The following is a 56753-nucleotide window of genomic DNA, read 5'->3' as shown; positions in this document are numbered from 1 at the left end:
GGGTTTTTCATCAAAGAACCAATTGCAGTCATCCGAATTTGGAATTTTAAGAAAAGATACTATAGATGAAATCCGATCGTAAATAATTCGGGTTGCCCAAACTGCAAAATTCAGATTATAGATTAAATAGGTGTCCTTCAGTGATTTCCTTTCGAAGAATACTAGTTCGATTCCCTTCTCTGAACAAAAAGACCGGACGATCTCATCCAATTCGTTCTCATGAGGCATGGACAATAGTAGTTTGGTCTTTGGCCCCGCTATATTGAGTTTTTCGAGAAGTATTTTTTCCTTGGTGTCACCGAGTATCGCCTTGTGATCCTCTCCGATCGAACATAGTACGACGACATCCGGTTCTGCGAGGCTCGTCGCATCTAGTCTTCCGCCGAGTCCGGCCTCATAGATTTGAATATTCAAATCCTGCGATTCGAAATAGACAAAAGCCCCTAAGGTGAACCATTCAAACCAGGAAAAGTCGGACAATTCCTGTTCTTCGGCGTTCTCAAAAATTATTTTCGCGATACTTTCCAAATCCGTCGATGAAATCGGATCAAAATCCGGTCCCTTTCGGATTCTTTCCGCAGGACTGATGAGATGAGGAGAAGTATATAGGCCGACTCTTTGGTTTAGCTTGGAAAATGTCTGGGAAAGGAAATGAGAGACGGATCCTTTTCCGTTTGTTCCGACCACCGAAATTCGTAAGCGGGGCGAGCTTCTTTTTCTCCAATTATGTTTATCTAAAAAATTTCGAAACGCTTCCAGAGAATATTCTTTGAATACGTTAAAGTTTCTAGTCTTTTCCAAATTAACCAAACTAGAACCGAATTTCAGAAAATCATTAAGAGGCATTCGGGTTTAATTTCCGCTCAACGCGGAACGGAGCCTTTGTCTTCCTTTTTCGATGAGTTCGCTTTCCAATTGAATTCCTGTAAAAAGAAGGAACTGCTCCGCAGCTTGGTACAATAACATCTCGGAGCCGGGTATAATAATAGCTCCGTAAGATTGGGCGATTTTAACGAGCGGAGTTATTAGCGGGTTGTATACGATATCGAAAACGGTTTGGCCGCTGTGAAAGGACGAAGGGGAAAAGACCGGACCCGGATCCTTTCCCTTCATCCCAAGCGGAGTCGTGTGAATAACCAAAGAGAATTCGGCGCATTTTCGTTCGGCAATTTCTAACGAAAGGAAGAAAGACCTTCCCGGTCTAACTCGATTCAGTAAATCTACGATTTCATTTCCCGCATCTTGGTTTCTTGCGGCAATAACCAAGGTCTCTACGTTTCCTTTTTCCAAAAGTGAAAAGGCTATTCCTCTCGCACTCCCTCCGCTTCCCAAGACTAACACTTTTCCGTTCATGGAGGAGGGATTTTGTTCCAATACGGCCCGGACTGCTCCGATTCCGTCCGTATTATGCGCGCTAATCGATCCGTCCCGTAAGACGAGAGTGTTACTTGCTTTCATGGCTTCGGAAGCCCCATCTTTTGTATCCGCCAACCTAAATGCATGTTCCTTATGAGGTATCGTAACAGAAAGTCCTCTAACTCCGAATTTATATAATACGGTTAAGTCCTGTTTTTCAACAGACGAAATGGGAAAGACTAAGTAGCCATAATCTAGACCTAAGTCTTCGTACCACCCGGTGTGCAATAGGGGAGAAAGCGTATGGGAAAGTGGATTTCCAATGACGCCGAAATATTTGGAGGTGTCTCTGAAGATTTTCAAGGATGGTAGGACCGTTTTTTCGCTAAAATTCTCGACTTTATCCCAAAACCCGGAAAACCTGTAAACCAGATGGGAATCCTGGCTTCGTTCTACGATTTTCTTCCTTCCTTCGGCACTCAACCTTTTTTAGTCTTGGCCGCATTCTCCGTTGGATGGTGGACTCCGTTTACTAATGCACTTTTTGTTGTCGGAATTAGCGGCGGTCTTGCCTGGTATTTCTATTTTTACAAGCGCAAAGACTTATTAGGCGGATTTTGGGTGGCCTTTCTGGTCGCATTACTAGGCTCTCTAATCATTCTTTCCATTTTTCAGGATATCATACGAGACATCGTGTTCTGGTTGATATCTCCTAAGGTCGGGATCTATCAACTTTCCAACGTAAACTTGATTGCGGTGCTGATAGGCGGCTATTTGGCTTTATATATCATGAATCGAATCAATCATAACAAGGAACGTCGAGACTGAAACTATAGGATTTACTCATAGTATATTTAATTCTCGCGTCGCTTTCGATCCTTTTCGGCTAAAGTCATTTCTAATATCTTAGTATACTTTAAAAAATTGTAATAAAATCCCATGATTGCAAGGATAAAGCCTCGCCGCCCGTCCAAAAACCCGCAGCGAACGAAATACATCCAGAAAGATTTATAAGAAGCCCTTAAAAAGGCGAAGAGAAGACCCGTGCGTTTTCCTTTAGCGAACTTTTCCGTCGCCGCAAGTTCGGAATATCGATTTATAAAATTCACATGATCATACAGGTTTTGATAAGAGTAATGCAGTACCGGATTTTTTAATTTTCTTTTTTTCCCTTCCAAACGAACCGATTCATGAACTTTTCCGCCGACAAATCTACCCTTGGATTTTTTAAATAAGCGAACTCGATAGTTAGGATACCAACCGCCGTGACGAACCCATTCTCCCATATACATGGTAAGTCTAGGAATGAGAAATCCGTCTTCTTCAGGTTCTCTTCCTCCTAATATCTCTCGGATTTCATTTTCCAGCTTGGTCGATATTTCTTCGTCGGCATCGACGCTCAAAATCCAGCTATTCTTGGCTAATGATACAACGTGATTTTTTTGAGTTACGTAATCGTCGAATTCGCGATGGACTATTTTGGCGCCGAAGGATTTTGCCAGCTCTGCGGTTCTATCACTCGAACCCGAATCTAGAACGATAATCTCATCCACGAATTTTAAAGATGCGAGGCAGCGAGAAATATTATCCTCTTCGTTTAATGTTATGATGCAGGCGGAAATCGGTAGGGGCATTTATATGCGCGAGAAATCCTTGTCGCGAGCGGACTTGAAGTTTGTAGTCAGGGGAATTTCCAGTCGAGCAATCGTCGATTCTTTTCGGATTCCTATGCGGAAGAAAGAAGGGTCGATTCCTTCCCCTTTTAACATAATTAGAATCAAAGCCAATCCTAATCCCGCGCCTTCGGTATTATCCGCATTATCCATATAAAATTGCGCTATGTCAGCATACTGCATTCCCTTTTCGAGTTTTTCTCTTAGGGATTTTTCTTCCTGCGGAGTAACGGGCGTATTATTGATCACTTCGATACGAATTCCGTCCATGGAATAATCGAAACTGATCAAACAGTAATATCCTTTCTTTTTCGCTTTCTGACCGAACTCTTCCGCCATGCTTTCGGAAAATAATTGTCGGTATTCCGAAACCCCTTTGATGTACTGGGTAGCATCCGTTAGATCGTATCCTTTTTCCTCGAAGAAAATTCTTTTTTGGTTTGCCTTACAGGCGTTGATCGATAACTCTTTAACGATAGTATAAATCGTAGGGACGAGCGTGGGATACGTAACTTTGTCCAGGATTAATTCGATTGCTTCCTGGATATGCTCTTCCACGGATCGAGTCATCCTATGTGTTTTGAGGGATAGAATTCTTCCGTTCTCTACCGTAAGCCGGATATTATCGGATATATCCCGGATTTCCTGACCCATTACCTTGAACTTTCCGGAACTCGATTTGTTTGTCAAGAGACTCATACTCGCCATCCCAAAAAAGGTCTTTTCATATTATTTTCTTTGTAAAAATTCTTTTTTTTGGGGACTCTTTTTCCTCAGCTCAATCTCGGTTCTTGAGGCCCAGAGTTGGAGTTGGAAAGGTGTATTCGTAATAGAGCCGGGCTCTTTGGAATATAAAGGGCCCGTAGATTTGTTCGTAAAAGACGGGCTCATCGAGAAGATTTCTCCATCCTCAAACGTCCAGAATCCTCTATTCGTATTACCCGGTTTTTGCGATGCCCATGTCACTTTGGGGGCAAATTCGATCGGCGGTCAAAAAGACAAATTCGAGCTGCAGGAAGACATTCGATCGTTTCTTCTGCATGGATTTGTTTTCCTGCAAAGTATTGCAGATGCCTCCTGGGTGGAAGATCTGGCTCGATCTAGAAGAAAAACCGGCGAATTCCCTAAAATCTCTACTTCTCCTCCGATACTCGTTGCGGATTCGGCTGAACTTCGAAATGCAGGGTCAAAACTCAGCGGTTACAAAATTTTACATAATCAGGAAGAGGCGATCCGCGCAGTTTCGAACAAGGGGACAGGTCGTGCGCATTTATTTTTGCGTCATGATGCCGGAGAACCCTTTCAAATTGACGGACAACTTTTGTATCGGATGAAAACTCAAGCCGACGAAAAAGGCCTTGAATTGGCGGTTTCCGCCTTTGGGGAAGAATTCGCGTCTTGGGAAGCATTGTCCGCAGGTGTGCCGGTATTATATCATCCGATTCCGGAAACTTCTTCGATAGCCCCCGTGTCTAGAAATTTAGTCCAATCTTATTGGGGGCCTATGTTCGGAGTGTACTACAATCAAAAGCAAGTAGGAACTCCGGGGTTTTCCGAGGAATGGAATCGACTATTAGCTTGGAGTCCAAGATTCAAAGAAAGGGCATTTTCGCTCGATTGGATTTCGACCCTGATTCCGTTAGGAGAAAAGGAAAAGGCTGAGGCGGATAAAGAGTACGATTCCTATCTTGCCTTTCTAAAGGGTCGAAAGAATCTGGCCTTACGGATTCTGCTCGCTTCGGGTACCGGCCATTATCTGACCTTTCCGGGAATTGGCGGTTGGAAAGAGATATCCATCTTGTCGGAAATTTTAGGCCCTAAGGAAGCTCTTCGCGCCGCCACAGAAACGGCCTGTACCTACCTTGAAGCCGCACATGAAGGAAAAATTCGTGTAGGGAAATCGGCGCAGTTCCTCGTTTTTAGCGAGGACCCATTGAGCGGATGGGAAAAATTACGCTCGTTGCAGACGGTTGTAACGGAACGTAAAAGAACGGAAATTCTCCCGCCGAAAAAACCGGCTTCTAAACGCGGTCGGTGAAATTCAATTGATAGAGAGGAAGAATATGAAAGACTCCCAGAAAGAATTATTCGAAAAACTTTTGGATGAAAGCTTCCGCAAGAAAGGTGCGCTTGAGCCGGGTGCAAAAGTAACCGCAATCGTAAGCAGCGCAAAATCAGATTATATTTTTATAAAGGCAAAGGGGACGGGAATTTCCGGAATCGTTCTCGCGGAGGAATTTCCCGAAGCTCCTAAACCGGGTCAAGAGTTCGAGGCGTATTTTCTCCGAGAGTCTTCCGGGGATCAATACTTTACGACTTGTTTGCTTGGAGATTCCTTGGAAAAGGATTTAATCTCCGTCGCTCAAGCTTCCGAAATCCCGGTACTTGCGCATATCGTAGGTGAAAACGAATCCGGCGTCGAAGTTAAGTTAGGTGAAGTTACCGGATTTTGTCCATTTTCGCAATTGGATTCGGATCTACGTAAGCAAGGAAATGTAGCCGGAAAATATGTTCGCTTTCTTATCGTAGAAGTCGGAGCGAAGGGTAAGGTAGTAGTTTCCCAGAAAAAAATCGCCGATAAAGAGAAAGAAGCCAAGATATCCGTGTTAAAAGGGGAATTGAAACCCGGAATGTTCGTAACGTGCAGGGTTAAATCCGTTCACACGTTCGGATTGATTGTGGAAGCGGACGGATTGACTGCTCTTGTTCCGGCATCGGAAGCGACTTTCAAAAAAAATACTGATTTGACTTTGGATTTTCACCCAGGGCAGGTACTTCACGCCAAAGTGTTAAAGCTGGATTGGGAAGAAAACAAACATAGCTTTACGGTTAAGGATTTTTTAAAGGATCCTTGGGCTCAGAACGTTCCGTTTAAGGAAGGGGACCTCGTTTCCGGCGTCGTGGATAGCATTAAGCCTTTCGGATTGTTCGTCAAACTAAACGAGAATTTCTCCGGTCTAGTTCCGAATCGGGAAAGCGGAATTTTAAATCGTGTTCCTTTATCGCAAATTTTCAAACCGGGCGACAAGGTGGATGCGTTTGTGATGGAAGTGAATTTATCGAAACGACAAATTTCTTTATCTCTGACCAAGGCAAAAGAAGTGCAGGATCGATTGAATTATAGCGGTTACTTGACCGAAGAAACTTCCTCGACCGGATCCTTCGGCGCGATCTTAGCTAAGTCTTTAAGCAAAGGACAAAAGAAAGGTTAGAGATATGGCTCTCCGGATCGCTTTGTACCGGCCGGAGATTCCGCCTAACACCGGCAATATAGCTAGGCTCTGTGTTGCGTTGGGAGCGGAACTGCATATTGTCGGAGAAGCTGCGTTCGAACTTTCCGAAAAGGCCGCGAGACGTGCAGGATTGGATTATTGGGATAAGGTAAAACTGACTCAGCATTCCACTTGGGAAGAGTTTCGTTCGGGCCTTCCACCGAGATCGGACCTTTATTTAATTTCCACAAAGGGAGTGACTTCCTACACGAAGCCGAATTACGGGCCGGATGATACGCTCCTATTCGGTAATGAAACCTCCGGACTTCCCTCCGAAATTACGAAATCCGTCGACGCGGATCGTGTGATTCGAATTCCCATGGAAGAAGATTGCAGATGTCTAAACTTGAGTAATGCCGTCGCAATCGTAGCTTACGAAGTCTTGCGACAAGTGAGAAAATGGTAAGGAAATTTTCGGAGATAAATTAAGGTTCCGAAGCCACACAAAAGACCCGGTTCATCCCGAATTTAACGAAGTAGCGCTCCCTATAAAAAGACTTACCATCCAAGCCCGCGTAGGATCGCCCAAATACGTTGTGGAAGACAAGTAAGTTGCCGTTGCCGTTTTCGAGAACGGCAAAAGGTTTATCGCCGGAGAAATTTGAGATTTATCTAATATACTTTTTAGTTCCCTTATATTCGGAAGTCTCCAATCCGTTCCGGACGCGAAATTCAGACTATCGCAATAGAGTAATGCATTTTACCAGGTATACGTCGCCGCGGCTCCGAAATCGCAGGACGAACCAGTTAGACCTGCGCTGCATTTTTGCCAAATTAAATGCGTTCCCGAATCCGATACGGATCCCGTTTCCGTTATCGATAAACGGAGCCGGGATCATATCCTTGATCGGGAAATAAAAAAGTGAAAATATCATAAAAATAGAATATATATTCTACATACTTGGCTCCTCGGTCGGGTATTTCTGTTCCTTGAAGAATAGCGCTTAGATTTAGACAAATTTGGACGAGGAAAAATATTCTGCAAAAGAACGAATTTAAGAGGCGGCGTTTCCGGAAAAAACCGAAGACGGATGGATCGAATTTGGAACAAGGGGTTTTTGTCCGAGAAAATTTTGTGTAAAAAAGGTTCGGGAAAAAACCAATGACCGGTTTCTCTGAAGTAGTTTGCGGTTGTTTTCTAAAAATCGGATTTACATTCATTTTAAAAAACGATCCTATGGAAAAATATGGGAATGTCCTTTTCCCTAGGAGAGATCGAGGCCCGAATACGGGATCTCCTAGCAAACGGTTTAGTAGGAAATTCCCAGGATTTCCACGCCTGGATCCGAATGGATGTCATTCGACGATTCCGAGAAGATCCTAAAATCCACCCGGACTGGATTCCCCAAATTCTTGATACCTTGGTCGCTTCCAAGGACGCAATCAGAGGAAAATTCGATCCGAGAGAATATTCACTTTCTCCCGATTCTGCTTTGCACAAAAAAATCGTTAAAAAAGAAGATTACGTCTTTCTCGGAAAAACGGAGTTCCAGCCTATGCAGTATGTTCGAAGCAGGCTCGAGACTTTTCTGCGCGAAAACGGAGTTAACGAAGATTTGATCGTCGATCTCACGATCGGATCGATCGAAGCCGTCGAAAATGCCGTGAAATACGGAGACGGAGGAACGGTAGAAGTCTCTTATGGAATAGAGAGGAACGGGCTTTTTAAAATTCGACTGGTCAACAACCTTAGAGACTTGAATATCGAAGAAGATATCGAAAGAGGAAAATTCTCTTCCACTGCGACTCTGATGCGCGGTATGATGGTAATGCAAAAGCTATTTGATAAAATGGATCTAGAAATTTTAGAGGAACGCAAGCAAGCTCTCTTTATGGCCGAGAAAAAACTTTCTTAGATTCGTAAAGTCTTTCAAAATAGAAAACATTTCTGTCGCAGCGGATTCTAACCAAGAGGAAACAGTATGCCTGCAATTTTTAAACTTCAATCCCCTTATAAAGCCGCAGGCGATCAAATTCAAGCTATCGAAAAAATTGCAACTTCCTTCGAACAGGGGGAGGAGAAAGTCACACTCGTGGGCGTGACCGGTTCTGGTAAGACGTTTACTATGGCGGAAGTAATTGCCAGATTGGGGTTGCCTACTCTGATACTTTCGCATAACAAAACATTGGCGGCGCAGCTATTCAGAGAATTTAAGGACTTCTTCCCTGAAAATGCCGTAGAATATTTCGTATCCTATTACGATTATTATCAACCGGAGGCGTACGTGCCTTCGTCGGATGTGTTCATCGAAAAGGACATGTCGGTGAACGAGGAAATAGATAAGCTTAGACTTCGGGCGACATCCTCGCTTTTGGAAAGGGACGATGTCATTATAGTAAGTTCGGTTTCCTGCATTTACGGATTGGGATCCCCCGAGGAATATATGAAATCCGTAGTTTCATTAAAAAAGGGAGATACGATCGATCGAGACCAGGTGATTCGTCAATTACTTCATATCCAGTATATCCGGAACGATATCGATTTTTCTAGAGGAAACTTTAGAGTACGGGGAGATTCTATCGAGGTGTACCCGGCATATCATACGGACGGGATTCGCATCGAATTCTTCGGGGACGAGATCGACGCAATTACCAGAATTCAGACGGTCACCGGGCAGGTCATCGCCAAACTCGATCGTTGCTTCATTTATCCTGCAAAGCACTTTATCATGTCTTCTCCGATGATAAAAGACGCAATCGAAGTCATAAAGAATGAAATGGTGGAGCAGGAAGCGAAGTTCAATAAGGAGAACAAATTTTTGGAAGCGCAACGCATCGTGTCCCGTACGAACTACGATATGGAAATGCTTCAGGAAATGGGGTATTGCAACGGAATCGAAAATTATTCCCGTCACTTAACTGGAAGAAAAGAGGGAGAACGACCTGCGTGCTTAATTGATTATTTTCGCGGAGATTTTTTGCTTATTGTCGACGAATCGCACGTAACCATTCCGCAGGTGGGTGGGATGTATGCAGGAGACCGAGCCAGGAAACAAACTCTGGTGGATTTCGGATTTAGATTACCTTCCGCGCTGGATAATCGCCCGTTAAATTTTCCCGAATTTGAAAGTTTAACTCCAAGAACCTTGTACGTATCCGCGACTCCTGCGGACTACGAGATGCAAAAAAGTAAGACGATCGTTGAACAAATCATTCGACCAACAGGATTATTGGATCCGGTTGTGGAAGTTCGCCCGACGAAAAATCAGGTCGAAGATCTTTTGATCGAGATTCGTAAACGAGTAGATCGCGATGAAAGGGTACTAGTAACGACTCTTACAAAAAAAATGTCGGAAGACCTAACGGACTATTATAAGGAACTCGGAATTAAGGTCTCTTATTTGCACTCCGAAGTGGACACTTTGGAGAGGGTCGAGATCATTCGAGATCTGCGGAAAGGGGTATACGACGTTCTCGTCGGAATCAATTTGCTTCGGGAAGGCTTGGATCTTCCGGAAGTGACGCTAGTCGCTATTTTGGACGCGGACAAGGAAGGATTTTTAAGAAATTATAAATCTCTAATACAAACTATCGGTCGGGCGGCTCGTAACATAAACGGGACGGCGGTCTTATACGCCGATAAAACGACGGATTCGATGGAAAAGGCCATCGGAGAAACGCGTCGTCGTCGTACGATTCAGGAAGAGCATAATAGGAAATACAGAATTTCTCCGAAAACGATTTCGAAGGAAATAAACGACATGATCGATCGGGAGCAAAAAGAATATACCTTAGAAGAGGCGGCGTTAGAGAGTATCGAGAAGCAATTTAAAGAAAAGAATTTTTCTTCCAAAGAGGAACTAAAAGAACGCCTTCGAGAGGAAATGCTTAAAGCCGCGAAAGAGTTGGACTTCGAGCGCGCCGCAATGCTCCGAGATAAAATGCTCTCTTTGAAAGTGTAACGAGAGACGATATAAAATGCTGACCGAAATTACGATCGGAATCACTGCGGCTTTCAGTTTATACGCGTTAATGGGCAATCCGGAACTTCTGGAGAAGTTTTTATTGCGGCCGTTTCGGGATTCAAGGGAAGGGCGATACTATACGCTGATTACAAGCGCCTTCCTGCATTCTGATATTTTCCACTTGATGTTTAATATGATCACTCTGTATTTCTTCGGACCTGCCGTGGAATATACGATCGGCGGCTTAGGTTTTGTAGGAATTTATTTCACCGCAATTTTAGCCGCGAGCGGAGTATCTTTTCTCAAAAATAAGGACAATCCGGCTTACGGAACTTTGGGCGCATCCGGTGGAACTTCGGGAATCGTATTTGCCTCCGTCTTATTTTATCCGCAGTCCAGTATATATATGTTTTTGATTCCGATCCCGATACCGGCTCCGATTTTCGCATTAGCGTATCTCGGCTATACGTATTATGCTTCGAAAAAAGGACAGGACGGAGTGAATCACGACGCACATCTTTACGGAGCTTTGGCAGGAATTGCTTACGCAATTTTCGCTAAGCCGGATTCTGTATTTAAGTTTTTTCACTATATTCTTGCGGTATTCCAATGATTCATTATCGCTCATAGAACGGACATCGTTTCGTAAATCTTTTGCCGCATAATATGTGCGAATAAACGAAGGTTCTTAAATTTTCGCCTCCTCTTTATTTTGATATAATTTATTTCCAGCTCTGAGATAATAGAAATTGCTAAATGATTCGCTTTTTCCCCCGAAAGCGATCTTATTCGAATACGGACTTTTTCGACGAACATGAAGTATTTATGGCGAGCTAGATTAGATATTCGATTTTTATTTATCTTTGCAAGTATCCCCCTATGTCTCGATTGCGCGATCCATAGGCATAACGATTGTGACCATTCCACTACGATGTTCGAATTGGGAACCGTTTTGAAAGCAACGACGGGACGAACTATATCCGGATGTATACCTCCTCACGATAACCTAGGAATTTTGGATTATGCGCGTTTGCTCGGGATCGGAGGAGCATCGACTCAGTCGTACGGAATCGCGATTGATTCCACAGGCAACATTTATATAGCCGGAATTACGAACGGAAATCTCGGCGGGCAAACATTTACGGGTGCGACCGGCGGCGCTAATAATAATTTATTTTTGTCTAGATACGATTCTCAGGGAAATCGTCTTTGGACAAGGTTACTCGGAGCTTCCGCTGCCGATACTGAAGCTTTGGCAGTTACGACGGATTCTGCCGGAGGCATTTATTTGACAGGAAAAACTACCGGCTCGATCGGGGGACAAGCGGCACCGGCCGGTACGGGGATGTTTACCGCCAAATACGATTTGAACGGGAATTTACTTTGGACCCGAGTCATCACTTCTATCGTAGGATATTACGCTACCTCTTACGGAATCGGAGCCGATGCCCTCGGAAATATCTATTCGGGCGGATTTACCAACAATACGTTCGACTCGCATCCTCTTATCACTGGTGGAGCAGCCGATTCTTACGTTGTGAAATATGACTCGAACGGAAATGAACTAACAAGCTGGGTATTCGGCGGGCCTGCAAACGTCTATGGATTCGGATTCGCCGCAAACTCGTTCGGGAATATTCACGCGACAGGTTATACCCAAGGGAATTTGTTCGGACAGACTTTCATCGGATCTTCTCCCAATAAAAACTTTTTTCTGGTTAAGTTTGATACGAACGGAAATCAACTCTGGACTCAACTTCTGGGTTCGGTTTCGGCGGGAACCGAGGCATACGGTTACGGTATCACCGTTGATGCATTCGGAAATATTTATACTGCCGGGAATGCAAACGTGAGTATCGGAGGTCAAGTGTATTCAGGCGGTGGTCTGACCTATTACGATCTTCTTGTGACCAAATACGATCCGAACGGGAACTTGCTTTGGGTCAGAATGTTGGGAACGCCCGGCGGGAATGTAAAAGGAAATTCGATAACGGTGGATTTTTTAGGCAATGTGTACGCGACCGGCTTTACGTCTGCATCTTTGGATGGACAGCCGTTTTCGGGTGGAACATACGATTTGTTCGTAGTAAAATACGACGCCAATGGAAATAAAAAATGGACAAAACTTTTAGGCGCCGGTGCTAATACGAATGCAACTGGTATTTCCGTCGATTTCCCTGGAAACGTGTATGGAACCGGCTATACAAGCGCCTCCTTACTCGGCCAACCATATTCCGGAGGCACCGACGATTCCTTTTTAATCAAATACGAATAGTTATAAGTACTCGGGAAATCGTCTTACTAGTTGGATTTTATCGGACTATCAACCGCCTTTGGCGATCTTTTCTTTTATAAAGGATTTAAACTTATCGGAACCGAAGCTTACGTCCATACGTATGATTTCTGGAGCCAAATAAGGGTGTTTTTTCATAATGAATTCTTCGATCGCAGGATAATTCTCGGCCTTGGCCTTTAATAGAAGTTTATTCTCCGAATCGATCGTTAGTTTCCCTTCCCATTGATAAAGAAGTGCGACTTCCGGAAAAATCGTACCGCTAACGATAATTCCTTGCTGGAGCATTTCGGCGATATACTCTTCGGCCAAATCGCGGTCAGCTAGTGTAGTAAAAACGAGAATTTCTTGGGATGCCATTCTTTCCTCCGAAAGGAAGGAAATTACGCTCTCGCCCAAGTTTGTCCAGTCTTTCTCAACTAGAAAGGCGGTATATTATAAACGGTTAAAGGTGAGACGGCTTAATATCTAGGTGCATTTGGATTTGCGTAATTTCCCTTTCCGGAGTTCGGCATGGAACCGCCCGACGAGGACGGATCAAAGTGGTTGCAAACGTTCTGGCATGTCCCTACACAGTTCCATCTTTTTCTATCTACGGAGATCGCAGTAAAAACGGTTTCGACACTAGGAATCGGAAATTCCTTCCAGCACTTATCTTTACAGCTATTATACAGAACCGTGCAATTTTTTGCGGTCTTCGAATCTCCGCCCTCGGCCGACATCACTTCGAATAATCGCCTTTCTTCTTCGCTTTTAAAGGTCGGCTTCTTTCCCGCTTTCTTAAGTTCTTCGTGCGAAAGATTTGCCTCGTCCACATCGGGAACATTTTGTAGAACAGCCCTTTCTTTTCCTTTCGGTCCGGCACCTCTGCTCCAATCAACGGCGAAAAAGCAGTGGGAGAGCGAGAAAAGGAAGGTTGCGAGCAGAAAAACTCTCTTACCCTTAAGTGAGACTAGGGAAGACATGACTCCAGACTTTAATCTATTTCGCTTCATGCAAGGAAAGATTCTTTTGATGTGGCGAAAAGATCGATCTTACTCCTCTAAAAAGAAATATATTAACGGAACATATCAATGGTCTAAAAGATTGAGAGACTACTTTTAGCAGGAGGAGTTTTGATCGCTCGCAACTTCTCGCCTGCCTCTCGTTAGAGAACGGAATGAGACATTTAGTAAAACAATCGAAGACTTCGATTTTCTCCGTTTTTCCCGAGAAAATTTTGGAAAAATATTTCCAGTCGATTCGTCCAATTAGATTGCAAGTTGAAAGGTCTTTCGTTAGGTTCTCAGAAAGGTACATTTCGTAAAAAAGTAAGGATGGGATTCGATTTTGCGTTTTAAGATTTTCATAACGATATTCTCTCTAATTGCTTTTTCGAATTGTAGCGCCCTTGCTTTGGGTTGGGTAAAGCTTCCTGACGGAGTTAATTGGGAACACCCAGGAACGCTAGATAGAACTCCCGCCGAAGGTTTTCCGGTGCATTTTCCCGAGGAAGCGGGAATGGATTCCAAGCCATTAGTCGAACTTTCTCAAAAGTTGAGAAAGGAAAAAACCGAAGTTCGTTCCTTGCTAATTCTCAAAGACAGAAATCTTATATGGGAAAGATATGCAGGCGGAATATCTCGAAATCATAATCATAATATGTATTCGGTAACCAAGTCCATGCTCTCTTTTCTGCTCGGTATCTGCTACAGCAACTCCTGCGGAGTGAATCTAGATGAGAGTTTGGCGAGAGCGGAAGAAAACCTTCCCGGAATTCTTCCATCCGAGTTGGCTGGAAAGGAATCCATCAGGTTAAAGGATGCGCTTCGAATGAGTTCCGGAATGGGTTGGGATTCATTTCCTAGGAAAGAAGAGATTCGAACGGATGCCGATCCGTTAGCAGTCGCTTGGGAACCACCGGTATCTTCGCCGCCGGGATCTAAATTCGAATATTCCAACGGAGATTCGCAACTTGCCGCAGGTTATTTGGAAGCAAAGACCGGTAAGAGTCTATATGAATATGCAAAGAATACAGCGTTCTCCTGGTTGGGGATTCGGGGAGAGGAATGGTATACTTCTTCCTCGGGACGTCAAACAGGAGGATTCGGCCTAAGATTGAGAGCGATCGACATGGCTAAACTGGGACAACTGTATTTAGAAGGCGGCAAATGGTACGGGAAACAGATCCTACGTCCCGAATGGATCGCCTGGACTCTGGAGCCGGGAGTGGAACATCGCTACGGGTTGCATTGGTGGCTTCATGAATTCGAAGGTAAGTCGACGTTTATGGCCACCGGAAAGGGCGGACAATTTATCTATGTGATCCCTCACAGGAAAATCGTCATCGTAATCACGTCCGCGATTTGGGATAAGCCTTCCGATGTACTTCTTACATCCGTATTGGAATCGGTTAAAGCTTCCATACAATCCCGGGATAAACAAGTGACTCGAGAAAAAGAGGAAGCGGTTCTGAGGGAATTGAAACTGGCCCGTAAATCATCTTTGGATCCAAAACTAAAAGACGGGGCGGATGAAACCAAATTGGCCATTCAGCCGGGGCATCAACCCTCTCACCCATAATCGCGAAGTTTACGTTTATCGAACAGTCTAATGATTGGAAGATTGTTTTTACAAAATGGAATACGATGCGGAAAAAAAAGTTATCGTAGATCCCTGGATCTAAATTTTCCTAATCTTGAATGTTAATAGAATGCAAACATCTTTAAATTCCGATCGATTTCTTTTCTTAGATGTCGGAGACACTCTCCTGACGATGAAAAAACCGGCAGGAGAAATATATTTCGACGTGCTGAAAAATTTCGGGCTTACCAACGCAAATCGTCCGTCAGGTTCTTTGGAGCGGGCGTTTCGCAAGGCATATTCCGAATTAACTAAGGAGCCTCTTCCCGAACACCGTGATAAATTTCACGCTCATTCGGGAGGAAGCGAAGGTTGGTGGAGAGACTTGCTGGGGATTTTCTTGAAAGAGATCGGTTCGGATTTGGATCCGGATCCTATCTTTCTTTCCATATTCCAAAAATTCGACGATCCTTCCGTTTGGGAAATCGATCCAGGATTTCCGAATTTGCTCTCGTTCGTAAAAGAATCCGGCTATGGACTTGGAATTATTTCGAATTGGGATCACCGTTTGCGCGACTTATTGGAAAGCGTAGGGATCCTTTCCTATTTCAATCCTATCTTTGTTTCCGCGGAATTCGGTTTTGAAAAACCGTCCCATCGAATTTTTCAAGCGGCTTCCGAGACGGTCGGTCTTCCTCCGGAGAAATTATTTTATTGCGGGGACAAAGTGGAGCTGGACATCACTCCAACCCGAGAGTTAGGTTGGACTTCCTTTCATAAGAACGAGAAAGGCGACCTTAGACATTTAGGAGAGCTCGTAGATTTATTGAAAGGGTCGTGCGGGGACAAAAACTCGGAAAGCTAGGCGGCTTTTTAGGATTTGAGCCGGTCAATTGCACGGACTGCGATTTCCTTTCGCTTGATTTGAGCTTCCCTCCGACTTGATTCGATCGAATTCAGAATTTCTTTGGGCGCGGATCTTGGATGACCTGCATTAAAGGGAGGACGGGGATCATACTCAAGCATGAGTTGAATTTCTTGCGCGACTTTAGTCCCGTTCAAATCGGCGGCGATGCTAAGGGCAAAGTCGATTCCGGCAGTCACTCCGCCGCCCGTAATTCGATTTCCATCCCGTACGATTCTGTCTTCCTTAACATTGACACCGGGAAAGAGTCGTAAGATATCCAGCGATAACCAATGAGTAGTAGCGGAATATCCCTCCAGCAATCCGGCAGAAGCGAGTGCAAGAGAACCCGTGCAAACCGAGGTTACGAACTTTGCTGTCTTCGCTTGGTCCTTGAGCCAGAAAAGGATTTTTTCGTTCTCCATGACGGCATTTACCCCGGTTCCACCCGGAACGAAAACTAGGTCGAATTTCGGCGAATCTTGAATGGAAAGATCCGGTAAGATAGCGAGCCCCCGTTCGGCCAAAATTGGAATCGCTTCTTCCGCAACGAGTGAGATTTTCGTATTTGGCATTCTAGAAAATACTTCGTGAGGTCCCGTTAGATCCAGATGAGTCAAACCCGGGAAAAGGAGCATACCGATGGAAAAAGTTTGAGACATGACCGTAGAAAAAACGGATCTATTTCGGGAACAAGCAGGATTTCGGAATCACCATATCCTGATTTGGTATATACCGGTTTGGAAAGTAGAATATTTATGTTTTGGCAAAAACAATCTATACTGAGGAATATCGTTCTTTCCAGAGGCTTTTAAAGCGGGCCAGGAAGGAAGCCGGATACACACAAGTTGAAGTTGCCGATGCGCTCGGCGAGCCGCAATCCTACATATCTAAAATCGAATCGGGCGACCGGAGAATAGACGTAATCGAATTTTGGACGTTTGCGAAATTATATGGCAAGCCTGTAGATTTCTTTTTCCGGTTTGAAGAGACTGATCGCCCCAAAAAAAGAACTTTGAAAGCCGCAGTTCCAAAAAAGAAATAGCTCGCTCTCGGATACAGTTCGTTTACAGATTATTTCCCCCTAAAAACTCAATTTGATATCATATCTTTCCGGAATCTCCTTCGGTTTTCGGAAATTCCGCGCCTATATTAAAATTTCCAACCTTCGTAAATCCATTTTACATTTTAAAAACAAGATATTTGTCAATCGAATCGGTTTTTGTTCTTTTCGTTTATCAACGAAATCGGTCCTATTCCGATTTGGTATATAAAGAAAATAGAAGTAAAATTGGAATACTTTGAGTAAGACTATATATAGCGACGAATATCGCCGGATCATAGATAAAGTGCGACAAGCACGCATTTCGGCAGAACTGACTCAAGAGGATGTAGCTCAAGCGCTAGGCATAAAGCAATCCTTGGTTTCCAAGATCGAATCCTGTCAAAGGAGAGTAGATGTCTTGGAGTTGTTAGAACTAAGTAGGTTTTTAGGAAAACCTGTTGAATTTTTCTTTTATGCTTCCGCATCCGGAAAATTGAAAAGTCAAAGCAGGAAGACCTTAAAAGCTGCTTCCGTAAAGAAGAAGAAACGGACCCGATAGCGGCATTTAGATTTCTAATTCCCGTTTAACCGATTCTGTAGACCTTCCGAAACTGTAACGTATTTGCAGTCTAGACGAAGTCGCGTCCAAATTATAATTCCGAAGAGCTATGCAATGCGAAATAGATGCTTCGGCCTCCGATGATCGAGGGTTCCGGAATGAAATCATGATTCGGTTCGATTTCGAAGGCTTCCATTAGTTGATTAAAATCATCTAGAATGCCCGGATTTTTCCCGAATCTTTGGACGAGAAAAATGCCTCTCGGTGTTGAAAAATCATCCATTACGGAAACCAAGGAGTAAAGTCTTCGAAGCAGTTGGTAACGTAATGAAAGCGTACGCTCCAGTCGAATTCCCAATGCGGAAATTAGAACGGAGAGTTTTTGCAATCTGGCCGGAGATTCTTCCAACCAATCAGAGATTATTGGGCCTAAAGAGTCTTTCCCGTCGACCGCTAAGATCCAGAGCCCTGCTCGGTTTTTGCAAAATGCTAATAAATCAGCTTGCGAACGCTGCGAAAGCGGAGGCATTGAGATTTTATACTGGGGAATCCCAAACATAAATTTTAAATCGGATAATTCCTTTAATCGAGATAATCGATTTGAAACTCCCTCTGGAATTCCTTCCGCTTCCTGCCATTCCCTCGCTAACTCAAACGCCGGAAAACCCTGGACGAAATGTTCCGGAGAGTAGAGTAAATCTTTCCACTCATAAAAATGGCGAATCTCCTTTAGAAACATACAAATACCCTTATATAAAATATTCTAAAATGGTATAATTTAGATCAAGTAAAATATCGGATAGATGAATATTAATGACGGCTCGATATTTTCATCGTTTTGGGAGATAGAAGTTTAGGAATTATAGTTCCTAAACTCTGACTTGAAAAAATCTGCATTTTGGGAGGATATCTGAGCTCGAGACAGTTACAAATTATTATAATAAACGAATTTCGAAGATCGAGAGAATAATATCCCAAACGGGGTGTATTAAACTCTTCCGTATGATCATTTGACCTTTGCAATTCGATTTCCGTTCCAAGTTACGATGAGTCATGTCTGAAATTAATTTATTTCCATTATGGAAACTTTAAAAACGAGTCAGCTCAATAGGATTGTATCGAAAGAAGATATCCAAAATGAACATTCCTTTTTCGGAAATTTACTTCGAGGGGCCGTTAAAATTCGGCCTAAATTGGAGAGATTTCATGAGACTAGTTTTAGATTTATGTAAACAATTTCTTCCGTATCGGGAATGTGGTATATAGGCCCGGCTCGTACCTTGATTCTTATATTCGTACTTTCGGGAAGTTTAATTGTATCGGCATTCAAGAACGAGCGGTGCATCCGACGGATTTCGTTTATCGAGGAGATTTGGAAGGATTAAGAAAGAGCCTTTCCGACGGCCATTCCGTTAATAGTCCAGATCCTTTTATGCAAAACTACCGCCTTTGATGGTCGCGGCCAGGGAAGGAGAGCCGTCGATCGTGGAATTTTTAATTCGTAATGGTGCCGATTTGAATGCGCAAACCAGAGACGGGTATGGTGGTGGCGGTCACGGAGGAGGAGCTTAAGATCGTTAAATCGGTGAAACTCTCGGTTTAATTCGTCATTACTATGACAGTCTTATTTCGGATACATTGACTTCTCTAATAAAATCCATAAAAATGTTAGGACCTTTCTCTTCAGTAAAGGTCCTAACATTTGTCAATTATTTCCCGTGATTAGTAAGCATTACTTAAAGTTGCACATTGATCAACCGCAGTGTTTCGAGAGGTTCCATAAGAACAAGTAATCGTAAGTAAGGTGGGGGCTGCCGCTGTCGGGGCTGCCGCGAAGTTCCATAGGTATTGGCTGGTTGGAAAATCAGAATTTATTTTGGCCTGGATTGAAGTGGAGCAGGACGCTTCACTCATCCAACGGCTTTCTGTCATTACCGCCGGATTCATCCTGGGTAATCCACCCATCCCTGATTCCTGAAGGAAAGAATCGAGCGATTATTCCCGGTTCATTTTAATTTAATATGATATCATAAAGTCTCTCATTTTACGAGAGGGCCGTTCTTATTTATTCTTCTTTCGTTATTAAGGATTTTTTTTGGAAGAGTAGAGTCGACTTGATTTTCGCCTTTTATATTATAGATGTAGAGTAAAAGCATTTTGAGCGATCGAATTTACTTCGAAAGCAAGTCTAATTTTCAATCTAATTAGCGGAAACGGGCGGATCGTCATCTCCCAACTTGATAAAAATCGATCTTCATACGGATCAAGGATCCTCTATCGGGCTTTCGAAACGGATTGCATTTCCCGGCGGCTCTTATCAATCTTTGATAAGAGGGATAAGATGGGTAAGGTCGTTTGTTCTATTACAAAGGAGGAGGCAGATTCAGAGAGCTGCTATAAGGCGAGTACGATCCCAAGGCTCATTTTCCAAAAGATGAAGCTCGAGTATCCGGAACTAACTCCCGACTCGTTCATTTCTATTCCGAAAGTCAAGGAATTCCAGAAAAAATATCTGAGCCATTTGATAAACGAAGAATCCACCGAATTGGATCTATTGGAGAGAGAGGTTCTTGATTCGATCGAAAAGAATGAGATTCTTTCCGAAAATATCGAACCAGAAATTGAACATAAACTTACTTTTGCGGAGAGAGTCTCCGATAAACTTGCGGAATTCGGCGGAAGCTGGACCTTTATTTTTTCGTTTTTCACATTCATTCTGATTTGGGTATCGATCAATGTCGGTAATGCATTCTTTCACCCTTTCGACGTTTACCCGTTTATACTTTTGAATCTATTGCTTTCCTGCGTAGCGGCAATTCAAGCGCCGATCATCATGATGAGTCAAAATCGTCAGGAGCAAAAGGATAGAATCCGCAGCGAACACGATTACAAAATCAATCTAAAAGCCGAGTTGGAAATTAAACTTTTACATGAAAAGATCGATTACCTAATCGCGCATCAGAATAGGAAACTACTGGAAATTCAGGAAATCCAAGCAAGTTACTTGGACGATATTTTGAGTAAGCTCGACAAATCTTCTTTTTAAACTTTTAAAGGAACGGTTTCGATTCCCGCTCGTCGTCGCCGCCTGAAGAATGTCGCAGCAGGAATGTGCGAACAAGCTTCGGCATTCAATTAAGCGTACTCGCGTTTGGATTATCGATCGTCGAAGATTCTTTTAAGAACGATCGTGCTCCACCTTTTAGTATAGATTATAGCGTTTCGGAAGCCTCTCGCTTATATTTCGCTTATTAAATGAGTTATTAAGTGAATTTTTTGAGAAAATTTTCCCGAACTTCTTTTTTAAATATTCGTTTCATTTTCATTGCGATCTATTCCCGTTCCCTCGATAGGCTTTAACGAAATTCTTATCTTCTATTTGTATATCCGACTTATATACGAATGAGAGAATGACTCTTGACTTCCTTGATAAAGAGCGGAACTTTCTACCATAAAGATGGCTTTGAATCCTATTTACGTGCGCACGATTATATATTTTGTCGCCTCCCTATTTTTGATAGATTGTTATGGGAGAAAAGTGCTCGGGCAGTTCGACGAACTTACAATCGGATCGGAGTATTCCGCGACCCATACCGTAGCGTTGAACGAACGAATTAAAACCGAATTATGCGATAAAACTTTTTTGAATGCGTTTCAAGTGGGCATTCATGGCGCAAAGACCGACGTTCTTAGGGAGGCTCTTAAGAAAGAGATGGAAAAGGATCCTAAAATTATAGCCTTCCTCGACGTTCACTTCGAACATTCCGACGGTTGTTGGAAAATCGAATACACTCCGGAAAGAAAAAAGAAATGAGTCGATTTATAGTCGTCATTCTGATCGGCCTAACGCTCCAAGCTTGTCTATATGAGAAAGGATACATTCGGAGAATCCAGATCGATCCGAACGGTTCCCCGAAGACGGAAGAGGAGCAAGCGTCTCAGCCGAATAAGGTCAAATTTCGAAAATGCATGTATTCATTCATCGTTTTGTTTTGGTACCATCGCCCGTTCCCTTCTACCTGGAACGATCTAATTGCCGATCCCGATTTTGATGAACACAAATCCGTAAAACTAAAGAATGCAATCGTGTATATCGACGGAATCGATTTCTTTCCTCCTTGGACAGTGTTTATGTTATTTCTTCCGTTCCCTACCGTACCTATCATGAGGAGTTGCGGCGTTGTGGAAGGAGAAGTTCTCGGTACAGGTTCGCATTCCCGCTGATTAAGAAAGTTTCCTTCAGCCACTTTAGAATCGTCATAGCAGATATGAATCAGTTATCCAAAGGCCTTGTAGGAGCTCCCACACGTTTTCAATCTAGAAAAGCGTTGTAATTCCTTCGTTTTCGTGTTACGTGGGCAACTCCGCCGCTTCGCTCCGGCCCCCGCCCAGGAAGGGTGGGAATCCCCACACTCGCAAGAGACATAATGTCGAAATCCGTCGTATGATAACGGTTAGTTTAGCGACTCCTAGCATAAATAGTGCCAAACTCTTCGGAATACATACGCTAAAACCTTGACCGGGGACCCTGGGCAAAAATACTGTGTATTTCTAGCTTCCCTACCTGGGAGCGGATAGCAAAACATGCCCTCTTAGCTCAGCGGTAGAGCACTTCCATGGTAAGGAAGGGGTCACCAGTTCAAGCCTGGTAGAGGGCTAGTTTTACGATTTTATAGGCCTGTAGTTTAATGGTAGAACTAGGATCTCCAAAGTCCTTGGTGGGAGTTCGATTCTCTCCGGGCCTGCATGGAATCAGCTCTTCGAGGGCAGCCATAGCACAGGAAGGAAACGAGTGAAGTTAAACGTTTTTATACAAGAATGCCGCGAAGAACTGAAAAAAGTTCAATGGCCCAACCGCCAAGAAGTAGTGCAGTCTACGTTTGTCGTGTTAGCCACGGTTCTTTTCTTTTCTACATTTCTTTTCCTTTCGGACATGGCCTTTGTTCGGCTTCTTACCGGATTTTGGAACCTGTAAGTCATAGGAATCGAGAGGCGGCAGAGGGAATCATCATGGGTGAATTGAAATGGTACGCGCTGCAGACTTACTCCGGTCACGAGAATAAGGTGCAGAAGAATTTAGAGAAACTTGTTCAACAGCGCAAGCTGGAGGAAAAGATTCCGCAGATTCGTATTCCTACCATGGACGTCGCCGAAATGAAGAACGGCAAGAAGAAGGTTTCTAAAAAGAAGCTAATGCCGGGTTACGTTCTTATTGAAATGGACATGGACGATGATCTACGTTTCATGATCCAAAGCCTTCCATCCGTTTCCACGTTCGTGGGATCCAAGGATGGAGGTCCGGAGCCTCTCTCCGTAGACGAAGTAAAGAATCTCTTTGCGGAATCCGGAGAGTTGAAATCGGAGGAACCTGCCGCGCCGCGGTTGTTGTTCAAAGTTGGCGATAGTCTCAAGATTATCGACGGACCGTTTGCCAACTTTACTGGAGTCGTAGATGAGATCTTCCCGGATAAGGGAAGGCTCAGAGTGAAGGTGGAGATTTTCGGAAGATCCACCCCTGTGGAACTAGATTATCTACAGGTCAAAACCGAACCCTGACCGGTGGGAAACCGGGAGAAACAAGTAAGGTGTTTCGCCAATGGCAGCAAAAAAAGTCGTAAAGCAGATTAAGCTTCAAGTGGAAGCAGGCAAGGCCAACCCGGCACCTCCAGTAGGTCCCGCTCTCGGTCAGGCCGGTTTGAACATTATGGAGTTCTGCAAACAATTCAACGAAAGAAGCAAGGCTCAAATCGGCCTGAAACTTCCCGTTGTAATCACCGTATTCTCCGATCGGAGTTTCACGTTCATTACCAAGTCTCCTCCGGCAGCTCTTCTCGTTAAGAAGGCGATCGGTCTAGAAACTGGTTCCGCTACTCCCCATACCGTTAAGGTCGGGAAGATTACTCGTAAGCAGCTCGAAGAGATTGCAAAGACCAAGATGGAAGACCTCAACGCCAATGATTTGGATGCTGCGGTTCAGATTATTGCGGGAACTTGCCGTTCTATGGGCGTCACGGTAGAGGGATAAAAAGATGAAGCGCGGAAAAAAATATCGTGCTGTAAAAGAGAATATCGACAGCACTAAGGTTTATCCCATCGAGAAAGCGGTAGAATTAGCGAAAGCTTCTTCCTACACCAAGTTTGATGGAACCATAGAAATCGCTACTAAAGTCAATTATAAGTCTCTTCAGAATATTCGCGGAACAATTTCCCTTCCTCACGGAACCGGAAAGCTAGTTCGTGTATTAGTTTTCTGTAAAGGAGACAAGCAAAACGAAGCTAAGGCTGCCGGTGCGGAATTCGTGGGCGACGCGGACCTAATCGAAAAGGTTGCGGGCGGCTGGACGGATTTTGATGCTTGCGTTGCTACTCCCGATATGATGAAGGATGTCGGAAAGCTGGGACCGATCTTGGGACGCAAAGGTTTAATGCCTAAGCCGAAAGCTGGAACGGTCACCAATGACGTTACAAAAGCGGTCGGTGAGCTCAAGTCAGGACGAATCGAATACCGTCCCGATAAAGGCGGCGTCGTTCATCTAGGAGTCGGCAAGGTTAGTTTTGATCAAACCAAGCTTGTAGAAAATATTCGTACCGTAGTTCAAACCCTTCTCCGGGATAAACCCTCGGACGCGAAGGGCGATTACCTGAAAACCTTTGCGGTCTCTCCTACGATGGGCGCAGGGATTAAGGTCGACGTTAAGGAACTGGTCAACTCGGCCGTTTAAGGTCGAAGACAGGGAGAAGAATCAGATGCCCAGCCAGGAAAAACACGAAGCAGTCGCCCTATTGAAGGGCAAACTTGAGGCAAGTAGCGACTTTATCCTAGCTAGCTACAGCGGCCTTACCGTGGAGGAAATCACCGGTCTCCGAGCGAAACTCCGCAAAGAGGGTTCGGAGTTAAAGGTAGTCAAAAACAACCTTTTCCTTCTCGCACTCAAGGAATCAGAAAAGCATAAGGATAAAAATATTGCCTTTGGGCCCGAATACCAAGGTCCCTTAGCGGCAATTTTCGCCGACACGAATCTGCCCTCCGTAGCAAAAGTCCTGAAGGAATTTGCTAAAACCAATAAGAACCTAATTTTAAAAGCAGGTTACTTGGACGGATCGGTTTTGGATGCGGAAGGCGTAGAAGCAATCGCAGGTCTTCCGAGCAGAGAACAACTTCTCGCTCAGATCGCCGGCGGAATCAACGGTCCGGCCCGGAGTATCGCTTCGGGAATCAACCAGATCATCGCAAGTCTCGCGCGAGCTATTCAGGCAACCGCAGAGAAGAACAACCAGTAGAACCCATTTAGTACAAAGGACCATACGGAATCAAAGGAGCACCCAATGTCTACCACTGAAGCGTTATTAGAGCAAATCGGCAAGCTGACCCTGGTCGAGGCAGCCGACCTCGTCAAAAAGATGGAGGAGAAGTTCGGAATTTCCGCAGCTGCTCCCGTAGCAGTTGCCGCAGCAGGCGGCGGAGCAGCACCAGCTGCAGCAGCCGAAGAGCCGGCATCTTTCAATGTCGTCCTGAAAGGCTTCGGAGATAAGAAAATCGAAGTTATTAAGGTAGTTCGCGAGATCACCGGTCTTGGCTTAAAAGAAGCTAAAGATCTAGTCGAAGCTGGCGGAAAAGCAGTGAAAGAAGGCGTTGCGAAAGCAGAAGCCGACGATCTGAAAAAGAAACTAGAAGCGGTTGGCGCTCAAATCGAACTCAAGGCTGTCTAATCTGTTCGGGGCTAGTCTCCTAGATACCAGATTACAATCCTTTCATTTAGGCAAGGAGGCCCTATGGACCTCCTTGCTTTATTGCTTTTATTCACATATATTATGATTTTTCATTATCCATTAGGGGGTATCCGATGTACGGTCAAGTAGAGAGAAAACGGGTAAATTTCGGTAAGATAACCAATCTGGATTACCTTTCCAACTTGATTCAGATTCAGAAGAAGTCCTTCGACTGGTTTCTTCAATCTGAAGTTAAAGATCCTACCAAAAGAAAAAACCAAGGGTTAGAAGCGGTCTTCCGCGAAACTTTCCCGATCGAAAGTCCGAATAACGATATGGTGATGGAATACAGTCACTATGTTTTGGGCGATCCTAAGAAATCACCGCAAGAATGCAAAGATACCGATGCGACGTTCGCGCTTCCGTTAAAGGCGGTCATTCGTCTTATCATCAAGGAAACCGGCGAGATTCGCGAGCAGGTCGTTTACATGGGAGATCTTCCAGTGATGACCGAACAAGGAACCTTTATTATCAACGGAGCTGAGCGCGTTGTCGTGAGTCAGCTCCACCGTTCTCCCGGGATTTTCTTTTCCTACGATGCGGAAAGAGATACATATTCCGCTCGTGTGATTCCTTATCGTGGATCCTGGCTGGAATTCGAGATGGACAATAAGGGAATTCTGGTCGCCAAAATCGACAGAAAGAAAAAATTCCCTGCGACTCTTCTTATTAAATCCTTAGGGCACGGAACGAACGAGGAAATTCTTCGTCTTTTCTACAAAGCTTCCAAGGCAAAACTTGCAGGTGGGAGTTCCCGCGAACTCAAGAGATTGATCGGTCGTCGCGTAATCGCGGACGTGATCAACATGGAGACCGGAGAGGTCATGCTTGAAGCCGGCTCCAAGATCAACGAAGACAATATCTCTATCTTGAAAGAGATGAAGGTAAAGGAAGTCGAATTAGTCGAGTTTCCCCGAGATAAGGATAACCCCGTTCTTGTGAACTGTCTGGAAAAAGACGGCGTCAACGACTACGAAGACGCAGTTCTTAAATTCCACGGTATTATGCGACAAGGCGAACCTTCTACGATTGAAAACGCGGAAACCGAACTCAATCGCCTCTTCTTCTCTCCTAAAACTTTCGATTTGGGAGACGTCGGCCGTTATAAGATCAATAGCAAATTCGAATTCAATAACCCGAAAGAGTTTACGAGCGCAAAAGAGAGAGTTCTTCGCCCGGCCGATATCATCGAAACCGTGCGTTATTTATTGAATCTGATTTCCGAAACCGAGAACTACTATCCGGACGATATCGACCACCTAGGAAACCGTCGTATCAGATCAGTAGGTGAATTAATCTCCAATCAATTGAAAGTCGGTTTTACTCGGGTTGAACGAGTGATCAAAGAGAGAATGACGGTTCAGGAAGTCGGGACCCAAACTCCGCAACTTCTGATTTCAATCAAACCGATCACCGCGGTTATCAACGAGTTCTTCGGTTCCAGCCAATTGTCTCAGTTCATGGATCAAACTAATCCTTTGGCAGAATTGACCCATAAACGTCGTCTCAATGCGCTCGGACCTGGAGGTCTGTCTCGAGATAGAGCTGGATTCGAAGTTCGGGACGTTCACTACAGCCACTACGGCCGTATGTGTCCGATCGAAACTCCAGAAGGTCCGAATATCGGACTCATCCTTTCGATGTCTTCTTACGCTCGCGTAAACGATTACGGATTCTTAGAAACGCCTTACCGCGTGGTTAAGAACGGAAAGGTCGCGAATCAAATCGAATACCTGACCGCGGATAAAGAAGAATATCATTATATAGCTCAATCTTCTTCGGCTGTGGACGAGAAAGGAGAGTTTAAAAGCAAACTCATCTCGACTCGCCACCGTTCAGACTTCCCGTTTAGAAATCCGAACGAAATCCAGTATATGGATTTGGCTCCTATGCAGGTGGTTTCGGTTTCGACGGCATTGATTCCTTTCTTGGAACATGACGACGCAAACCGAGCTCTGATGGGTTCGAACATGCAACGTCAAGCCGTGCCTCTGCTCCGTCAGGAAGCTCCCTATGTGGGAACCGGAATGGAAAGCCGCGCCGCATACGATTCCAGAATTTGCGTGATTGCGAAACAAGACGGTTATGTTAAGTTCGTAGATGCGGAAAAGGTTATCGTCGAGCAAAAGGGCGGAAAAGAATCCGATACTTACGACTTAACGAAATTTAAGAAGACCAATCAAGGTACTTGCTTTAACCAAACTCCCGTAGTCGGAGTGCTTCACTCCGAGATAGACGGAAAAGTCAGCAAGGTAACCAAGGAAAAGATCGAAGTCACTGCGGATAACGGAAGCATAAGAGAATACAATCTTACTTCCGGCTCTAAGCAGTATCATCCGATCGTTTCCAACGGGGAGGAAGTTCGCAGAGGGACCACTCTCGCAGGTCAAGTCGTCCTTGGCGAGAGAATGGATGAACTCGGAAACATCCTACAAAAAGGAACCGTTCTCGCCGACGGACCTGCGGTCGATAACGGAACTCTTGCATTAGGACGAAACGTCCTGGTAGCGTTTATGCCTTGGGAAGGGTATAACTTCGAAGATGCGATCCTCATTTCCGAGAAAGTCGTGAAAGACGATATTTTTTCTTCCATCCATATAGAAGAATTCGAGATCCAAGCTCGTGAAACCAAATTGGGACAAGAGCAGATTACTCGGGATATTCCGAATCTTTCGGACAAAGCATTCCGCGATCTTGATGAAACCGGTGTGATCCGGATCGGTGCGGAAGTGAAACCGGGGGATATTCTGGTCGGGATGGTGACTCCAAAAGGGGAAACCGATCTGACTCCGGAATACAAACTTCTACATTCCATTTTCGGCGAAAAAGCGAAGGAAGTTAGAGATTCTTCTCTTCGTATGCCTAACGGCTTTGAAGGAACCGTAATCGATATCAAACGTTTCTCCCGTGAGAAGGGCGACGAATTGCCCGCGGGTGTGGAAGAGATGGTCAAGGTTTTCGTAGCTCGTAAGCGTAAGCTTCTAGTCGGAGACAAGATGGCCGGACGCCACGGAAATAAGGGTGTCGTTGCTCGGATCATGGCCGAGGAAGATATGCCGTACATGGAAGACGGTACTCCGATGGACATCGTATTGAATCCGTTGGGAGTTCCTTCTCGGATGAATTTGGGTCAGATTTTCGAAACCCAACTCGGATTGGCTGCAAGCCGTCTCGGAATCAATTTCGAGACTCCGGTATTCGACGGAGCCACCGAAGCAGACGTGGAAAAATATTGTAAGGAAGCGAATCTTCCTCTCAGTTCTAAATTTAGATTGTACGACGGGCGGACGGGTCTTCCGTTCATGAACGAAGTGTTCTGCGGATACATTTACATGTTGAAACTGGCCCACCTCGTTGACGACAAGATCCACGCTCGTTCCACCGGGCCCTACTCTTTGGTTACTCAGCAACCTTTGGGTGGTAAGGCACAGTTCGGGGGACAGCGTTTGGGAGAAATGGAAGTGTGGGCGCTGGAAGCATATGGCGCATCCCATACATTGCAGGAACTCCTCACCATTAAATCCGACGATATGTTGGGAAGGGCGAGAATTTACGAGGCGATCGTAAAAGGAATCCATTCCATCAAACCGGGAATTCCGGAATCATTCAACGTATTGGTACAGGAACTCAGGGGACTTGCTCTGGATATCGTCATCACCGACTCCGAGGGCAACACTGTGGATATCTCGGACTACGAAGACGAATATTCCAAGAGCAAAAAGAAGATTAAATTCGAGACCATCGAGAACGCCTAAGGGAAGGTTAGCATGAGATCCAATAACGACTTCGAATCAATTACAATCAGACTGGCTTCTCCCGAACGGATCAAAGAATGGTCCTACGGTGAAGTCAAAAAACCGGAAACCATAAACTATCGGACTCTGAAGCCGGAAAGGGACGGACTCTTTTGCGAAAAGATTTTCGGAACCACCAAGGATTGGGAATGCTATTGCGGTAAGTTCAAATCCATTCGCTATAAAGGTGTGGTTTGCGACAAATGCGGGGTCGAGGTAACCCACTCTAAAGTTCGTCGCGAGCGTATGGGTCATATAGAACTTGCGGCCCCAGTTTCTCATATTTGGTACTATCGTTCGGTTCCGTCTCGTATGGGACTCTTGCTGGATATGACGATCAATCAGCTCAAGAGCGTTCTATACTTCGAAAAATATGTGATCATCGATCCGGCTGACACGGGTAGAAATCGTGGGGAACTCATCGACGAGGAAGAATACCATGCGTATTTGGACGAATACGGCGACAAATTCGTAGCCGGAATCGGCGCGGACGCGATTAAAGAGCTTCTATCTCGTATCGATGTGGATGCGGAAGCGCGTATCATCCGTCAAAAAATCCAAGAGAAAGAAAAAATCACCGATAAAAGAATTCTAAAACGCCTAGAAGTCCTAGAAGCGTTTCGGGATTCGGGTAACCGTCCCGAGTGGATGGTATTGGATGTTGTTCCGGTCATTCCTCCGGAACTTCGCCCGATGGTGCAACTGGAAGGCGGGCGCTTTGCGACTTCCGACTTGAACGACCTTTATCGTCGCGTAATCAACAGGAATAACCGTCTCAAACGTCTGCTTGCTTTAAAAGCTCCGGAAATCATCGTTCGTAACGAGAAGCGTATGCTGCAAGAAGCGGTGGACGCTCTCTTCGATAATAGCCGTCGCAAACGTACTGTAAAAGGAAAAGGAAATCGCCCTCTAAAATCCATTTCGGATATGCTGAAAGGAAAACAGGGACGCTTCCGTCAAAACCTACTCGGCAAGCGCGTGGACTACTCGGGTCGTTCCGTAATCGTCGTCGGCCCGGAACTGAAATATCACGAGATGGGCCTTCCTAAGAAAATGGCTCTCGAACTCTTCAAGCCTTTCATTATGAAACGGCTCGTGGATCTCGACTTGGCTCCGAACATCAAGTCGGCTAAGAAAAAAGTCGAAGCCGAAGAGAAGGAAGTCTTCGACGTTCTCGAAACCGTCGTAAAAGAGCATCCGGTTATGTTGAACCGCGCTCCAACTCTTCACCGTCTCGGGATTCAAGCTTTCCTACCGATATTAGTGGAAGGAAAAGCGATCAAATTGCATCCTCTCGTCTGTCACGCGTTCAACGCTGACTTCGATGGGGACCAAATGGCGATTCACGTCCCTCTGACTCCGAAAGCTCAGTTGGAAGTTTGGATGCTCATGCTTTCTCCTCATAATATTCTGAATCCTGCAAACGGGCACCCGATTTGCGGGCCTACTCAGGATATCGTATTAGGAATTTATTATCTCACTTCCGAACTTCCTTCCGAAGCAGGAGTTCCTCTTAAGTCCTTTGCGAACTTGGAAGAGGTGACTTATGCGATCGATCGGGGAGTGATTGAGTATAGAACGAAAATATCGGTCCTGCACCAAGGAAAGATTTTGGAGACCACTCCGGGAAGATTGATCTTCAATACGGTTCTTCCGGAAGGATATCCTTACGTAAACCGTGCTCTCTCCGATAAGGAGACGAACAGAATCATCGCCGAAGTATACGAGAAATACGGACCGGCTCAGACCGTCCTCATGCTAGATGATATTAAGAAATTAGGATATCGTTACGCTACGATCTTTAGCCCGACTATTTCCATCGAAGACATTCGCGTATCTCCCGGCAAGGTTACTCTTGTCGGCGACGCCAATAAGGAAGTCGAACGCGCCGACGGCGAATACCGTAAAGGTATCATCACCAACGAAGAACGTAAGAAAAAAGTGATCGAGATTTGGACCAAAACCAACGACCTAATCACCGATTCCATGTTCAAAGAGCTGGAGAAGGATAAAGGCGGATACAATCCGGTATTCATCATGGCCGCATCGGGAGCCCGCGGATCCAAACAACAGATCCGCCAGTTGGCCGGGATGCGCGGTTTGATGGCGAAACCTTCCGGAGAAATCATCGAACTCGCAATTCGTTCCAACTTCCGGGAAGGTTTGAGCGTTCTCGAATTCTTCATTTCCACTCACGGAGCTCGTAAGGGACTTGCGGATACTGCTTTGAAAACCGCAGACGCCGGTTACCTGACTCGTCGTTTGGTGGATATTTCCCAAGACGTGATCGTAGCGGAAGACGATTGTCAAACCGAAGAATGCATCACGTTAGGAACGGTAAAGGAAGGGGAGAACGTAATCGTTTCCCTCAGCGATCGCGTCTTCGGCCGCTATACCGCCGAGGACATCGTCGATCCGGTTTCCGAGGACATCGTTTATCCGAAAAGCACCCTCATTACGAGAGAAGTCGGTCAAAAGTTGGAAAACCTAGGTTATGAAAAAATCAAGGTTCGCTCTCCTTTGACTTGCGAAGCTCGTTGGGGAATCTGTATTAAATGCTACGGCATGGACATGGCTCGTTTGACTCCGGCAGAAATCGGAGAGGCGGTCGGAACCATCGCCGCTCAATCCATCGGCCAGCCGGGAACTCAGCTTACCATGCGGACCTTCCACATCGGTGGAGCCGCCTCCGCTAAGGTTCAAGAGAAGGAACACAAAGTCGGATACCGAGCGATCGTAAACGCGATCAACGGACGGACTTTATCTACGACGGATCGGGGAATTATCTTCACTCGTCGCGGATCCATCGTGGTTCAAAGGCTGATCCAACAATTCAAAGCTTCCGATTTGACCAACCTCAGAGTGGAAGACGGGCAAAAAGTGGATAAGGGAGAGCTGGTCGCAACTCTGGCTTCTGGAGAAAACGTCACTTCGGACGCGCCTGGTACGATAAAAATCGAGAACGGTTTATTTAGAATTCTCGGGGAAGAAGCAGTCGTTCCTGTGAAAACCGGAACAACTCTGAACGTTAAGTCTACCGATATCACGGAAGCGAACCAAGCTCTAGCGGAGTTCGACCCGTATAACGAGATCGGAGTCACCGAGATCGAAGGAACCGCTCAATGGGTGGATCTGGAAGTAGGTAAGAACGTTCGCCGGGACGAAGACGTTAAAACTTCTAACGTAAATTACAAGGTTATCGAGCAACGTAGGGATAAACTGGTTCCGCGTGTAGTCGTTTCATCCGGAGGAACCCGCGAAGAATATCTTGTCCCTGTGGATGCGATTCTTTCGGTGCAAAACGGAGACAAGGTTAAGGCAGGAGATATTCTATTCAAGATTCCTACCGTTGCCGAAAAGACCCGGGATATCACCGGCGGTCTTCCTCGCGTGGACGAACTCTTCGAAGCTCGTCGTCCGAAAGATGCGACCACTCTTGCGGAAATGGACGGTAAGATCGAAGATAATGGTGAAATCGTAAAAGAAAAACGAGTTCTCTACATCGTGCCCGATAGCGAAGATTTGGATAAAGTTAAAGTAACGATTCCGATCGGTAAACAACTTCGTGTTCGTCACGGGGACTTCGTAAAACGCGGAGACCAAATGGATGACGGGAACCTGGATCCTCACGATATTCTTCGAGTTAAGGGAGTAACCGCTCTTCAAGTGTATCTGGTGCAGGAAGTTCAGGAAGTCTATCGCCTTCAAGGTGTGCATATCAACGATAAGCACATCGAAGTCGTAGTTCGTCAGATGATGCGCAAGGTTTTGATTACGGATTCGGGAGACACCTCTTTCGTGAATCAACAACAAGTGGATCGTTTTATGTTCGTGGAAGAAAACAGACGAGTTATCGCAGAGGGTGGTTCTCCCGCACAATCGGTACCGATTCTTCTTGGTTTAACGAAAGCCTCCTTGAATACCGAATCGTTCTTCTCTGCGGCGTCTTTCCAAGAAACTACCAAAGTTTTGACTGACGCAGCGATCAAAGGAAAAACGGACAACTTAGCGGGACTTAAGGAAAATGTGATCATAGGTCATATGATTCCCGCAGGAACCGGAATGAGAAAGTATCGCGATGTTGCGGTATTCAAAGAAACTTATGGAGACCTGGATCAACCGATAGAAGTGGAAGAGGAAGAGATTCCCCCAGTAATACCGGAAGATACGGAGAACTAAAGAGATTTACAACAGAGCGGGTACTGACGATCTGGTAAAATCGGGTCGTCACCCGCCTAAAAATAGAAGGGATTCATGCCTACAATTAGCCAACTTATACGCCACGGCAGGAAGAAACAGAAGAACAAATCTAAATCTCCTGCTCTTAAAAGCAGCCCCCAACGTAGGGGAGTTTGTACAAGGGTGACCACGTTCACTCCTAAAAAACCGAACTCAGCTATGAGAAAAGTAGCAAGGGTACGTCTTACCACCGGAATCGAAGTGACCGCTTACATTCCTGGCGAGGGACATAACTTGCAGGAACACAACGTTGTTCTGATCCGTGGTGGAAGGGTCAAAGACTTACCAGGGGTTCGTTATCATATTATCCGCGGTACCTTGGACACACTTGGTATTGATAAGCGTCGTAAAAGCCGTTCCAAGTACGGAACGAAAAAACCTAAGGCGTAACGGGAGATAGGGAATGTCCAGAAGAAGAGGAAAAGTCGAGCCCCGCAAAATTCAGCCGGATTCGGTTTATAGCGACGCTCATATTGCAAAATTCATTAACTGTCTTATGGTAGACGGAAAGAAATCCGTAGCTGAAAGACTATTTTACGATGCACTCGAGTTGATTCAGAAGAAGACCGGAAATGATCCGTATGTAACCTTCAAAGAAGCTCTCGAAAACGTAAAACCGCAAGTGGAAGTAAAATCACGCCGCGTAGGTGGTGTTACGTATCAAGTTCCTATCGAAGTTCGTCCTGAGCGTCGTTTGGCCCTCGGAATTCGCTGGCTAATTCGTTATTCCAGAGACCGGAATGAGAAAGGAATGGCGAATAAGCTAGCCGCAGAATTCATCGAGGCTCAAAAAGGCACCGGCTCGGCTATCAAGAAGAAGGAAGATATTCGCAAAATGGCAGACGCAAACAAAGCGTTCAGCCACTATCGCTGGTAAGAAATATCTTAGTACTGACGACCCGCATTTTTTCCCGGGTGTAAAGCGCACGGCTCTCGACTTGTTCGAGAAATCCCAATCAATGAAAGGAGGCAAAAGCCTCCTTTTTTTATTTTCAGATTAAAAATCCTTATTACAGCCGAAATTTCAAAAATATTCGAAATTTTAATGCCCTGATTGAGAAGTTCGGTCCGAACAAGAATATCGAAGAAAGTCTCAGGATTCGTTTGAGTGCCAAATGATCAGGTCTTCTTTCTTCATTTATGGAAAGATTTTCGGACGACGAAACGGCAATTTTATCCTAAGATAAACAAGTAAAAGTGTAGGGGACTATGAGGTTTACTTGTGAGTTGAGCTGGGATTGCGTAGGGGGATTTGCGCTTTATCAGCTGATGATGAATTTTGTTCGCTATTATCCGATTGCAGGCCTAGCTTTCTTAGTATTCTGGGTTTGGAAGAAAGGTTATTTTCAACGTTTTCGTATTCAATCCGCTTTCCCTAAAAAAGAACGCCTTATCTTCGAGATAAAGCAATCGGCGGTGACTCTTTTCATGTTTTGTGCGATCTCCGTGACGGTTTTTACTCTTTCTCGACTTGGTTACCTTCAGAGAAAAGTATATTATGATTTTTCGTTGTATGGAGGATGGCTTTACGCGATTTTCACGTACGTAGTTATTACGATTTGGCACGAGACTTGGTTTTATTGGATGCATCGATTGGTTCATTTGAGATCGATTTATCCTTATGTCCACTCGGTTCATCATAAATCCGTAAATCCTTCCCCTTTGGCCGCTTATAATTTTCATTGGGCGGAGGCATTCTTAGAAGGAGTTTATATCGTTCCGATCATATGCTTTTTGCCCGTGTACTTTTACGTGGTTTTATTTCATACATTTTATGCAATGATCATGAACATTTGGTGGCATCTGGGATACGAACTTTTTCCGAACGGCTGGGCAGGTCATCCGATTCTAAAATGGATCAATACATCCTCGCATCATAACATGCATCACCAAAAATTTCACGGCAACTATAGCTTGTATTTTAATTTTTGGGATAGGATCATGGGAACGAATTTTCCCGACTACGAATCCTATTACGATTCGGTGATTCGAAAAAGGAACGATGCCGACGAATCGGAAGCGCCTCTGAAAATTTCGACGGTAAGAGGAATTACCTGACGGAGACTTTATTCTTCCACTCGGGTCCTTAACATCTTTCTACGTAGTTCGATTTCCTTATGAAAGGACGATGAAAGTTTTTTAAAATTACCGGAAGAAAGATCGACCTTTTGAATAAGCACATCGTATAAAGGATTTGTTTCGTCCTTCAATCGATGAAAAGAAGGTTTCAAATTGCTTTCTTTATACGCGTGAAACGAAACGATATTGGCTTCGTCGTCGATTAAGAGAATTGCTCCACCATGTGAACGCATTTCTTTAATCGTATCGACTACCCAGCCCCCGGTATTATAAATCGGAATATGGGGAGAATCCAAACCGAGTTCTTGAGAATGGGATTCGAAGGGTTTATGAGTGTGGCCGAAAATAAAAGAATACTTCTGCGGGAATTCCCGCTTCGTCTCCACCTTCCATTGGTTCGGAAGAACCGTATTGAAATAGACGTCCAAATTCTGTATGACTTCGTCGCTAAGCACGGAATCCGACATTCCGCGTTCGCTTTGCCCGACTTTAAGAATGATCTTTTGAAGAAAGAAAGATAACGCGTGCTGAATGATCGATTTAATCAGCGGAAGAATGCTCAAATTTCGAAGTAGATATTCGGATACATTGGCGGATAGCCGACCTATCGCTTTCGAATCTTGTAGCATATCGTAAACTAATCCGATACCTTTGCCAACTTTACCCGACCTACCCAATGTGGACCAAAAGAAATCGATCCAAGCAAAGTTTTCGCGTTCTAAATCATAGATGGATTCCGGTTTATTTGGCTCGGGTTTACTTTGGAACGGTAAGCTCCTTTTAAGCTTTCCCCAAAAGGATGTCGGCGCTCGTAGCTCTTTACCGGTATCCATCTCGGGGAGAAGAACTCTTTGGATGGAACTCATCAATGAATAAATGTTTTCTAAGAAATTTCCGTGACTCAGTATAATCGATTTATTTTTGCTCTTAGATTGGATTTCGTAATTCGGATAAGCAATCAACGCCTTCGCCTCCCTCAAGCGAGGGTTCCTTCGCAGTATCCCGGTAAGTAGATCGGAAAGAATGAAATCCGGGTCGACCATCTTAGTGGTATGCCATGAATCCGCTATATGGTCGCGGGGTTTCAACGACCCGATGTAATCCACGTATTGTTTTTCTCTCGCAGTTTCCCAGAGATGGTGGTCGTGATTACCGGGTATATATAATATTTGGTCGGAAAAAATCGGTTTCTTAGTCGAGTAAGCACATTCTAAAAACCGTTCGAAGGTCATAGCAGCGTCGTTCATCCCACCTAACGCTAATTCCAGAATGTCCCCTAATAGGATAAACTGAGGGAGTTTGCCTCCTTTATTAACTGAAGTGACGATCGTTTTTAAACATTCCATCAGGTCTTTGAGAGCTGGGGAAGTTTTCAAGGCGTCAACAGGGAACCGCTTATCCGCGGGAGCTCCTTTTATTTCCTCGATATACGTGAGTAGGCTATTGTAAGCGCCAAAATGAACATCAGAAACTACTATATAACGAATTCGACTCATACTTTTCCGGGAAAAGTTTATTCAAAATATTGTAATTAAATCAATTAATTATTGCTTTTGTGGGACAAATAATGCAAATAAGTAAACTTTTCATAGAACGGAGGTTGAGCCAAATTGTACGAAGCGGTAATTATCGGTTCAGGATTCGGAGGAGCCATTACAGGATGTAGGCTTTCAAAAAAATGGGGCAAGAAAGTTTTAATACTAGAAAGGGGAAAAAGGTATCCAAAGGGATCGTTCCCACGGTCTCCAAATGCGATGTCGAAAAATTTTTGGAATGTGCCCGAGGACCCGAATCCTTTCCGGGCGAAGCGGTTTCGTAATCTAAGGGAAACAGGGCTTTTTGATATCCGCAATTATCCGAATATGGATGTCGTACTTTCGGCCGGATTGGGCGGTGGATCTTTAATTTACGCGAACGTATTTCTAGAACCTCCGGATCATATTTTTGATGAACGCTGGCCGACCGGAAGTAAAAAGAAGGATTTGGTCCCTTACTATAAGGTTGTCAAGGAAGTACTAGGGTCTAGGCCGATTCCACAAGATGGTAACCCGAGGCGTAAGATTGTTCGGACGGAGCTATATCAAAAATTTGCGAAAGCAAGCGGCAATGAATCTAAACTGGCAAATATTAACGTCTTTTTTGGAAACGATTTTAAGAGACCTTTAGAAATCGGGCTTCAGGAAAAAAATAAGTACGGGGCCGTGCAAACATCTTGTACGTATTGCGCCGAATGCGATATCGGCTGCAATACTCATTCTAAAAATACGCTGGATTTGAACTACCTGTTTGTTGCAGAGAACAAGTATAAGGCTGAGATTCGGACGGAACATTTAGTCGTTAAAATTGTTCCTCTTGGAAATGATAAGACCGAAGATCCTAAATCGACAGGACAGTACGGTTATAGAGTACATTATATCGATTTGAACAACAGCAAGGCACACTATGTAGATACAAATCGAGTAATTCTTTCGGCAGGAACTTTAGGAACGACTGAACTACTATTAAAATGCAAAGAGGAATTTAAAACTCTGCCAGCAATCTCCGATCGCCTAGGGAAAAGATTTTCTGGCAACGGTGATTTTCTTTCCTTTGTTGTAAGAGGGAAAGAACCAGCGGACCCGAATTACGGCCCAGTCATTACTCAGTATATCGACTATAATTTGTTTAAGAATTACGATTCAAAACATGCCTTTGTGTTAGAAGACGCTAGTTATCCTGTGTTTGCCTCTTACTTTGTCGAGGGAGCTATTCCATGGTTTTTAAGAATCGGTTTTTTTTTAAAAATGTTAGGAGAGGTTTTCAAGCGTTTTTTGAATGGAAAAATCTATGGGCGAATCGGGTATCTGTTACAAGAAATGTTAAACGGTGATCTCTCATACTCTTCCGCAGTGTTACTTTGTATGGGGATCGATCGTGCCGACGGTGAAATGTATTTGAATAAAAAGCGGAAAACGATTCAAGTGATCTGGCCGCAAAAGACCAGCATGTCGCTTTACGAATCGATTCTGAATGTGACGAAGCGTTTTGCAGAATTTACGAAAGCGGAATCACATTTCCCGTTACCTACATGGTCTTGGCCAATTAGGAATAATGTAACGGTTCATCCGTTAGGTGGTTGCGTGATCGCGGCAACCGAATCGGAAGGGGTATGTTCTTCGAATCTTAAAAATTTCGGACAAGTTTTTCGTTATCAAGGTCTTTACGTTGCTGACGGCAGCTTAATTCCAACAGCGGTGGGAGCGAATCCCTCAATGACAATTTCCGCATTGTCGGAGCGAGTTGCAGAAGCGATTACAGGATCTAAATCAACTTCGAAACTTTAATTTCGAGAGGACTCAAACATATTTATGCTGAACAAAAAGAAAAAAAAATCACCGGCTTATGCAAGCAATACGCCAGTCAGTCTGGAATTTACCGAAGAAATGAAGGGTTATATTACTCTTTCTCCAAAATCATCTTATCAAGATTCATATTCCGCCGGAAAAAAAGAAAAAAACTATATTATGTTTCATTTGACGATCAGAATAACTGATGTCGCATTCTTCGTGTATGATCCTGCAGAAAAGGGAATAGCAATCGGTTGGGTTGATTGTGCATCGTTAGGTGGACGGCTAGAGGTTGTACGAGGCGACTTTAATTGTTTCGTGGATAAAGGCACTCCTTCTCAAAATGTTAAAAATATGCAATATAGGCTCTTTCTTAAAAATCATCAGGGGGGAGAATTCACATTAAGCGGACATAAAGTCGTTAAGGATGATGGAATTTTAAATATTTGGAATGATACATCCACATTATATACAAGAATCTTTCTTGGCTTTATAGACGAAAAATCAGAGTTAAAAGCTAAGAAAATCGCCGAAGGAATTTTGCATATTCAAGAATTGGATTTTATTAAGCAAATGACGACCTTTCGGTCGAACGGAAAAACATTCGATGAAAGAAAAAATGCGCTCATTCAATTCGGTGAACTTTTTGCCGGTAACTTATGGGATGTATATGCTTCTCACTGGGGAAAAGCCGAACCAGAATTATGGAGAGAACGCGAAATCCCTTTATTTACGTTGAGCGGCGTAAAGCATGCGGATATTACAACGCATTATGTTAGCACGGAAGATAAACTCTCATTAAGTCTTCTTAGGTTTAAAAAAAAGGAAAGCAAAGATGTCGTAGTTTTGATGCACGGACTTACAACCTCTACCGACATGTTTATAATGCCTGAACATAAAAACTTGGTTACTTATCTCCACGAGCATGGCTTTAACGATGTTTGGAGTTTCGATTGGCGTGGAAGCCTTCGGTCGAATTATAATTTAACACCTCATCGTTATAACTTGGATGATATCGCTTTATACGACGTCCCTGCTGCGTTGCGTACAGTTCGAGAAAACGTCGGTAAAGATAAGCGCATTCATTTTATAGTTCACTGTGTCGGCTCAATTTCTTTTTTTATGAGTCTCTTTGCGAAGAAAATCGACGGAATTACTAGTGTGATCTCCAACAGTGTTTCAATTACACCTAATGTCGCGCTGTGGTCTAAGATTAAGCTAATATTGGCGCCTTTCTTTATCGAAAACGTTTTTCGCTTTCCCAACGTAAATCCTCGATGGTCTTATTTGCCGGGTCCTGCCAGAGGGAAGCTCTTTTCAAAATTTATTAGTTTGTTTCATACGGAATGCGATAACTCCGCCTGCCATATGCTGAGTTTGATGTGGGGAACAGGGTGGCCGGCATGTTATGAACATGCTAACCTTCCGTCCGTAACTCATCGACGTGTTGGCGATTTATTCGGAGCTACATCTATGAATTATCATAGGCATATTAGAAAATCTATCTTTCGTAAAGTCGTCGTAAAATACAAGGTTCTCGATACTCGTTACGATTCTCTCCCTAACAATTATTTGGAATATGCATCCGAGATAAAAACGCCGATTCTCTTTATCACAGGAGATAAAAATAAGGTTTTTAAGAATTCGAATATAATCGCGTACGAAACCCTTAAAAGGTTAAAACATGATAATAAAAACGAACTCTTTATAGCAAAAGGTTACGGCCATCAAGATACACTTATGGGTATAAACAGTGATAAGGACATATTTCCAAAAATCGTCGGGTTCTTAAAAAAGCATTCCGAAAAATAAAAATCCAGCTAAAGACCCTAATCTATCGATTTTGGATCGGATGATGAACGGGAATCGGCCAGAACTTATGAATTCGTCGGTGCAATTGGGGTCGCATCTTTAGATAAATATAAAAGTACAATTCCAGCAAATATCATATCAGAGAGCACTGTAATGGCCATCCAAACTTCCGATCTAATTAGAAAAGTCATTAAACCTTTTATAAAAATGGGCAATGAGAGTAGATTGAGTATAACGAACCCGATTATAAAATTTCGCTTACGCGTTACTTCGGAGAATTGAAAATTCTTTAGAAAATAATATGCACATACGGTGGAAAAGAATGCCTGAATACCGAATCCTAACATTGGAACTGTCGCACTAATGCCAAGGTTAGGATCGGAAAAATTAAAAGAATATAAAGGGCCGACTTTGATCGTATCTGAAATTGGGAAAATTTGAAGATCATGGTCATGGACCAGATAGTCCAAAAACCAATGACCGCTAACGGGAATCGCGATTGCAATATAACGCAAAGCGGAAGTAATTTTGGATGTTTTCAGAATGAAAAAGTAGAGAATGCCTATTATCATTCCTCCCACCAACGAATGCGAATATTGTTGGCTTAGAAGCTTCATGTTTCCAATATAAAGAAAAGGTATTTCTATTTTCATATATTCTAAAGCAGGAGAGAATCCAAACGGATTGAGATTTAGGAATACCCAAACCATCTCGACAATTTCCGCTGCGACAAGGAGAATCCAAAGTGGAGTTTCTTTAAATTTACATTTCAGTATGAATGCTGAAGATAAATGGCCGATACCTGTCATGAAGGCGAAGAATATTGGAAAATTCTAAAAAAGCAATAAATAATTTGCACGAGGCTTACGAATTGTAAAGAATGTGCCTATGGAATATATTCTTGTTACGGGAGTTAATTCAGGAGTCGGGCTTGCCTTGACGGAAACTTTAATTAATAAAGGTTTTTTTGTTTTCGGAAGCATCCGCTCAAAACAGCAAGGCACCGCTCTTAGGGACAGGTTGGGTGATCGGTTTCATCCGATATATTTTGATGTAACGGACGAAATTGCCGTATCTGCCGCTGCTCACGAAGTAGGAAAAATTTTAGGAAGCAATGGTTTACGAGCGATCGTTAATAATGCAGGCGTCGTGATTCCGGGCCCACTTGTCGAATTACCGGTTGACTCTTTTCGAATGCAAATCGAAATTAATTTGATCGGCCCGTTTCTTGTAGTCCAAAAATTTATAGCATTTTTGGGTGGAAAGAAAAATTCAACGATTCCACCTGGACGTATCATTAATATAAGTTCTATGAGCGGAATACGAACATTCCCGTTTTTGGCTGCTTATTCCGTCTCCAAATATGGACTGGAAGCATTGACGGATGGCCTAAGACGGGAATTAAGTTTATATGGTATTGATGTTATTTCAATCTTGCCCGGTGCTATATTGACTCCGTTGACGGATAAAATTAATGAAGGGATTTTAAAAATTTCTGAAGATTCGGAATATAAGAATTCCCTATTAAAGTTCGTCCAAATAAATGAAAAAAAAGCTAAAGCTGGCGTTCCGATGGAAAAAGTTATAGCAGCAATCATAGACGCGATACAAAGTCCAAACCCTAGGGTTAGGTATTTTTTAAAAAGTAGTTTCTTCACCGACACAATTCTACCGAAGTATCTGCCGACTCGAATTTTCGATAAATTAATTTCAAAAACATTAGGAATTCATAAGTGATATGAATAAACTTTCTTCTACTATATTCCTCTTGGTATTTTTTTTATTGAATTTCCCTATTCAAGGTCAGGAAGGATATGTTGATGATATAATTCTCACGGACGATAAAGATCAATATGATATCGGAAAATCTGTTTCATTTTATGTGGATAGAAGCAAGGACTTAACTATTGAGGATATAGTAGAGGGCAAAAAAGATATTAAATTTGCAATTCCGGAAAAAACGAATTTTGGAATAACTGATTTTGCATATTGGGTTCGAATTCCTCTGCAAAATAAATCCAGAAACGTGCGTAGTTGGTATCTAGAAATCAGCCATCCTGTACTTGATCATGTGGACCTCTACCTGCCGTCGAAAAGCGGTTACACGGTAAAAAAGGCAGGAGACAAACTTCTATTTCGTGAGAGGGAAATTAGCCATAGAAACTTTCTATTTGAGTTACCGTTGCATAACGATGGAGAGTTAGGAATCGAATCCGTTTTTTACCTAAGAGTTGAATCAGAGAGTACGATCTCTCTTCCCATTCAAATTCTGAGCGAAAAGGCTTTTGCGAATCGTAATGCGACGGAACAATTTATATTCGGATTGTACTACGGGCTTATTTTCGTCATGGCCTTGTACAATTTGTTCTTATTCTTTACTGTCAAGGATCTGAGCTATTTCTTTTACGTTTTATATATTGTTACCTTTGGCCTCTTACAGATGAGTTTAAACGGTTTAGCCTTCCAATTTGTCTGGCCGAATTCAACATGGTTGGCCAGCTACGCTCCGACATTTTTGATTCCGTTACTTCCCGTTTTTGTAATTCTTTTTTCGAGATATTTCCTGATAACTTATGAGAATACTCCTCGGGTGGATAAGATTTTAATTATATCCAGCATGGTTGGAATAGTCCTTACTATCGTATCTATTTTCGTAAAGATCTCTTCCATTTTATGGGTTCTTGCGGTTTATGCGATGCTTAATGTTCCTTTGGTATTAGGTTGCGCTTTTTATGTTTTGAATAAGGGATATAGACCTGCCATTTATTATTTAATAGCTTGGTTAACACTTCTTTCAGGCGGGATTCTTTATGGGCTAAAATCTTTTGCCGTACTCCCGGATGTTTTTTTAACAAACTATGGATTGCAAATCGGAGCCGGACTAGAAGTTATCCTATTATCATTCGCGTTAGCTTCTCGAATCAATACGATTAAGAGGGAAAAAGAGGAGGCGCAAGCTAAGACGCTCGAAATGCAAAAAATTCTAACTGAATCTTATGCACGCTTCGTTCCTCGAGATTTCTTGGCAAATCTTGGCAAAGATTCGATATTAGACGTTAAGTTAGGCGATCAAATTCAGAAAAATATGGCGGTTCTTTTTAGCGATATCCGCTCTTTTACAACACTATCGGAACAGATGACTCCTGCGGAAAATTTCAATTTTATTAATTCATATTTAGGTAGAATGAGTCCGATCATCCAGAGGCATAACGGTTTTATCGATAAATTTATCGGTGACGCCATCATGGCATTATTTCAAAGAAATGTAATAGATGCAGTATCCGCTGGAGTTGAAATGCAAAGATATTTGAAAGAATATAATTCACATCGGCATAAACAGGGATATGTTCCTATCCAGATCGGTGTTGGAATACATGCCGGCTCGTTAATGTTGGGCACGATTGGCGCTGAGGAAAGGTTGGAAGGTACCGTTATATCTGACACCGTTAATTTGGCATCCAGAATAGAAAGTCTTACAAAAGTTTACGGGTCTAGGATTGCAGTAAGTGAAAGCACGGTCGAGGAAGTTAAAGCGAATGGAAAATTTCATTTTCGATTTTTGGACCGTGTTAAAGTTAAGGGAAAACAAAAACCTGTTTCCGTATATGAAATCATCGACGGCGACGAGCCCGAGGATCAAGATTTGAAATTACGTACAAAAGTGGATTATGAACAAGCTGTCCAAAGCTTTCATGCAAAAGCTTTCGAAGATGCGAAGAATTACTTTGAAAGAGTGATTAAAGTTTTTCCGGAAGATAAAGCTACTCAACTTTATTTAAAGCGCTTGTACCCGGTCACACACTCTTCACACATCGAAGAAATTGAAACGTAATATTCATACTCGGTCTTATAAGTTTTAATAAATACTTGACTCACTTTTTAAGAAAGATATAAAGCTCCCCCGGACCAGGAGGGGTTTATGCAACCCGAAATTCATTTAAATTACCTCGCAATTCTCGCAGGAGTTTTGTCGAATATCGCAATCGGTTTTCTTTGGTACGGACCGTTATTCGGTAAAGCATGGGCAGCGGAAATGGGCTTCCCTAAGGATATGAAACCCGATAACAAACAAATGATAAAGTCTTTGGTATTGATGGTAATAGGATCCTTTCTGACTGCTTACGTATTAGCACATAGCGTGGATATTTGGCGACCTTCCTCCTGGAAAGTTGGGCAAGATCAGCCTGCTTGGACGTACGGATTCTTTGCGGCTTTTTTTACCTGGATCGGGTACTATGTTCCTCTTTTATTCGGTTCTGTTTCTTGGGAAGGTCGTTCTTGGAAACTTTTTTCAATTAATGCCGCATACTATTTCGTTTCGCTGCAAACGATAGGAATGATTTTAGCTTACTGGCGGCTTTAAGAATAAACTCTCCGAGAGTTGGCCGACGAAAACATAATTTATTCCTTTGTGTTCGTTACAAAAAAAGGTTCGGCGCTGCTTCACTGTTCAAACACGATAATATTTTAACGGTAATCTCGAATGTCCGGAACTCACAACTACAATGAAATAGCCGGACAAAGAATCCATCGGACCGAGGCCTTAGCCGATGGAGTTTTTGCCGTTGCGTTCACTCTCTTAGTGCTGGATATAAAAGTTCCGATAGCGGAGACGATTCATTCGGAAACGGATTTATGTGTTCATCTGATTTCAATCGCACACAAGCTCTTGAGCTATTGTTTGAGTTTCATTACTCTCGGAATATTTTGGGTTGGGCACTCCATGCAATACACGTTTATTGTTCGAAGCGACCGCCATCTAAGCTGGATATCCATCCTATATCTCGCTTTCGTAACGCTACTGCCGTTTACGACGGCCTTTCTGAGTGAATTCATCGAATTTAAAACAGCGATAGGTTTATATTGGCTTAATATCGTTCTACTCGGTACTACCATTTATTTTCATTGGGCCTACGCTTATCAAAACGGCCTCGTCGATCTGACACACACGATGATTCGCCAGATCGATAGAACGATTCGGAATAGGGTGATTTACGCTCAGATTCTTTATGCGGTCGCAGCCTTACTTTGCTTTGTAAATAATTATCTCAGCATTATCGCAATATTTTTGATACAGTTGAATTATGCGATTGCGCCTAGATTTCGACGGAAATCGCCCCAATAGGATTTGTTCCGAGAGATTTTGTTGATCTGTCTTTATCATTCAGTCTCTCGGGTTCAAACTTAATTGACTTCTTTTCGTTTAAACCGGATCGTTTAACGTCATAGATTCTCCGTCGGTTCCTGTTTTTGTTATACAAGGTGAAAACCGTGAACGTAGGATCTATGCGGACTATATCTTATGGATATTACTTTTTTCAAACCGAAGAGAGAATTACAGGATTCAGTCGCGAAGATATGGGTTCATCAAAATCGAGGAAAGGAAATCGTTTTACCTAGTTGGTTGATCGTTCCAGACGGGGAAATTAAGATTATTTTTCCCTTTTATGGGAATATTCGCTGTACTATCGCCGAGAAGGGGCGGCTTCATCGGACCTCGAATTTAATCATTTCAGGAATGAGAACCGAACCTGGTTATCTGAATTTCGAGCATGGGCTTGGTACTATCGGCATTATTCTCCAACCCGAGGCAGCTTATCGTTTTTTCGATTTATCCATGTTTGAAATCGCGAACGGTACGTTAAGCGCATCGGACTTATTCGGCGACAAAGTTCGGGAGTGGGAAGATAAGCTCATGGATCTTCCTTCAGTGGTACAGAAGGTGGAATATATTCAAGATTGTTTAATTCAAAGATTAAGGCGAAAGAAAAATCGCGACTCGTTAATCGAATATGCAGTCAAGGACCTGCGAATGAACGCAGGCCGAAAAACCATCCAAGATTTGTCCCTCGAATTAGGTTTTTCGAGACGTCATCTGAACCGAAGATTTATGGAATCGATCGGAGTAGGTCCTAAGCTATTGGCAAACGTTTTTCGATTCCAATCTATTTACAAAATCGTTAAAAACCGGAAATCATCTAAATTGCAGGACCGAATTTTCTACGATCGCTATTATGATCAGGCTCATTTTATTAAAGACTTTCGTAGGTTTACCGGAAGTTCTCCGGGACGTTACATAGAGGACGCGACCGATTATGGAAAACTATTTCCGGATTAGAATGTCCCATTTTTACAATACAATCCTGCCTGGATCTAGTATTGTCTTTCTATTCAAATTTACGAAAGAGGAAATATGAAACACCTAGCGAACTGGATTGAGATTCCGGTCATAAACTTGGACAGAGCCATCGAATTCTATTCTAAAATTTTAGGAGTGGAATTTCATCGGATGGAAATAGGTCCGATCAAATATGCGATTTTCCCGAGCGACGATTCTTTTAATTGCGGCGCATTGGTTCAAGGGGAATCATACTCTCCATCCGATAATGGGATCATAGTCTATTTGGATGGAGGGGAAGATTTGGATAAGATTTTGCAAAAAGTCGAAACTGCGGACGGGCAAATCGTAATGAAGAAAACGTTTCTTTCCTCGGAAGCCGGGTATATCGGATTCTTTATCGATACTGAAGGAAATCGGGTCGGCTTGCAAAATCCCTAATTATGTAACTCTCAAATTTTGACTCAATTAGAAAGGTAGAAACTATGAATCCTAAGATATTACTACGGATAGCTGCATTCTTAATTCTTTTCCATGCTGTCGGTCATACATTCGGCATGCAGACGAGAAAAAACATTCAGGATCCTCCTGCAAAGGCTTTGATTCAGACAATGTCCGAGGTCAAGGTCCCGATGATGGGAGAATTGACGAATCGTTCTTATGACGATTTTTACTATGGCATGGGGATTGCCTTGTCTCTGGCTCTCTTTTCTATTACGATTTTATTATGGATTTTGGGCGGAGTGGCGGTATCAAATCCGCAGAATGCTAAGAATCTACTTTACCCGATTCTTTTCAATCTATCCGGCCTTGCCGTTATCGAATTCGTTTATTTCTTTCCGTTACCCGCATGGACTTCGACTTTATCCGCGGTTTGCATCGCGATTACCCTGATTCGATTGGGCAAAAAATAAGGAAATCAAGCGTGCACAGTTAGCGAAAATTCTCCCGCTAACTGTGCAGTCTCGTTCAGCTAGACATATCCCGTTTCATATTTGCCGCGTCTTTAGGAAAGCTTCTGGAAGCTAAGAAAACAAAGGCTGCAGTTGCAAATACCATAATGGGGATTAAATACAATGCATCGTGCAAACCGATAGCTTTGAATTGTTCCGAAATCTCGATCGCTCCTGCGCGAACCATTGCGGCGCGAGCTAGGTAATCGGATAGCCAGCCTACGACTGCCGGCCCCGCAGCGCCTCCCAGCAAATACATCGCCGCAAAATAAAGCGCCATTGCAGTAGCTCGGAGTCTAGGTTCGATGACATCCTGAATTGCGGGATACACGCAAGTATAATAATTATATGATGCAAGCCAACCGAGAGCGAACAGTATCGCAAAAGAAATTATGAATTCATCGGTTTGACTCAAGGCATACCAAATTGCGATTCCGGATATCAAAAGATTTATTGCGCCAAAAAGCAAACGTCCGCGTTCCGATTTTTGATGAATTTTATCCGCGATCCATCCGCCTACGGTTAAGCCGACTAACCCCGTAATGCCTACGATGAAGCCGGTGGTAACCGCGGCATTAGTTAATGAAATATGAAAATATCGTTGGAGTAAAGAAACTAAGAAGGTATTTACGGAGTATGCCGCGAAGTTGAAAGTTAGACCGGAAAGTATGATCCACCACATGGTTCGGTTTTTCATGACCGTATAGATGGGGCGGTCGATTTTTTTGTCGGATATCGATACCGCTTCGGCTGCGCCTCTCGGCGGCTCCTTAATAAAAAATAAAAAGACGGCTAATAGAATTCCCGGAATTGCGGCGATAAAAAACGGCGCCCGCCAAGTCCCGAAAGCTTTTACCGTAGCGCCGACCGTAAAAAAAGCAAGGACTAAGCCGAGAGGTAACCCCAACATGAAAATGCCCATAGCACGTGCGCGCTTATGAGCCGGAAACAGATCGCCGATCAATGAATTCGCTGCAGGAGCATAGCTTGCTTCGCCAATTCCCACCGCCATCCTAACGAATACAAAAGAAGTATAGTTCCACGCTAGACCGTTAATTGCGGTAAACGCACTCCAGGCTGCTAATCCCCAACCCATGATTTTTTTGCGAATTCCCGTATCGGCCAGGCGTCCCAAGGGAATGCCGGCCATCGCATATATAATCGTAAACGCGGAACCTATGACTCCAAGCTGAAGATCGGTCAAATTCCATTCATGACGAATCGGTTCTATGATGATTGCAGGTATCGTTCGATCAAAAAAATTTAAAAGGTTCGCAAAGAATAATAGAATCAGAATTCTCCAGGCGTTCTTGGTTTGTTTCCCGTTAATTTCCATCGAATGAAATCTCCACTATTTTTCTTTATTTAAAATCGCTTCGCATAACGTTATTCGGTTCGTTCGACTAATGCGGTTTAGATTATCCGAATAATTGGAAGAAGGGATCGGCAGAAAAGCAAACCTTAAAAATATCGATCGAACGCATGTTCGCTATTTCGTGTCCCTTTTTTTCCGGTGTGGGATACCTAGGTTGGTCGACGGAAATAGATTCCTTATCGCGGTTCTAAAGTCGAAGAATACGGCCTCGAATGTTGTTGTCCTCGCGACTACCCGATCCAGGCTGGGATCTCCGCTAAATCGATATGGATCTCCCCCTTCTCAATCCCGGAATCTTCGCACATATTGACGCCGGCAAAACTACTTTGCTAGAACGAATTTTATTCGAAACCGGACTGATACGTAGTCCCGGTAGCATCGAGGAGGGGACCACCGAATCCGACTACTTGACCGAGGAAATAGAACGAGGGATCTCCATTCAGTCCACTGTGGCAAGAATCCCCTGGCCGAACGCAGAGGAGAAACGCCTTCTACTGCAATTTGTAGATAATCCCGGTCATTTGGACTTCCAACCTCAGGCGAATGCCTCTCTTTTGGCAGTGGATTTCGGATTGGTTTTGATAGATTCGTTCGAAGGCTTAAAGTCGCAAACGTTTCAGAATGTCGAATCTCTTCGCAAGGCCCAAAAACCTATTTTATTTTTCTTGAATAAACTCGATCGTCAGGGGGCGGATATTCTTTCTTCCTTAGTGGATCTGGAAGTAGCCCTGGGCCAGGAGCCTGTCTTAATGTTCCGCGACGATTTTACCCTTCCGGTATTAGAAGGCGGAGGAGAAGAGAACGAATTTCTTCCGCTTTTAGAATGGGATCCGCAGCTTTCGGAAGACTATCTTAAGAATCCAGCCAATATTTCTTCGCTAGCAAAGAGCGGGCTTGTAAAGGGGTTTTGGAATGGAAAGGTATTTCCTGTTCTTGGCGGTTCAGCCCTTCATGGACAGGGGATTACGGAGCTTTTACTTTTTTTAGAGCTTTTGGCAACGGGAAAACCTTCGCTGAAGCCTTCGATACCAGGTGCCTCAGGCGTGGTATTCAAGAGAGAGATTCATCCCGATTTGGGAAAGCTTCTCTATTTTCAGGCATGGGCTCCCATTCAAGCAGGAGACAAATTTTATTCCGAGCAAGAAGTCGACCGCATGAACACTCTTTATCGAGTTTCCGCAAGAGAGTACGAAGAAACGGATCAAGCTGCGGTAGGCGAACTTCTAGCCACTGACTCCTTACTTTTTCTAAAGCCCGGGGATATTCTTTGGGGACATAAGTCAGAAAAAAGAAGCTTATTGTCTCCTACTCGAAAGCAATTTCATCTTCTTCTCGAGCCCGAGAGGGGCGAGGATCGCGAAGAGCTTTGGCGAGCGTTAGGCGAATTGGCTTGGGTGGACACAAGCCTAGAGATAGATATTCTGCTTGAAACAGGACAATTTCGCGTATCGGGAATGGGAGAATTGCATCTAGAGATTTCGCTTTCTAGATTAAAGGAGTTCTTTCCAAAAAGTTTTCAGACAAGCGGAATACATATTGCAAGATTTGCACTTTGGAAAAATTTGGTTAAAAAGGTCGCATTTCAGCATACCGCGTTCGATCAGAAAGTCTCGAGCGGTCAGGTGCTCGCGTCCTTGGAAAGCTCTCACAGTTTCTCCAAGGGAGTGCGGTTTAAAATACAGCTACCGGAAGAAGTAGAAAAGGCAATCGAGTCTGCATTTGCAGAGGTGACTGCCACCGGGCAGGCCGGGGAAGAACTCCTCGGTTTGAATTTGATCATCGAAGCTTTTGATCCGCCTAAAGTGGTTTCCGAAGTAGATCTCTCTTCCCTTGTGAAGGTAGCTGTTATCAAGGGCTTAAAGGACATAATTCCGTCTAACACGGATCATATTGGTCCTCTTTCCGAGATGGAGATTCTATTACCGGATTCTTATCTAGGAGATGTCTTAGCAAGTTTAGCTAAGCGAGAGGCAAAGATCCAGAAAGTGATTTCAGTGACGGAAGGCCGCTCCTTGATCCAAGCAAGTGCTGCTGCGCAAAACTTGCTTGGCTTTAGCGGTGTTCTTAGAAATATGGCTCAGGGAAGGGGCGTCCTATCTTTGGACACCCTTTTTGACTTTGATCACCATTCTGTATTGCATTAAATGAGTCCCGTGAGGGTTCGTTAACAAGTAAGGAGTTTAAAAGCACTATGGCTAAGGAGAAATTCGACAGGTCCAAACCTCACTTAAACGTCGGAACGATCGGGCACGTAGACCACGGGAAAACCACCCTAACTGCAGCAATTACCACAACCCTCGCGAAAGTGCTGGGCGGTAAAAACAAAGCTGTCGCCTACGACCAAATCGACAACGCACCTGAGGAAAAAGCCCGCGGAATAACGATCGCTACTTCTCACCAGGAGTATGAGACTGCAAACCGTCACTACGCTCACGTTGACTGTCCAGGTCACGCTGACTATGTTAAGAATATGATCACCGGTGCTGCGCAAATGGATGCAGCTATCTTGGTTGTTTCTGCAACAGACGGACCAATGCCTCAAACAAAAGAGCATATCTTGCTCGCTCGTCAGGTAGGCGTTCCTTATATAATCGTATACATCAACAAAGCGGATATGCTCGCAGATGATGAGCGTGAAGAGATGATCCAAATGGTTGAGATGGACGTTCGCGACCTTCTGAACAAATACAACTTCCCAGGCGATGATACCCCTATCGTTTACGGTTCGGCTCTCAAAGCCCTCGAAGGCGACGATTCAGAACTCGGAACGAAATCGATCATCAAATTGATGGAAGCTCTGGATACTTACGTTCCGAATCCAAAACGTATCGTAGACAAACCATTCCTGATGCCGGTAGAGGACGTATTCTCTATCACCGGTCGTGGAACTGTTGCTACGGGTCGTGTTGAGCAAGGAACCCTCAAAATCAACGACGAAGTTGAGATCGTAGGAATTCGTCCTACCACCAAAACTGTCGTTACCGGTATTGAGATGTTCCGCAAGCTACTTGATTCTGCAGAAGCAGGCGACAATATCGGCGCTCTTCTCCGTGGAACCAAGAAAGAAGACATCGAAAGAGGACAGGTTCTCGCTAAACCGGGATCGATCACTCCTCACAAGAAGTTTAACGCGGAAGTTTACGTTCTTACGAAAGATGAAGGCGGACGTCACACTCCATTCTTCAATAACTATCGTCCACAGTTCTATTTTAGAACTACCGACATCACCGGCGTCTGTAACCTACCTTCCGGAATGGAAATGGTTATGCCTGGTGACAACGTAACTATGAGTATCGAGTTGATTCACCCGATCGCCATGGACAAAGGTCTCAAATTCGCGATTCGCGAAGGTGGAAAGACCATTGGTTCGGGCGTAGTGGCTGAGATCACCGAGTAAAGAGTAAGGGAATGGCTGGCCAAAAGATCAGAGTAAAGCTAAAAGCTTTCGATCATAAGTTGATCGACCAATCAACTTACGAGATTGTTGCGACTGCCAAAAGGACCGGAGCTACTGTCTCCGGTCCGATTCCTCTTCCAACGAAGAAGGAAATATACACAGTCCTCCGTTCTCCGCACGTAAATAAAAAATCAAGAGAGCAGTTTGAGATGAAAACTCACAAACGGCTTATCGACATCCTCGACACGAATGAAGACACGGTTGAAGCTCTTATGAAATTGCAGCTCCCGGCTGGCGTGTCCGTGGATATTAAATCCTAAGGGAAGAAGCAATGGCAAAGGGATTAATCGGTAAAAAGATAGGGATGTCCCAAATCTTCGACGAACAGGGAAACATTATTCCTGTGACCGTCTTAGAGGTAGGTCCCTGCGCAGTTTCCCAAGTGAAGTCCGTCGCGAAAGACGGATACGAAGCAATTCAATTGGCTTTTCAGGACGATAAAGAAAAACACCTGTCCAAAGCCCAAACGGGACATTTGGCCAAGGCCGGATTGTCTGCGAAGAGAGTGTTGAAGGAATTCCGGGATTTCGGCGATCAACCAGCCGCTGGTGCAGAACTGAAAGCGCAAGATGTGTTTGCGGTTGCGGATATCGTTAAGGTAACCGGGACCAGCAAGGGAAAAGGTTTTCAGGGTGTGATTAAACGTTACGGACACCATGGAGGACCAGGCGCCCACGGTTCTCGTTTTCATAGGCATCCAGGTTCTATGGGTTCCAATACAACGCCAGGACGGGTATTCAAGGGGCGTAAGCTGCCGGGCCGTACAGGTTCCGATACCAAAACTGTCCTGAATCTGAAAGTGGTTCGCATTCACGAAGCGGAAAATCTGGTATTTGTCAGCGGTTCCGTTCCGGGCCCAGCGAACACGATCGTAACCATCGAGAAGATATAAAGATCCGGTAGAGTGATGAAAGCACAGAAGTACTCAAAAGAAGGAAAGCTGCTCTCGGAAATCGAATTGCCTGCGGCAGTTTTCGAATCCAAGTATAGCAGCGGAGCGATCTACGATGCCATTAAGGCTGAGAACGCTAACCTACGTTCCGGGAACCACCACACTAAAACCCGCGCGGAAGTTTCGGGCGGCGGTAAAAAACCCTGGGCTCAAAAAGGAACCGGTCGCGCTCGCCAAGGTTCCATTCGCGCTCCTCAATGGGTCGGTGGTGGAACCGTTCACGGACCGAGAACAAGGGATTATTCCTATAAAATTTCCCCGAAGGTAAAGCGACGCGCTGTGCTTTCGATTTTGAATAAAAAAGCCCAAGGCGCTGCGATTAAAGTCGTAGAGGATTTGGATCCTAAGGAATTCAGCACGAAGTCCTTTGCTACTTTGTTCAATAATATCGGACTAAAGAATACCGGAGTGATCGGTTTCGTAGTAGGCGGTGAAAGCGAATTCGTTAAGAAGTCGGTTCGTAATATTCCTACAGTGAAATACATCAACTCCAAGCGTATTTCGATTCGGGACATTCTTTATAATAGAAACCTAGTGATTACAGAGGGCGCTTTAGGCGAGATCCTCAAGCACTATGGGGAAGGTAAATAATGAACCTGCACGAAGTTATTCTTTCACCTATCGTTACCGAAAAGTCTCAAGACCTTGAGACGATCGGAGAGAAAGCCGGCAAGAGAACCGTTAAATATACTGTCGAAGTTCATCCTAGAGCGAACAAAACTCTAGTGAAGGAAGCGTTTCGTAAGATATACAACGTGGTTCCTTCTTCGGTGAATATTCAGGTTTATCGTGGAAAAGTAAAACGTTTCCGCCATTTACCCGCTCCTAAAGCTCATTGGAAGAAAGCGATCGTCACCTTCCGTGACGGAGCAAGCATTGATTTCGGAAAGGAAGTGTAAGAAATGGGAATTAAGAAATTCAAACCCGTTACTTCCGCAAGCCGTTTCAAATCCGTTCTTGATTTTAAAGAACTGACTGAAACCGAGCCATACAGACCTCTCACCATCTCGCTCAGCTATAAAGCAGGCAGAGGAGAGGGCGGAAAAATCGCAGTTCGTCGTAAGGGTGGAAGAGTTAAGCGTAAATATCGTATTATCGATTTTAAACGTCGTAAAGTAGGTATTCCGGCTACCGTTAAAACTGTTGAATACGATCCCTATCGTTCCGCATTCATCTCTTTGATTTGCTATACTGATGGCGAATACGCATACATCTTGAATGCTGAAGGTATGAAAGTTGGTGATAAGATTTCCTCCGGCGATAACGCGGAAATCAAACTAGGGAATGCGCTTCCGTTAGGAAAGATTCCACCCGGCACAAACGTTCATAATATAGAATTAAAAATCGGAAGAGGCGGACAAATCGCTCGTACTGCCGGATCGTTCGCTACGATCGCCGGTCGTGACGGAGATTATATGCTTCTGAAGCTTCCTAGTTCCGAAGTTCGCAAGGTTCATCATAACTGTTATGCGACAATCGGAATCTGCAGTAATAAAGATCATAACCTAGTATCGATCGGGAAGGCCGGTCGGAACAGATGGCTGGGAAAACGTCCGAAAGTTCGGGGTGTCGTTATGAACCCCGTCGATCACCCGCACGGTGGTGGAGAGGGACGTACTTCCGGTGGTCGCCATCCGGTTACTCCTTGGGGTATTCCTACTAAGGGGTATAAGACTCGTCGTAAAGCGAAACCTTCCGACAAGTTTATCGTACAGAAGAGAAAGGGAAATAGGAGCAGGTAATCATCATGAGATCCTCAAAAAAAGGCCCGTTCATCGACAGCCACCTTATGAGCAAGGTGATCAAGCTGAACTCCGAGAACCAAAAGAAACCTTTCAAAACCTGGTCGCGTAGAAGCACGATTTTTCCGGACATGATTGGACATACGATCATGGTTCATAACGGGAACAAATTTATTCCAGTGTATATCAATGACAATATGGTCGGGCATAAATTGGGAGAATTCGCTCCAACTCGCACCTATCGCGGTCACGGAAATACGGATAAAAAGGCCGGTAAGAAGTAATGGAAGCCGTAGCCATAGCAAGATTTATCCGGATGTCTCCTCGTAAACTCCGTCTCGTCGCCGACGAGATTCGGGGATACGAAGTAGCGGAAGCTTTAGATATCCTAAAATATACCAATAAGAGAGCAATCGAGCCTATCTTCAAGCTCATCAAATCGGCGTCTGCAAACGCGGTCGTAAAGAATGAAAGCGCGCAGCCCGGTAAGATGTTCATTAAAAAGATTCTCGTGGATGAAGGCCCGATCCTAAAGCGCTTTCGTCCTCGTGCTCGCGGACGTGCGGCAAGAATCCGCAAGAGAACTAGCCACGTAACAGTGGTAATTTCGGACTAATAGGGGAAATCATGGGACAGAAAGTTAACCCAATCGGACTTCGTATCGGAATTACCCGCGGATGGGATTCCATCTGGTTCTCTCAGCAAGATTACAGAAAAAATCTTCATGAGGACATTCGTATCCGTCGTTTTATTCAAAATCGTTTTCGGGAAGCCGGAGTCGTGAAAGTGGTCGTTGAACGTTTTCCCGAGAAAATTAACGTAAACTTGCACACTGCTAAGCCGGGCGTTGTGATCGGTAAGAACGGTGCGAATATCGAAGCCGTTAAGAAAGTCATCAAGACTATGAGCGAAAAGCCTCTTAACTTGAATATTATCGAAGTTAAGAAGCCTGAAACTATCGCTCAATGCATTGCCGAATCCATCGCAATTCAAATCGAAGAGCGTCAACCCTTCCGTCGCGTTATGAAGCAAGAACTTCGTCGCGCAATGAGAGGCGGTGTCGAAGGAATCAAAATCATGATTTCCGGACGTTTGAACGGAGCGGATATGGCGCGTCGCGAGCATTATCGCGAAGGTAGAATTCCTTTGCATACGTTACGGGCAAAAATCGATTTAGGTTTCCGTGAGGCTAGTACGACTTTCGGACAAATCGGTGTGAAGGTTTGGACCTACACCGGAGATTTTATCTCTAACAAAGACGAGTCCGAAGAAGACAAATACGCGGTTAAGAGAAGGACCAACTGATCTTTTAAAGATCAGTTTACAGGGAACGAAAGATGTTATCACCGAAAAGAGTTAAGTTCAGGAAGAGACAGAGGGGACGGCTCAAGGGAACCGACGAACGCGGTTCCAAAGTCTCCTTCGGCGAATACGGCCTTAAAGCAGTTACGTCCGGCCGCCTGACCGCCCGGCAAATCGAGGCGGCGCGTATTACAATAAACCGCCAAGTAAAACGAGGCGGAAAACTTTGGATCAGGATTTTCCCGCACCTTCCAATTACCAAGAA

The 56753-nt window shown here is 44.1% G+C and carries 59 protein-coding genes, 2 tRNA genes and 1 pseudogene (2 of these 62 cut by a window edge); 49 read left to right on the top strand and 13 right to left on the bottom strand.

The genetic code is table 11. The features are described from left to right. Positions 1 to 846: the 5' portion of a glutamate ligase domain-containing protein gene (locus tag LEP1GSC050_RS08965; RefSeq protein ID WP_010570883.1), read on the bottom strand. Its footprint begins 429 nt before the window's first position; the window shows 846 of its 1275 coding nt (coding positions 1-846); its start codon is at positions 844 to 846; its stop codon lies beyond the left edge, outside the window. Between the two features lie 6 nt (positions 847 to 852). Further along, on the bottom strand, positions 853 to 1719 hold the full coding sequence (gene aroE / locus LEP1GSC050_RS08960; protein WP_010570882.1) for a shikimate dehydrogenase: 867 nt from the start codon (positions 1717 to 1719) through the stop codon (positions 853 to 855). A gap of 69 nt (positions 1720 to 1788) precedes the next feature. Here aroE and LEP1GSC050_RS08955 point away from each other — a divergent pair, with 69 nt between their 5' ends. After that, positions 1789 to 2184, top strand: coding sequence for a hypothetical protein (locus LEP1GSC050_RS08955; protein WP_010414739.1), 396 nt, complete (start codon positions 1789 to 1791; stop codon positions 2182 to 2184). 26 nt (positions 2185 to 2210) lie between these two features. On the opposite strand, the gene LEP1GSC050_RS08950 is transcribed toward LEP1GSC050_RS08955, so the two are convergent. Together LEP1GSC050_RS08950 and LEP1GSC050_RS08945 are read right to left on the bottom strand one after the other, a co-directional pair. Continuing rightward, a complete protein-coding gene (locus tag LEP1GSC050_RS08950; RefSeq protein WP_010570881.1) occupies positions 2211 to 2990 on the bottom strand; it encodes a glycosyltransferase family 2 protein in 780 nt (259 codons plus the stop codon). Continuing rightward, positions 2991 to 3683, bottom strand: coding sequence for a histidine kinase (locus tag LEP1GSC050_RS08945; RefSeq protein ID WP_010570880.1), 693 nt, complete (start codon positions 3681 to 3683; stop codon positions 2991 to 2993). Between the two features lie 25 nt (positions 3684 to 3708). Here LEP1GSC050_RS08945 and LEP1GSC050_RS08940 point away from each other — a divergent pair, with 25 nt between their 5' ends. From LEP1GSC050_RS08940 to LEP1GSC050_RS08930, 3 genes are read left to right on the top strand one after another with little or no spacing between them, the layout of a single operon-like run. After that, on the top strand, positions 3709 to 5067 hold the full coding sequence (locus tag LEP1GSC050_RS08940; RefSeq protein ID WP_040911566.1) for a hypothetical protein: 1359 nt from the start codon (positions 3709 to 3711) through the stop codon (positions 5065 to 5067). A 25-nt stretch (positions 5068 to 5092) separates the two neighbouring features. After that, positions 5093 to 6241 carry a S1 RNA-binding domain-containing protein gene (locus LEP1GSC050_RS08935; RefSeq protein ID WP_020987591.1) on the top strand — a complete coding sequence of 383 codons (1149 nt, stop codon included), beginning with the start codon at positions 5093 to 5095 and terminating at the stop codon, positions 6239 to 6241. Between the two features lie 4 nt (positions 6242 to 6245). Further along, positions 6246 to 6707 carry a tRNA (cytidine(34)-2'-O)-methyltransferase gene (locus LEP1GSC050_RS08930; RefSeq protein WP_010570878.1) on the top strand — a complete coding sequence of 154 codons (462 nt, stop codon included), beginning with the start codon at positions 6246 to 6248 and terminating at the stop codon, positions 6705 to 6707. A gap of 51 nt (positions 6708 to 6758) precedes the next feature. On the opposite strand, the pseudogene LEP1GSC050_RS21320 reads toward LEP1GSC050_RS08930, so the two are convergent. Beyond that, a pseudogene (locus LEP1GSC050_RS21320) lies at positions 6759 to 6989 on the bottom strand (Lcl C-terminal domain-containing protein); the annotation flags it as partial. 505 nt (positions 6990 to 7494) lie between these two features. On the opposite strand from LEP1GSC050_RS21320, the gene LEP1GSC050_RS08920 reads away from it, so the two are divergent. The 4 genes from LEP1GSC050_RS08920 to LEP1GSC050_RS08900 all read left to right on the top strand — a co-directional run bounded on the left by LEP1GSC050_RS08920 (position 7495) and on the right by LEP1GSC050_RS08900 (position 12481). Then, positions 7495 to 8157, top strand: coding sequence for an ATP-binding protein (locus LEP1GSC050_RS08920; protein ID WP_010570876.1), 663 nt, complete (start codon positions 7495 to 7497; stop codon positions 8155 to 8157). Between the two features lie 66 nt (positions 8158 to 8223). Further along, positions 8224 to 10203, top strand: a complete 1980-nt coding sequence (uvrB, locus tag LEP1GSC050_RS08915) for an excinuclease ABC subunit UvrB (RefSeq protein ID WP_010570875.1) — start codon at positions 8224 to 8226, stop codon at positions 10201 to 10203. A gap of 16 nt (positions 10204 to 10219) precedes the next feature. After that, positions 10220 to 10819 carry a rhomboid family intramembrane serine protease gene (locus LEP1GSC050_RS08910; protein WP_010570874.1) on the top strand — a complete coding sequence of 200 codons (600 nt, stop codon included), beginning with the start codon at positions 10220 to 10222 and terminating at the stop codon, positions 10817 to 10819. 201 nt (positions 10820 to 11020) lie between these two features. Next, positions 11021 to 12481: an SBBP repeat-containing protein gene (locus tag LEP1GSC050_RS08900; protein WP_010570872.1), complete on the top strand. Its 1461-nt coding sequence runs from the start codon at positions 11021 to 11023 to the stop codon at positions 12479 to 12481. Between the two features lie 48 nt (positions 12482 to 12529). On the opposite strand, the gene cutA is transcribed toward LEP1GSC050_RS08900, so the two are convergent. Further along, positions 12530 to 12859, bottom strand: a complete 330-nt coding sequence (gene cutA, locus LEP1GSC050_RS08895) for a divalent-cation tolerance protein CutA (RefSeq protein ID WP_040911249.1) — start codon at positions 12857 to 12859, stop codon at positions 12530 to 12532. Between the two features lie 101 nt (positions 12860 to 12960). Continuing rightward, on the bottom strand, positions 12961 to 13494 hold the full coding sequence (locus LEP1GSC050_RS08890; protein WP_232225681.1) for an LIC_10730 family protein: 534 nt from the start codon (positions 13492 to 13494) through the stop codon (positions 12961 to 12963). 334 nt (positions 13495 to 13828) lie between these two features. On the opposite strand from LEP1GSC050_RS08890, the gene LEP1GSC050_RS08880 reads away from it, so the two are divergent. Together LEP1GSC050_RS08880 and LEP1GSC050_RS08875 are read left to right on the top strand one after the other, a co-directional pair. Next, positions 13829 to 15061, top strand: coding sequence for a serine hydrolase domain-containing protein (locus LEP1GSC050_RS08880; protein WP_010570868.1), 1233 nt, complete (start codon positions 13829 to 13831; stop codon positions 15059 to 15061). Positions 15062 to 15191: 130 nt separating this feature from the next. Next, positions 15192 to 15926 (top strand): HAD-IA family hydrolase, encoded by a 735-nt coding sequence (locus LEP1GSC050_RS08875; protein WP_010570867.1) that lies wholly within the window; start codon positions 15192 to 15194, stop codon positions 15924 to 15926. Between the two features lie 8 nt (positions 15927 to 15934). On the opposite strand, the gene LEP1GSC050_RS08870 is transcribed toward LEP1GSC050_RS08875, so the two are convergent. Further along, positions 15935 to 16627, bottom strand: a complete 693-nt coding sequence (locus tag LEP1GSC050_RS08870; protein WP_010570866.1) for a DJ-1/PfpI family protein — start codon at positions 16625 to 16627, stop codon at positions 15935 to 15937. A 101-nt stretch (positions 16628 to 16728) separates the two neighbouring features. On the opposite strand from LEP1GSC050_RS08870, the gene LEP1GSC050_RS08865 reads away from it, so the two are divergent. Beyond that, positions 16729 to 17010 (top strand): helix-turn-helix domain-containing protein, encoded by a 282-nt coding sequence (locus LEP1GSC050_RS08865; protein WP_010570865.1) that lies wholly within the window; start codon positions 16729 to 16731, stop codon positions 17008 to 17010. 256 nt (positions 17011 to 17266) lie between these two features. Beyond that, complete coding sequence (locus tag LEP1GSC050_RS08860) at positions 17267 to 17569, top strand: helix-turn-helix domain-containing protein (RefSeq protein WP_010414675.1); 303 nt, start codon at positions 17267 to 17269, stop codon at positions 17567 to 17569. Positions 17570 to 17660: 91 nt separating this feature from the next. On the opposite strand, the gene LEP1GSC050_RS08855 is transcribed toward LEP1GSC050_RS08860, so the two are convergent. Next, positions 17661 to 18308: a DUF6946 family protein gene (locus LEP1GSC050_RS08855; RefSeq protein WP_010570864.1), complete on the bottom strand. Its 648-nt coding sequence runs from the start codon at positions 18306 to 18308 to the stop codon at positions 17661 to 17663. Positions 18309 to 19021: 713 nt separating this feature from the next. Here LEP1GSC050_RS08855 and LEP1GSC050_RS21315 point away from each other — a divergent pair. After that, complete coding sequence (locus LEP1GSC050_RS21315; protein WP_010570862.1) at positions 19022 to 19141, top strand: ankyrin repeat domain-containing protein; 120 nt, start codon at positions 19022 to 19024, stop codon at positions 19139 to 19141. A 150-nt stretch (positions 19142 to 19291) separates the two neighbouring features. On the opposite strand, the gene LEP1GSC050_RS20595 is transcribed toward LEP1GSC050_RS21315, so the two are convergent. After that, positions 19292 to 19501, bottom strand: a complete 210-nt coding sequence (locus LEP1GSC050_RS20595; RefSeq protein WP_198012834.1) for a hypothetical protein — start codon at positions 19499 to 19501, stop codon at positions 19292 to 19294. 409 nt (positions 19502 to 19910) lie between these two features. On the opposite strand from LEP1GSC050_RS20595, the gene LEP1GSC050_RS08845 reads away from it, so the two are divergent. From LEP1GSC050_RS08845 to LEP1GSC050_RS08775, 16 genes are all read left to right on the top strand, one after another. Beyond that, positions 19911 to 20615 (top strand): DUF1003 domain-containing protein, encoded by a 705-nt coding sequence (locus tag LEP1GSC050_RS08845; RefSeq protein ID WP_010570861.1) that lies wholly within the window; start codon positions 19911 to 19913, stop codon positions 20613 to 20615. 411 nt (positions 20616 to 21026) lie between these two features. Further along, positions 21027 to 21383, top strand: a complete 357-nt coding sequence (locus tag LEP1GSC050_RS08840; protein ID WP_010570860.1) for a hypothetical protein — start codon at positions 21027 to 21029, stop codon at positions 21381 to 21383. Then, positions 21380 to 21793 carry a hypothetical protein gene (locus LEP1GSC050_RS08835; RefSeq protein WP_010570859.1) on the top strand — a complete coding sequence of 138 codons (414 nt, stop codon included), beginning with the start codon at positions 21380 to 21382 and terminating at the stop codon, positions 21791 to 21793. Before LEP1GSC050_RS08840 ends, LEP1GSC050_RS08835 begins: the two co-directional genes overlap by 4 nt. Positions 21794 to 22155: 362 nt before the next feature. Continuing rightward, positions 22156 to 22227, top strand: a tRNA-Thr gene (locus LEP1GSC050_RS08830). 16 nt (positions 22228 to 22243) lie between these two features. Next, a tRNA-Trp gene (locus tag LEP1GSC050_RS08825) sits at positions 22244 to 22314 on the top strand. Positions 22315 to 22361: 47 nt separating this feature from the next. Beyond that, positions 22362 to 22544 carry a preprotein translocase subunit SecE gene (secE, locus tag LEP1GSC050_RS20590; protein ID WP_010414655.1) on the top strand — a complete coding sequence of 61 codons (183 nt, stop codon included), beginning with the start codon at positions 22362 to 22364 and terminating at the stop codon, positions 22542 to 22544. Positions 22545 to 22579: 35 nt separating this feature from the next. Then, positions 22580 to 23125, top strand: a complete 546-nt coding sequence (nusG, locus tag LEP1GSC050_RS08820) for a transcription termination/antitermination protein NusG (RefSeq protein ID WP_010414653.1) — start codon at positions 22580 to 22582, stop codon at positions 23123 to 23125. A 40-nt stretch (positions 23126 to 23165) separates the two neighbouring features. Next, positions 23166 to 23594 (top strand): 50S ribosomal protein L11, encoded by a 429-nt coding sequence (gene rplK / locus LEP1GSC050_RS08815; protein ID WP_010414651.1) that lies wholly within the window; start codon positions 23166 to 23168, stop codon positions 23592 to 23594. 4 nt (positions 23595 to 23598) lie between these two features. Next, positions 23599 to 24291, top strand: a complete 693-nt coding sequence (gene rplA, locus LEP1GSC050_RS08810; RefSeq protein ID WP_010570858.1) for a 50S ribosomal protein L1 — start codon at positions 23599 to 23601, stop codon at positions 24289 to 24291. A 25-nt stretch (positions 24292 to 24316) separates the two neighbouring features. Continuing rightward, the gene (rplJ, locus tag LEP1GSC050_RS08805; RefSeq protein WP_010570857.1) at positions 24317 to 24850 is read left to right on the top strand and encodes a 50S ribosomal protein L10; all 534 of its coding nucleotides are present in this window, start codon (positions 24317 to 24319) and stop codon (positions 24848 to 24850) included. Between the two features lie 45 nt (positions 24851 to 24895). Then, on the top strand, positions 24896 to 25279 hold the full coding sequence (gene rplL, locus LEP1GSC050_RS08800) for a 50S ribosomal protein L7/L12 (protein WP_010414644.1): 384 nt from the start codon (positions 24896 to 24898) through the stop codon (positions 25277 to 25279). A gap of 134 nt (positions 25280 to 25413) precedes the next feature. Beyond that, complete coding sequence (rpoB, locus tag LEP1GSC050_RS08795; protein WP_010570856.1) at positions 25414 to 29094, top strand: DNA-directed RNA polymerase subunit beta; 3681 nt, start codon at positions 25414 to 25416, stop codon at positions 29092 to 29094. A gap of 12 nt (positions 29095 to 29106) precedes the next feature. Then, complete coding sequence (rpoC, locus tag LEP1GSC050_RS08790; protein WP_010414640.1) at positions 29107 to 33312, top strand: DNA-directed RNA polymerase subunit beta'; 4206 nt, start codon at positions 29107 to 29109, stop codon at positions 33310 to 33312. 75 nt (positions 33313 to 33387) lie between these two features. After that, on the top strand, positions 33388 to 33762 hold the full coding sequence (rpsL, locus tag LEP1GSC050_RS08785) for a 30S ribosomal protein S12 (RefSeq protein ID WP_010414637.1): 375 nt from the start codon (positions 33388 to 33390) through the stop codon (positions 33760 to 33762). A 13-nt stretch (positions 33763 to 33775) separates the two neighbouring features. After that, entirely contained in the window at positions 33776 to 34249 is a 474-nt protein-coding gene (rpsG, locus tag LEP1GSC050_RS08780; protein ID WP_010570855.1) for a 30S ribosomal protein S7, read from the top strand. A 332-nt stretch (positions 34250 to 34581) separates the two neighbouring features. Beyond that, entirely contained in the window at positions 34582 to 35430 is an 849-nt protein-coding gene (locus LEP1GSC050_RS08775; protein ID WP_040911245.1) for a sterol desaturase family protein, read from the top strand. Positions 35431 to 35438: 8 nt separating this feature from the next. Here LEP1GSC050_RS08775 and LEP1GSC050_RS08770 read toward each other — a convergent pair whose 3' ends face one another. Further along, on the bottom strand, positions 35439 to 36947 hold the full coding sequence (locus LEP1GSC050_RS08770; RefSeq protein WP_010570853.1) for a metallophosphoesterase: 1509 nt from the start codon (positions 36945 to 36947) through the stop codon (positions 35439 to 35441). Positions 36948 to 37061: 114 nt separating this feature from the next. Here LEP1GSC050_RS08770 and LEP1GSC050_RS08765 point away from each other — a divergent pair, with 114 nt between their 5' ends. Together LEP1GSC050_RS08765 and LEP1GSC050_RS08760 are read left to right on the top strand one after the other, a co-directional pair. Next, positions 37062 to 38774 (top strand): GMC oxidoreductase, encoded by a 1713-nt coding sequence (locus LEP1GSC050_RS08765; RefSeq protein WP_010570852.1) that lies wholly within the window; start codon positions 37062 to 37064, stop codon positions 38772 to 38774. Positions 38775 to 38798: 24 nt separating this feature from the next. Continuing rightward, the gene (locus tag LEP1GSC050_RS08760) at positions 38799 to 40589 is read left to right on the top strand and encodes an alpha/beta hydrolase (protein ID WP_010570851.1); all 1791 of its coding nucleotides are present in this window, start codon (positions 38799 to 38801) and stop codon (positions 40587 to 40589) included. Positions 40590 to 40654: 65 nt separating this feature from the next. On the opposite strand, the gene LEP1GSC050_RS08755 is transcribed toward LEP1GSC050_RS08760, so the two are convergent. Next, complete coding sequence (locus tag LEP1GSC050_RS08755; protein ID WP_010570850.1) at positions 40655 to 41398, bottom strand: hypothetical protein; 744 nt, start codon at positions 41396 to 41398, stop codon at positions 40655 to 40657. Between the two features lie 79 nt (positions 41399 to 41477). On the opposite strand from LEP1GSC050_RS08755, the gene LEP1GSC050_RS08750 reads away from it, so the two are divergent. The 7 genes from LEP1GSC050_RS08750 to LEP1GSC050_RS08720 all read left to right on the top strand — a co-directional run bounded on the left by LEP1GSC050_RS08750 (position 41478) and on the right by LEP1GSC050_RS08720 (position 47621). Further along, positions 41478 to 42326, top strand: a complete 849-nt coding sequence (locus tag LEP1GSC050_RS08750) for an SDR family NAD(P)-dependent oxidoreductase (RefSeq protein WP_010570849.1) — start codon at positions 41478 to 41480, stop codon at positions 42324 to 42326. 1 nt (position 42327) lies between these two features. Then, positions 42328 to 44421 carry a 7TM diverse intracellular signaling domain-containing protein gene (locus LEP1GSC050_RS08745; protein ID WP_010570848.1) on the top strand — a complete coding sequence of 698 codons (2094 nt, stop codon included), beginning with the start codon at positions 42328 to 42330 and terminating at the stop codon, positions 44419 to 44421. Between the two features lie 87 nt (positions 44422 to 44508). Then, positions 44509 to 44952, top strand: a complete 444-nt coding sequence (locus tag LEP1GSC050_RS08740; protein ID WP_010570847.1) for a DUF1761 domain-containing protein — start codon at positions 44509 to 44511, stop codon at positions 44950 to 44952. A 120-nt stretch (positions 44953 to 45072) separates the two neighbouring features. Continuing rightward, positions 45073 to 45714 (top strand): TMEM175 family protein, encoded by a 642-nt coding sequence (locus LEP1GSC050_RS08735; protein WP_010570846.1) that lies wholly within the window; start codon positions 45073 to 45075, stop codon positions 45712 to 45714. A 177-nt stretch (positions 45715 to 45891) separates the two neighbouring features. Then, positions 45892 to 46707: a helix-turn-helix domain-containing protein gene (locus LEP1GSC050_RS08730; protein WP_010570845.1), complete on the top strand. Its 816-nt coding sequence runs from the start codon at positions 45892 to 45894 to the stop codon at positions 46705 to 46707. Between the two features lie 75 nt (positions 46708 to 46782). Continuing rightward, complete coding sequence (locus LEP1GSC050_RS08725) at positions 46783 to 47148, top strand: VOC family protein (RefSeq protein WP_010570844.1); 366 nt, start codon at positions 46783 to 46785, stop codon at positions 47146 to 47148. Positions 47149 to 47192: 44 nt separating this feature from the next. Beyond that, positions 47193 to 47621: an LIC_13387 family protein gene (locus LEP1GSC050_RS08720; protein ID WP_010570843.1), complete on the top strand. Its 429-nt coding sequence runs from the start codon at positions 47193 to 47195 to the stop codon at positions 47619 to 47621. Between the two features lie 55 nt (positions 47622 to 47676). Here the strand turns inward: LEP1GSC050_RS08720 and LEP1GSC050_RS08715 are convergent, their stop codons facing one another. Further along, positions 47677 to 48996: a spinster family MFS transporter gene (locus tag LEP1GSC050_RS08715; protein ID WP_010570842.1), complete on the bottom strand. Its 1320-nt coding sequence runs from the start codon at positions 48994 to 48996 to the stop codon at positions 47677 to 47679. A gap of 305 nt (positions 48997 to 49301) precedes the next feature. On the opposite strand from LEP1GSC050_RS08715, the gene LEP1GSC050_RS08710 reads away from it, so the two are divergent. The 11 genes in view from LEP1GSC050_RS08710 to rplP are tightly spaced (at most 47 nt apart) and all read left to right on the top strand, a layout consistent with a single transcriptional unit that may run on beyond the window. Continuing rightward, on the top strand, positions 49302 to 51179 hold the full coding sequence (locus tag LEP1GSC050_RS08710) for an elongation factor G-like protein (protein ID WP_010570841.1): 1878 nt from the start codon (positions 49302 to 49304) through the stop codon (positions 51177 to 51179). 47 nt (positions 51180 to 51226) lie between these two features. Then, a complete protein-coding gene (tuf, locus tag LEP1GSC050_RS08705; RefSeq protein ID WP_010414595.1) occupies positions 51227 to 52432 on the top strand; it encodes an elongation factor Tu in 1206 nt (401 codons plus the stop codon). 11 nt (positions 52433 to 52443) lie between these two features. Next, positions 52444 to 52752 carry a 30S ribosomal protein S10 gene (rpsJ, locus tag LEP1GSC050_RS08700; RefSeq protein WP_008593919.1) on the top strand — a complete coding sequence of 103 codons (309 nt, stop codon included), beginning with the start codon at positions 52444 to 52446 and terminating at the stop codon, positions 52750 to 52752. A gap of 11 nt (positions 52753 to 52763) precedes the next feature. Then, positions 52764 to 53384, top strand: coding sequence for a 50S ribosomal protein L3 (gene rplC / locus LEP1GSC050_RS08695; protein ID WP_010570840.1), 621 nt, complete (start codon positions 52764 to 52766; stop codon positions 53382 to 53384). Between the two features lie 15 nt (positions 53385 to 53399). Continuing rightward, complete coding sequence (gene rplD / locus LEP1GSC050_RS08690) at positions 53400 to 54035, top strand: 50S ribosomal protein L4 (RefSeq protein WP_010570839.1); 636 nt, start codon at positions 53400 to 53402, stop codon at positions 54033 to 54035. Further along, positions 54035 to 54343, top strand: coding sequence for a 50S ribosomal protein L23 (locus LEP1GSC050_RS08685; protein ID WP_010570838.1), 309 nt, complete (start codon positions 54035 to 54037; stop codon positions 54341 to 54343). Before rplD ends, LEP1GSC050_RS08685 begins: the two co-directional genes overlap by 1 nt. A gap of 3 nt (positions 54344 to 54346) precedes the next feature. After that, positions 54347 to 55186: a 50S ribosomal protein L2 gene (gene rplB, locus LEP1GSC050_RS08680; RefSeq protein WP_010414565.1), complete on the top strand. Its 840-nt coding sequence runs from the start codon at positions 54347 to 54349 to the stop codon at positions 55184 to 55186. 2 nt (positions 55187 to 55188) lie between these two features. Beyond that, the gene (gene rpsS, locus LEP1GSC050_RS08675) at positions 55189 to 55470 is read left to right on the top strand and encodes a 30S ribosomal protein S19 (protein ID WP_039934107.1); all 282 of its coding nucleotides are present in this window, start codon (positions 55189 to 55191) and stop codon (positions 55468 to 55470) included. Then, positions 55470 to 55802, top strand: coding sequence for a 50S ribosomal protein L22 (gene rplV, locus LEP1GSC050_RS08670; RefSeq protein WP_010570837.1), 333 nt, complete (start codon positions 55470 to 55472; stop codon positions 55800 to 55802). Before rpsS ends, rplV begins: the two co-directional genes overlap by 1 nt. A gap of 11 nt (positions 55803 to 55813) precedes the next feature. Further along, the gene (gene rpsC, locus LEP1GSC050_RS08665) at positions 55814 to 56491 is read left to right on the top strand and encodes a 30S ribosomal protein S3 (protein ID WP_010414559.1); all 678 of its coding nucleotides are present in this window, start codon (positions 55814 to 55816) and stop codon (positions 56489 to 56491) included. A 32-nt stretch (positions 56492 to 56523) separates the two neighbouring features. Further along, positions 56524 to 56753, top strand: the 5' portion of a protein-coding gene (rplP, locus tag LEP1GSC050_RS08660) for a 50S ribosomal protein L16 (RefSeq protein ID WP_010414556.1). Its footprint extends 184 nt past the window's final position; 230 of the gene's 414 nt are visible here — the first part of the coding sequence; the start codon lies at positions 56524 to 56526; the stop codon falls past the right edge of the window.

The organism is Leptospira broomii serovar Hurstbridge str. 5399 (genome assembly GCF_000243715.2).
Taxonomy (GTDB): domain Bacteria; phylum Spirochaetota; class Leptospiria; order Leptospirales; family Leptospiraceae; genus Leptospira_B; species Leptospira_B broomii.
The sequence above is the reverse complement of the archived record's forward strand: the minus strand, read 5'-3'. Positions and strand labels throughout refer to the sequence as shown.

Coding starts and splice junctions, on each gene's coding strand:
- LEP1GSC050_RS08955 (WP_010414739.1), top strand. CDS start 1,789: ATGGGAATCCTGGCTTCGTTCTACGATTTTCTTCCTTCCTTCGGCACT.
- LEP1GSC050_RS08950 (WP_010570881.1), bottom strand. CDS start 2,990: ATGCCCCTACCGATTTCCGCCTGCATCATAACATTAAACGAAGAGGAT.
- LEP1GSC050_RS08945 (WP_010570880.1), bottom strand. CDS start 3,683: ATGGGTCAGGAAATCCGGGATATATCCGATAATATCCGGCTTACGGTA.
- LEP1GSC050_RS08935 (WP_020987591.1), top strand. CDS start 5,093: ATGAAAGACTCCCAGAAAGAATTATTCGAAAAACTTTTGGATGAAAGC.
- LEP1GSC050_RS08930 (WP_010570878.1), top strand. CDS start 6,246: ATGGCTCTCCGGATCGCTTTGTACCGGCCGGAGATTCCGCCTAACACC.
- LEP1GSC050_RS08920 (WP_010570876.1), top strand. CDS start 7,495: ATGTCCTTTTCCCTAGGAGAGATCGAGGCCCGAATACGGGATCTCCTA.
- uvrB (WP_010570875.1), top strand. CDS start 8,224: ATGCCTGCAATTTTTAAACTTCAATCCCCTTATAAAGCCGCAGGCGAT.
- LEP1GSC050_RS08910 (WP_010570874.1), top strand. CDS start 10,220: ATGCTGACCGAAATTACGATCGGAATCACTGCGGCTTTCAGTTTATAC.
- LEP1GSC050_RS08900 (WP_010570872.1), top strand. CDS start 11,021: ATGAAGTATTTATGGCGAGCTAGATTAGATATTCGATTTTTATTTATC.
- cutA (WP_040911249.1), bottom strand. CDS start 12,859: ATGGCATCCCAAGAAATTCTCGTTTTTACTACACTAGCTGACCGCGAT.
- LEP1GSC050_RS08890 (WP_232225681.1), bottom strand. CDS start 13,494: ATGAAGCGAAATAGATTAAAGTCTGGAGTCATGTCTTCCCTAGTCTCA.
- LEP1GSC050_RS08875 (WP_010570867.1), top strand. CDS start 15,192: ATGCAAACATCTTTAAATTCCGATCGATTTCTTTTCTTAGATGTCGGA.
- LEP1GSC050_RS08870 (WP_010570866.1), bottom strand. CDS start 16,627: ATGTCTCAAACTTTTTCCATCGGTATGCTCCTTTTCCCGGGTTTGACT.
- LEP1GSC050_RS08855 (WP_010570864.1), bottom strand. CDS start 18,308: ATGTTTCTAAAGGAGATTCGCCATTTTTATGAGTGGAAAGATTTACTC.
- LEP1GSC050_RS21315 (WP_010570862.1), top strand. CDS start 19,022: ATGGTCGCGGCCAGGGAAGGAGAGCCGTCGATCGTGGAATTTTTAATT.
- LEP1GSC050_RS20595 (WP_198012834.1), bottom strand. CDS start 19,501: ATGACAGAAAGCCGTTGGATGAGTGAAGCGTCCTGCTCCACTTCAATC.
- LEP1GSC050_RS08845 (WP_010570861.1), top strand. CDS start 19,911: ATGGGTAAGGTCGTTTGTTCTATTACAAAGGAGGAGGCAGATTCAGAG.
- LEP1GSC050_RS08840 (WP_010570860.1), top strand. CDS start 21,027: ATGGCTTTGAATCCTATTTACGTGCGCACGATTATATATTTTGTCGCC.
- LEP1GSC050_RS08835 (WP_010570859.1), top strand. CDS start 21,380: ATGAGTCGATTTATAGTCGTCATTCTGATCGGCCTAACGCTCCAAGCT.
- nusG (WP_010414653.1), top strand. CDS start 22,580: ATGGGTGAATTGAAATGGTACGCGCTGCAGACTTACTCCGGTCACGAG.
- rplK (WP_010414651.1), top strand. CDS start 23,166: ATGGCAGCAAAAAAAGTCGTAAAGCAGATTAAGCTTCAAGTGGAAGCA.
- rplA (WP_010570858.1), top strand. CDS start 23,599: ATGAAGCGCGGAAAAAAATATCGTGCTGTAAAAGAGAATATCGACAGC.
- rplJ (WP_010570857.1), top strand. CDS start 24,317: ATGCCCAGCCAGGAAAAACACGAAGCAGTCGCCCTATTGAAGGGCAAA.
- rplL (WP_010414644.1), top strand. CDS start 24,896: ATGTCTACCACTGAAGCGTTATTAGAGCAAATCGGCAAGCTGACCCTG.
- rpoB (WP_010570856.1), top strand. CDS start 25,414: ATGTACGGTCAAGTAGAGAGAAAACGGGTAAATTTCGGTAAGATAACC.
- rpoC (WP_010414640.1), top strand. CDS start 29,107: ATGAGATCCAATAACGACTTCGAATCAATTACAATCAGACTGGCTTCT.
- rpsL (WP_010414637.1), top strand. CDS start 33,388: ATGCCTACAATTAGCCAACTTATACGCCACGGCAGGAAGAAACAGAAG.
- rpsG (WP_010570855.1), top strand. CDS start 33,776: ATGTCCAGAAGAAGAGGAAAAGTCGAGCCCCGCAAAATTCAGCCGGAT.
- LEP1GSC050_RS08775 (WP_040911245.1), top strand. CDS start 34,582: ATGAGGTTTACTTGTGAGTTGAGCTGGGATTGCGTAGGGGGATTTGCG.
- LEP1GSC050_RS08770 (WP_010570853.1), bottom strand. CDS start 36,947: ATGAGTCGAATTCGTTATATAGTAGTTTCTGATGTTCATTTTGGCGCT.
- LEP1GSC050_RS08760 (WP_010570851.1), top strand. CDS start 38,799: ATGCTGAACAAAAAGAAAAAAAAATCACCGGCTTATGCAAGCAATACG.
- LEP1GSC050_RS08755 (WP_010570850.1), bottom strand. CDS start 41,398: ATGACAGGTATCGGCCATTTATCTTCAGCATTCATACTGAAATGTAAA.
- LEP1GSC050_RS08750 (WP_010570849.1), top strand. CDS start 41,478: ATGGAATATATTCTTGTTACGGGAGTTAATTCAGGAGTCGGGCTTGCC.
- LEP1GSC050_RS08745 (WP_010570848.1), top strand. CDS start 42,328: ATGAATAAACTTTCTTCTACTATATTCCTCTTGGTATTTTTTTTATTG.
- LEP1GSC050_RS08740 (WP_010570847.1), top strand. CDS start 44,509: ATGCAACCCGAAATTCATTTAAATTACCTCGCAATTCTCGCAGGAGTT.
- LEP1GSC050_RS08735 (WP_010570846.1), top strand. CDS start 45,073: ATGTCCGGAACTCACAACTACAATGAAATAGCCGGACAAAGAATCCAT.
- LEP1GSC050_RS08730 (WP_010570845.1), top strand. CDS start 45,892: ATGGATATTACTTTTTTCAAACCGAAGAGAGAATTACAGGATTCAGTC.
- LEP1GSC050_RS08725 (WP_010570844.1), top strand. CDS start 46,783: ATGAAACACCTAGCGAACTGGATTGAGATTCCGGTCATAAACTTGGAC.
- LEP1GSC050_RS08720 (WP_010570843.1), top strand. CDS start 47,193: ATGAATCCTAAGATATTACTACGGATAGCTGCATTCTTAATTCTTTTC.
- LEP1GSC050_RS08715 (WP_010570842.1), bottom strand. CDS start 48,996: ATGGAAATTAACGGGAAACAAACCAAGAACGCCTGGAGAATTCTGATT.
- LEP1GSC050_RS08710 (WP_010570841.1), top strand. CDS start 49,302: ATGGATCTCCCCCTTCTCAATCCCGGAATCTTCGCACATATTGACGCC.
- tuf (WP_010414595.1), top strand. CDS start 51,227: ATGGCTAAGGAGAAATTCGACAGGTCCAAACCTCACTTAAACGTCGGA.
- rpsJ (WP_008593919.1), top strand. CDS start 52,444: ATGGCTGGCCAAAAGATCAGAGTAAAGCTAAAAGCTTTCGATCATAAG.
- rplC (WP_010570840.1), top strand. CDS start 52,764: ATGGCAAAGGGATTAATCGGTAAAAAGATAGGGATGTCCCAAATCTTC.
- rplD (WP_010570839.1), top strand. CDS start 53,400: ATGAAAGCACAGAAGTACTCAAAAGAAGGAAAGCTGCTCTCGGAAATC.
- LEP1GSC050_RS08685 (WP_010570838.1), top strand. CDS start 54,035: ATGAACCTGCACGAAGTTATTCTTTCACCTATCGTTACCGAAAAGTCT.
- rplB (WP_010414565.1), top strand. CDS start 54,347: ATGGGAATTAAGAAATTCAAACCCGTTACTTCCGCAAGCCGTTTCAAA.
- rplV (WP_010570837.1), top strand. CDS start 55,470: ATGGAAGCCGTAGCCATAGCAAGATTTATCCGGATGTCTCCTCGTAAA.
- rpsC (WP_010414559.1), top strand. CDS start 55,814: ATGGGACAGAAAGTTAACCCAATCGGACTTCGTATCGGAATTACCCGC.